This window comes from Agromyces sp. NPDC055658 (assembly GCF_053618155.1).
Genome location: NZ_JBSHHD010000034.1, coordinates 1 through 45,560 on the forward strand (window position 1 = coordinate 1; position 45,560 = coordinate 45,560).

At 71.2% G+C, this 45,560-nt stretch carries 37 protein-coding genes; 6 read left to right on the plus strand and 31 right to left on the minus strand.

Going from position 1 to position 45,560, the window contains the following annotated elements:
* The 14 genes from ACWGPE_RS15015 to ACWGPE_RS15080 form a co-directional block, all read right to left on the minus strand.
* A partial coding sequence (locus tag ACWGPE_RS15015; protein WP_452048999.1) for an intein-containing Rv2578c family radical SAM protein occupies nt 1-2,049 on the minus strand: 2,049 nt, incomplete at its 3' end.
* Nucleotides 2,050-2,226: 177 nt separating this feature from the next.
* Nucleotides 2,227-3,984: an ABC-F family ATP-binding cassette domain-containing protein gene (locus ACWGPE_RS15020; protein ID WP_452049000.1), complete on the minus strand. Its 1,758-nt coding sequence runs from the start codon at nt 3,982-3,984 to the stop codon at nt 2,227-2,229.
* Nucleotides 3,985-4,249: 265 nt separating this feature from the next.
* Nucleotides 4,250-5,728: a malate:quinone oxidoreductase gene (locus ACWGPE_RS15025; RefSeq protein WP_452049001.1), complete on the minus strand. Its 1,479-nt coding sequence runs from the start codon at nt 5,726-5,728 to the stop codon at nt 4,250-4,252.
* Nucleotides 5,729-5,789: 61 nt separating this feature from the next.
* Nucleotides 5,790-6,230: a VOC family protein gene (locus ACWGPE_RS15030; protein WP_231431721.1), complete on the minus strand. Its 441-nt coding sequence runs from the start codon at nt 6,228-6,230 to the stop codon at nt 5,790-5,792.
* A 31-nt stretch (nt 6,231-6,261) separates the two neighbouring features.
* Nucleotides 6,262-7,269, minus strand: a complete 1,008-nt coding sequence (locus ACWGPE_RS15035; protein WP_452049002.1) for an N-acetylglucosamine kinase — start codon at nt 7,267-7,269, stop codon at nt 6,262-6,264.
* Nucleotides 7,266-8,522, minus strand: a complete 1,257-nt coding sequence (locus tag ACWGPE_RS15040; RefSeq protein WP_275506503.1) for a 6-phospho-beta-glucosidase — start codon at nt 8,520-8,522, stop codon at nt 7,266-7,268. Before ACWGPE_RS15040 ends, ACWGPE_RS15035 begins: the two co-directional genes overlap by 4 nt.
* Before the next feature lie 109 nt (nt 8,523-8,631).
* Nucleotides 8,632-9,786, minus strand: coding sequence for an ROK family transcriptional regulator (locus tag ACWGPE_RS15045; RefSeq protein ID WP_275506502.1), 1,155 nt, complete (start codon nt 9,784-9,786; stop codon nt 8,632-8,634).
* A 70-nt stretch (nt 9,787-9,856) separates the two neighbouring features.
* The gene (locus ACWGPE_RS15050) at nt 9,857-10,720 is read right to left on the minus strand and encodes an ABC transporter ATP-binding protein (protein WP_231431725.1); all 864 of its coding nucleotides are present in this window, start codon (nt 10,718-10,720) and stop codon (nt 9,857-9,859) included.
* Complete coding sequence (locus ACWGPE_RS15055; protein ID WP_275506501.1) at nt 10,717-11,664, minus strand: ABC transporter ATP-binding protein; 948 nt, start codon at nt 11,662-11,664, stop codon at nt 10,717-10,719. Before ACWGPE_RS15055 ends, ACWGPE_RS15050 begins: the two co-directional genes overlap by 4 nt.
* Nucleotides 11,661-12,758, minus strand: a complete 1,098-nt coding sequence (locus tag ACWGPE_RS15060) for an ABC transporter permease (RefSeq protein WP_452049003.1) — start codon at nt 12,756-12,758, stop codon at nt 11,661-11,663. Before ACWGPE_RS15060 ends, ACWGPE_RS15055 begins: the two co-directional genes overlap by 4 nt.
* Complete coding sequence (locus ACWGPE_RS15065; RefSeq protein WP_231431728.1) at nt 12,751-13,755, minus strand: ABC transporter permease; 1,005 nt, start codon at nt 13,753-13,755, stop codon at nt 12,751-12,753. Before ACWGPE_RS15065 ends, ACWGPE_RS15060 begins: the two co-directional genes overlap by 8 nt.
* A 52-nt stretch (nt 13,756-13,807) precedes the next feature.
* Entirely contained in the window at nt 13,808-15,469 is a 1,662-nt protein-coding gene (locus ACWGPE_RS15070) for an ABC transporter substrate-binding protein (protein ID WP_452049004.1), read from the minus strand.
* Between the two features lie 276 nt (nt 15,470-15,745).
* Nucleotides 15,746-16,360: a bifunctional 4-hydroxy-2-oxoglutarate aldolase/2-dehydro-3-deoxy-phosphogluconate aldolase gene (locus ACWGPE_RS15075; protein WP_275506498.1), complete on the minus strand. Its 615-nt coding sequence runs from the start codon at nt 16,358-16,360 to the stop codon at nt 15,746-15,748.
* Between the two features lie 23 nt (nt 16,361-16,383).
* Nucleotides 16,384-17,301 carry a sugar kinase gene (locus ACWGPE_RS15080; protein WP_452049005.1) on the minus strand — a complete coding sequence of 306 codons (918 nt, stop codon included), beginning with the start codon at nt 17,299-17,301 and terminating at the stop codon, nt 16,384-16,386.
* A gap of 75 nt (nt 17,302-17,376) precedes the next feature.
* Between ACWGPE_RS15080 and ACWGPE_RS15085 the strand changes: the two genes are divergently transcribed.
* The 4 genes from ACWGPE_RS15085 to ACWGPE_RS15100 all read left to right on the plus strand — a co-directional run bounded on the left by ACWGPE_RS15085 (nt 17,377) and on the right by ACWGPE_RS15100 (nt 21,584).
* Entirely contained in the window at nt 17,377-18,669 is a 1,293-nt protein-coding gene (locus ACWGPE_RS15085; RefSeq protein WP_452049006.1) for an alanine racemase, read from the plus strand.
* An 11-nt stretch (nt 18,670-18,680) separates the two neighbouring features.
* Nucleotides 18,681-20,396: an N-acyl-D-amino-acid deacylase family protein gene (locus tag ACWGPE_RS15090; protein WP_452049007.1), complete on the plus strand. Its 1,716-nt coding sequence runs from the start codon at nt 18,681-18,683 to the stop codon at nt 20,394-20,396.
* 1 nt (nt 20,397) lies between these two features.
* Entirely contained in the window at nt 20,398-21,129 is a 732-nt protein-coding gene (locus ACWGPE_RS15095) for an IclR family transcriptional regulator (RefSeq protein ID WP_452049008.1), read from the plus strand.
* 71 nt (nt 21,130-21,200) lie between these two features.
* On the plus strand, nt 21,201-21,584 hold the full coding sequence (locus tag ACWGPE_RS15100) for a RidA family protein (RefSeq protein ID WP_231431735.1): 384 nt from the start codon (nt 21,201-21,203) through the stop codon (nt 21,582-21,584).
* A gap of 111 nt (nt 21,585-21,695) precedes the next feature.
* On the opposite strand, the gene ACWGPE_RS15105 is transcribed toward ACWGPE_RS15100, so the two are convergent.
* The 5 genes from ACWGPE_RS15105 to ACWGPE_RS15125 are packed head-to-tail and all read right to left on the minus strand — an operon-like array spanning nt 21,696 to nt 29,144.
* Nucleotides 21,696-22,454 carry an SDR family NAD(P)-dependent oxidoreductase gene (locus ACWGPE_RS15105; RefSeq protein ID WP_452049009.1) on the minus strand — a complete coding sequence of 253 codons (759 nt, stop codon included), beginning with the start codon at nt 22,452-22,454 and terminating at the stop codon, nt 21,696-21,698.
* 59 nt (nt 22,455-22,513) lie between these two features.
* Nucleotides 22,514-23,941, minus strand: coding sequence for an ATP-NAD kinase family protein (locus ACWGPE_RS15110; RefSeq protein WP_452049010.1), 1,428 nt, complete (start codon nt 23,939-23,941; stop codon nt 22,514-22,516).
* A gap of 2 nt (nt 23,942-23,943) precedes the next feature.
* Nucleotides 23,944-25,590, minus strand: coding sequence for an aminomethyl-transferring glycine dehydrogenase subunit GcvPB (gcvPB, locus tag ACWGPE_RS15115; RefSeq protein ID WP_452049011.1), 1,647 nt, complete (start codon nt 25,588-25,590; stop codon nt 23,944-23,946).
* Nucleotides 25,587-26,987 (minus strand): aminomethyl-transferring glycine dehydrogenase subunit GcvPA, encoded by a 1,401-nt coding sequence (gene gcvPA, locus ACWGPE_RS15120; RefSeq protein ID WP_452049012.1) that lies wholly within the window; start codon nt 26,985-26,987, stop codon nt 25,587-25,589. Before gcvPA ends, gcvPB begins: the two co-directional genes overlap by 4 nt.
* 6 nt (nt 26,988-26,993) lie before the next feature.
* Nucleotides 26,994-29,144, minus strand: a complete 2,151-nt coding sequence (locus ACWGPE_RS15125; protein WP_452049013.1) for a beta-galactosidase — start codon at nt 29,142-29,144, stop codon at nt 26,994-26,996.
* 151 nt (nt 29,145-29,295) lie between these two features.
* Here ACWGPE_RS15125 and ACWGPE_RS15130 point away from each other — a divergent pair, with 151 nt between their 5' ends.
* Nucleotides 29,296-29,952, plus strand: a complete 657-nt coding sequence (locus ACWGPE_RS15130; RefSeq protein ID WP_376931243.1) for a GntR family transcriptional regulator — start codon at nt 29,296-29,298, stop codon at nt 29,950-29,952.
* Nucleotides 29,953-30,375: 423 nt separating this feature from the next.
* Here the strand turns inward: ACWGPE_RS15130 and ACWGPE_RS15135 are convergent, their stop codons facing one another.
* The 12 genes from ACWGPE_RS15135 to ACWGPE_RS15190 all read right to left on the minus strand — a co-directional run bounded on the left by ACWGPE_RS15135 (nt 30,376) and on the right by ACWGPE_RS15190 (nt 45,084).
* Nucleotides 30,376-31,281: a carbohydrate ABC transporter permease gene (locus ACWGPE_RS15135; protein WP_452049014.1), complete on the minus strand. Its 906-nt coding sequence runs from the start codon at nt 31,279-31,281 to the stop codon at nt 30,376-30,378.
* Nucleotides 31,278-32,234 (minus strand): carbohydrate ABC transporter permease, encoded by a 957-nt coding sequence (locus tag ACWGPE_RS15140; RefSeq protein WP_275506488.1) that lies wholly within the window; start codon nt 32,232-32,234, stop codon nt 31,278-31,280. Before ACWGPE_RS15140 ends, ACWGPE_RS15135 begins: the two co-directional genes overlap by 4 nt.
* Before the next feature lie 2 nt (nt 32,235-32,236).
* Nucleotides 32,237-33,553, minus strand: coding sequence for an ABC transporter substrate-binding protein (locus ACWGPE_RS15145; protein ID WP_452049015.1), 1,317 nt, complete (start codon nt 33,551-33,553; stop codon nt 32,237-32,239).
* A 114-nt stretch (nt 33,554-33,667) separates the two neighbouring features.
* Nucleotides 33,668-35,416, minus strand: coding sequence for an amylo-alpha-1,6-glucosidase (locus ACWGPE_RS15150; RefSeq protein WP_452049016.1), 1,749 nt, complete (start codon nt 35,414-35,416; stop codon nt 33,668-33,670).
* A gap of 2 nt (nt 35,417-35,418) precedes the next feature.
* Entirely contained in the window at nt 35,419-36,360 is a 942-nt protein-coding gene (locus ACWGPE_RS15155; RefSeq protein WP_452049017.1) for a carbohydrate ABC transporter permease, read from the minus strand.
* Nucleotides 36,357-37,301, minus strand: a complete 945-nt coding sequence (locus tag ACWGPE_RS15160; protein WP_452049018.1) for a carbohydrate ABC transporter permease — start codon at nt 37,299-37,301, stop codon at nt 36,357-36,359. Before ACWGPE_RS15160 ends, ACWGPE_RS15155 begins: the two co-directional genes overlap by 4 nt.
* A gap of 29 nt (nt 37,302-37,330) precedes the next feature.
* Entirely contained in the window at nt 37,331-38,611 is a 1,281-nt protein-coding gene (locus ACWGPE_RS15165) for an ABC transporter substrate-binding protein (RefSeq protein WP_231431749.1), read from the minus strand.
* Between the two features lie 346 nt (nt 38,612-38,957).
* On the minus strand, nt 38,958-40,013 hold the full coding sequence (locus tag ACWGPE_RS15170) for an aspartate-semialdehyde dehydrogenase (protein WP_231431750.1): 1,056 nt from the start codon (nt 40,011-40,013) through the stop codon (nt 38,958-38,960).
* 182 nt (nt 40,014-40,195) lie between these two features.
* Nucleotides 40,196-41,470 (minus strand): aspartate kinase, encoded by a 1,275-nt coding sequence (locus ACWGPE_RS15175; RefSeq protein WP_231431751.1) that lies wholly within the window; start codon nt 41,468-41,470, stop codon nt 40,196-40,198.
* Nucleotides 41,471-41,582: 112 nt separating this feature from the next.
* The gene (locus tag ACWGPE_RS15180; protein ID WP_452049019.1) at nt 41,583-41,966 is read right to left on the minus strand and encodes a nuclear transport factor 2 family protein; all 384 of its coding nucleotides are present in this window, start codon (nt 41,964-41,966) and stop codon (nt 41,583-41,585) included.
* A 166-nt stretch (nt 41,967-42,132) separates the two neighbouring features.
* Nucleotides 42,133-42,729: a recombination mediator RecR gene (gene recR, locus ACWGPE_RS15185; protein WP_231431754.1), complete on the minus strand. Its 597-nt coding sequence runs from the start codon at nt 42,727-42,729 to the stop codon at nt 42,133-42,135.
* Nucleotides 42,730-42,732: 3 nt separating this feature from the next.
* Nucleotides 42,733-45,084 carry a DNA polymerase III subunit gamma and tau gene (locus ACWGPE_RS15190; protein WP_452049020.1) on the minus strand — a complete coding sequence of 784 codons (2,352 nt, stop codon included), beginning with the start codon at nt 45,082-45,084 and terminating at the stop codon, nt 42,733-42,735.
* Nucleotides 45,085-45,175: 91 nt separating this feature from the next.
* Here ACWGPE_RS15190 and ACWGPE_RS15195 point away from each other — a divergent pair, with 91 nt between their 5' ends.
* Nucleotides 45,176-45,535 (plus strand): TraR/DksA family transcriptional regulator, encoded by a 360-nt coding sequence (locus ACWGPE_RS15195; protein ID WP_231432376.1) that lies wholly within the window; start codon nt 45,176-45,178, stop codon nt 45,533-45,535.
* The last annotated feature ends 25 nt before the right edge of the window (nt 45,536-45,560 follow it).

Below are 45,560 nucleotides of genomic sequence, written 5' to 3' on the forward strand. Positions count from 1 at the left end.
CTTGCCGCCCCGCCCCGCCGACGAACGCACCCCGCCCGTGACCGGATCCTCCGTTCCGCGGGCGAGGCCGTGTGCGCGGATGAGCGGCTGCATGCGCTCACCGAGCCAGCGGCGGTACTCCTTCGGCGCGTAGGCGTTGGTGCCGTAGTACATCGACCGGTACTTCGGCACGAGCTCGGGGTGGGCGCGCTCGAGCCACTGCATGAACCAGGGCTTCACGGCTCCGCGCAGGTGCAGCGCCGTGTACAGGACGCTCGACGCGCCGGCTGCCTTGGCCTGACGGAGTGCCTCGTCGAGGTGGGCGCGGGTGTCGGTGAGGTAGGGCAGGATCGGCATGAGGAAGACGGCGCAGTCGAGCCCCGCCTCACGTACCGCCGTGACGGTCGCGAGTCGCGCCCTGGTCGACGGCGTGCCCGGCTCGATCGACTGCTGCAGCTCGGGGTCGTAGATCGCGATCGACATCGCGAGGTCGACCGGCACGTGCTCGGCGGCGGCGGCGAGCTTCGGCAGGTCGCGGCGCAGCAGGGTGCCCTTCGTGAGGACGCTGAACGGCGTGCCGCTCGCCGTGAGCTCGTCGACGATGCCCGGCATGAGCTCGTAGCGCCCCTCGGCCCGCTGGTACGGGTCGGTGTTCGTACCCAATGCGACGGACTCGTGCCGCCACGACGGCCGGGCGAGTTCGCGCCGGAGCACCTCGGCGACGTTGACCTTCACGATGATCTGCCGATCGAAGTCATCACCGGCATCGAGGTCGAGGTAGCTGTGGGTCGGGCGAGCGAAGCAATTGTGGCTCACCACCCCGTTCGCGATGAAGTCTCCGGTCGACGTCGTGATGTCGAGCATCTCGAGTTGCGTACCGAGCGGTTCGACCGACACCACGCGGAGGTCGGCCATTGTCTTGACCGTGGTGCCGGCGAGCGCAAGCTTCCGCTTGATCGCAGGCCGGCTGATCGAGAAGAAGTCGTTCCGTGCGCGGAGTCCGCCGCGCACCCGAACGCTCGACACCCCGTTCGCGCGGGCGGGCTCACGGACGTACGGAATGTCGAAATGCGACAGCGAGCGCTCGACTGCGGTGAGGACGACATCGTCTGAATTGCTGATGCGCAGCACGCCCCGAGCACACGAGCCTTCGGCGTCGAAGATGCCGGCGAGATACCCTGCACGCCACGCCTCGGCCGGATCCTGCGGCCACTCGATGATGGAGCCGACGGCGTCGAAATCCCTGGACTTCGAAGTTCGGATCGCCGCCATCTCTCGGCGGGTGGCCGTGGCGGGAGTGAACCGGAATTGCGACGTCATCACCCCGAAGTGTTCAAGGAATCGGCGCGAGCGCGACAGCGCCTCGTCGTCAGCGAGCGCCAGACGAACGCGGTGGGCGACCAACGCCCCACCTGTCGCACGCGGGTGGATCCGTCGAAGCATCATGCCGTCGCCGCGAATCATGCCCGTCAGATATCCACGGCGATAATCGTCGGACGCGGTCGATGGAACCGGTCTCCCAGACATTGCGCCGAATCCGATGAGGCGGTCGTCGACGGTGAGATACGGTCGACCCGGCCCGCCTGCCATCGCTCCGGTGACGTACTTCCATCCGCGCTCCGTGAGGAATCGGTGGTCGCCGCTCGCGACGAGAACAGTACCGTCGGCCAGGCGAATGCGGTACGCGGCCTTACGAGTCGCCCATTTGGCCAGCACGATCGTTTCCACGTACTTCCGGTACCGACCGATCTGCCGTGTGCCCATGACCTCGTCACCGACCTCGACGTCGGAGAGCGCCTTGGTTCGACCGTCGGCCATCATGATGGCCGTCGAGGGCTCCAGGCAGTACACGCACGCGTGACTGCAGCCCCGATACGGGTTGATGGTCCAGCCGAACGGCATCATCGACGGGCCCGGCACCCGGTTGAGCGCCGACTTCGCGAGCACCTCGTGGAACGTGATGCCCGCGAACTCGGGCGTCTGCACCGAGCGCACGAGATTGTTGAGCCGGGCGAGGCCGGGCAGCGCATCGACCTGGTCGACGCCGAGTTCCTGCCCGCTCCATCTCATTCGTACATTCGAACATGTATTCGAGTTCGGCGCAAGCGACACCCGGCACGGCGTCCGCATTCCTCATTCGAGTCTCGTCCAAATTCGGGCGAGAGTCGAATGCGATTCCGAGCGAGGTCGCCTGCATCGGACGGTGCGGATGGATGCCTCGGGCCCGGCCCCGAGGCATCCGCTCGCTCAGTTCCCCACCGCGGCCGGAACGGCGGCGCCCGCGTGCAGCTCGAGCCGCTCCCCCGCCCAGCGCCGGCGGAGCCAGCGATCGTGGCTCGCGATGACGACGGCGCCGGGGTAGCCGCCGAGGGCCTCCTCGAGGTCGGTCGCGAGTGCGAGAGACAGGTGGTTGGTCGGCTCGTCGAGCAGGAACACGTGCGGCGGCCGCGCGATCACGAGCGCGAGGGCGAGCCGCCGCTGCTGCCCGACCGACAGCGTGCCGAGCGGCCGCTCGAGATCACGCGGCGCGATGAGCCCGAGACTCGAGAGCGGCACCTGGCCGGCGCGGCGTTCGCCGAGCACCCGTTCATAGAGCGCGCGCGGCGTCGCCGACGGGTCGGCGAAGCGCACGTCCTGCTCGAGCAGCTGCACCCGCAGCCCCTTGCGCCGGTGCACGGTACCGCGATCGGGCGCGAGCCCGCCCGCGAGCACGCCCAGCAGCGTCGACTTGCCCGCGCCGTTCGCACCCGTGACGAGGAGCCTCGTGAGCGGTGCGAGCTGCAGCTCGTCGAGGCGCAGTCGCCCCTCGACCTCGAGGTCGGCGACCTGCACGAGCAGGCCGGCGGCCTCCTCGAGCGCGTGCGAACCCGCGGGGATCCCGGCGAACTCGAGCGGCGACGGGGGTTTGCGCACCTGCTCGCGCTCGAGCGTCTCGAGTCGCTGCTCCGCGTTGCGCACGCGACGCGCGACCGTGCGCGCGACGTTCTCACCCTTGAAGTGGCGGATGAACTTGTCGTTGTCGGTCGCCGCTCGGCCGTACGCGACGTTCCGCGCCGTGTCGGCGACTGCCGCGCGCAGGCGCTTCAGCTCCTCCTGCTCGTCCTCGTACTGGCGCTGCCAGCGGGCCCGCTCGTCGGCCTTCACCGCGAGGAACTCGCTGAATCCGCCGCCGAACACCGTGCCGCCCGAGGCGCTCAGCACCTCGCTGCTGCTCGCGCCGCGACCGGCCGCGGCTGACGCGGCGAGCGCGCCCTGCCGCCCCGGGTCGAGGTCGATGAGCCCGGTCGCCGCCCGGTCGAGGAACGCCCGGTCGTGGCTCGCGAAGAGCACGGGTCCTCGCCAGGCTCGGAGCCGCGACTCGAGGAAGTCGGCGGCGGCGTCGTCGAGGTGGTTCGTCGGCTCGTCGAGCAGCAGCGCCTCGGGCGCCGAGAGCAGCAGCGCGGCGAGCGCGAACCGCGAGCGTTGGCCGCCCGAGAGCTCGTCGATGCGGCGGTCGAGGCCGAGGCCGGCGACGCCGAGCCCCTCGAGCAGTTCGTCGCGGCGCGTCTCGGCCGTCCAGACCTCCGCACGCTCGGCGGCGTCGAGTGCCGCCGCGTACCGGGAGGAGGCGGCCTCGGCGTCCGCGCCGCCGAGTGCGACGGCGGCGGCGTCGAGCTCGCGCTCGATGGCCCGGACCTCGGCGAGCGCCGACTCGAGCACGAGGCCGACTCGCGCGTCGGGCGAGAACGGCACTTCCTGTTCGAGCAGCGCGGTGCGGCGCGGCCGGGTCAGGCGACCGGAGACGGATGCCTCGTCGGGCAGGCCCGACGGCGAGGCATCCCCGTCGTGGTCGCCCGCGAGGAGCCGGAGCAGCGTGGACTTGCCCGCCCCGTTCTCGCCGATGAGGCCGACGCGCTGGCCCGGCGCGACGGTGAAGCCGAGATCGCCGAAGATGCGCCGATCGGGGAAGGAGACCGACAGTCCGTCGGCCCGGAGATGGTTGGAAAAGGAGAGTTGTACCGGCATGGAGACCGCCGTTCGCGGAAGGCCTCCGAACGGTCGCCGGTTATCGCGGTTGCGTGCGCGACGACCGTTCGGAGGCAGGAGAGTTCCCGCCGGGCATTGCCGAGATGGGTGCGCAGAGCGCCGTCGCGATCAGTGGGCGTTCGTCAACCCCCGTGAGCACACCCGATGTCTACGGCGCCTCAGGCGCGGGACGGTGGGCTGTACTCACTTCATAGCGGGATCGACCGTAGCAGACGGTCGCACGACGGCGCAAGCGCCCGTCGAGTCAGGCGGTGAGCCCCAGGACGTCGGCGGTGGCCTTCAGCGACGCCTCGGCCGCGGCCGGGTCGTCGGACAGGCGCATGCCGTAGCTCGGGATCATCTCGCGCAGCTTCGGCTCCCAATCAGCCATGCGGTCGGGGAAGCAGCGACCCAGCACGTCGAGCATGATGGGCGCGGCCGTCGAGGCGCCCGGCGATGCGCCGAGCAGGCCCGCGATCGTGCCGTCGGCGCCCGTGATGACCTCGGTGCCGAACTGCAGCACGCCGCCCTTCGCGCCGTCCTTCTTCATGACCTGCACGCGTTGGCCGGCGGTGATGAGCTCCCAGTCGCCGGTCTTCGCCGTCGGCATGAACTCGCGCAGCGCCTTCATCTTCTTCTCGCGGTTGGCCATGAGCTCGCCGACGAGGTACTTCACGAGATCGAAGTTCTTGAGGCCGACCTGGATCATCGGCCAGATGTTGTGCAGGCGGATCGAGAACGGCAGGTCGAACCAGGTGCTCGTCTTCAGGAACTTGGGCGTGAAGCCGGCGTACGGGCCGAACAGCAGGGCGGTCTCGCCGTCGACGACGCGGGTGTCGAGGTGCGGCACCGACATCGGCGGAGCGCCGACGGCGGCCTTGCCGTAGACCTTCGCCTGATGCTGGGCGACGATCTTCGGGTCGGTGGTGCGGAGGAACTGGCCCGAGATCGGGAAACCGCCGAAGCCCTTGATCTCGGGGATGCCCGAGTGCTGCAGCAGGGCGAGCGCACCACCGCCGGCGCCCACGAACACGAAGCGCGCGCGCACCGTCTTCGGGGTGTTGCCCACGGTGTGGCGCAGCCGCAGCTTCCAGGTTCCGTCTTTCTTGCGCTTGAGCCAGGTGACCTGGTGGTTCGTCTGGATCGACGCGCCGCGCGCGGCCATGTCGTGCATGAGGTACTTGGTGAGGGCGCCGAAGTCGACGTCGGTGCCCGCCTCGATGCGCGTCGCGGCGACGCGCGCCTTCGGATTGCGCTTCTTCGCGAGCAGCGGCGTCCACTCGGCGATGCGCTCGAGGTCTTCCGTGTACTCGAGGTCGGGGAACAGCGGCTCGTCCTTGAGCGCGGCGACGCGCTTGCGCAGGTACTCGATGTTCGCCTTGCCGCGCACGAAGGTCATGTGCGGCGTCGAGTTGATGAAGTTGTGCGGCTCGGGCAGCGCACCCTGGGCGACGAGGTACGCCCAGTACTGGCGGCTGATCTGGAACTGCTCGTTGATGGAGACGGCCTTCGCCGCGCTCACCGTGCCGTCGGGGTTCTCGGGCATGTAGTTGAGCTCGCACAGGGCGGCGTGGCCGGTGCCCGCGTTGTTCCACGCGTTGGAGGACTCCTGCGCGACCTCGCCGAGTCGCTCGTAGAGGCGGATCGTCCAATCGGGCTGCAACTGGGAGATCAGGGAGCCGAGCGTCGCGCTCATGATGCCCCCGCCGATCAGCACGACGTCGACGGTTTCCTCTGAATTCACGGATTCCAGTCTAGATGGGCGGGGAGGGTGCCCTTGACCGGGGTACTCTTCGCCCCGGATCTCAGCCGAGCTGGGGCAGCCCTCGCTCGTCGAGCGGCCAGCCCGGGTTGTGCGCCAGCTCCCACAGGTTGCCGTCGGGGTCGGCGACGTACCCGCTGTACCCGCCCCACTCGGTCGCGGCCGCGGCCTTCGAGATCGAGCCGCCGGCGAGCACCCAGTCGCCGATCGCCTCGTCGACCTCGTCGCGCGAGCCCAGGTTGATCGCGAGTGCGACGGCGCGGAAACCGGGCGCGTTCGCGTGGAACGTGCCCAGCGCCGCGTCCTTCGCGAGCTCGGCGGTCTCCCAGAGGGCGACGACCCCGCCCGGGGTCGCGAAGAAGGTGATCTCGCCGGGCACCGAGGACCGGGCCTCGTGCCAGCCGAGCCGGTGGTAGAAGGCGGTCGCCGCCTCGACGTCGGCGACGCCGAGCGTGACGAGCGAGAATCGCTGCGGGATGCTCATGGGCCGAGCGTACGCCCCGGCATCGACGACGTCACGCGTCGAGCAGCGCCGGCTCGGCCGCCGTGACCGCCGACACGGCCGCTCGTGCACGCACGAGCGCGGCGCCGTCGCCGCCGGCGGCCTCCAGCGCGAGCAGTGCCGCCCCGACGATGGGGGCATCGTCGACGACGCTCAGGCGCGCGAGCGGCGCGGCCGCCGCGAGTTCCGAGCGGATGCCTCGGAGCAGGCGTTCGTCGCGCGATCGCGCGATGCCGCCGCCCAGCACGACCGGGATCTCGCGGTCGAGCAGCTCGAGCCTCGTGAGGCAGGCCCGCGCGAAGTCCGCGAGCTCCGTCGCCTGCCGGTCGACGAGACCGATCGCGACGGCGTCTCCGGCCCGGGCCGCCTCGAACACCGCGGGGGCGAGCGAGATCAGCTCCGAGGCATCCCGTTCGCCGAAGTGCAGGCCCTCGATCAGCTCACCGACCGAGCCGACGCCGAGGCGCCGCTCGATCTCGCCGACCAGCGCCGTCGACGGGCCGCGCCCGTCGACCGCGCGGGCGGCGTGCCAGAGCGCCGCCTCGCCCAGGCCGGAACCGCCGCCCCAGTCGCCCGAGAGCGACCCGAGCGACGGGAAGCGCACCTCGGCGCGGTCGGCGCGGAGTCCGATCGCGTTCACGCCCGTGCCGCACACGATCGCGACGGCGTCGGGTTCGTCGGTGCCGGCGCGCAGCAGCGCGTACAGGTCGTTGTCGACCGTCACCGAGGCCGCAGCCCAGTCGCACCGGCCGATGGCCGCCTCGTACCGCTCGATCTCGATGGGCAGGTCGAGCCCCGAGAGGTAGAGCCCCGCGTGGACGACCGGGCGACGGCCCGCGACCGCCCGCACGAGCTCGTCGACCACCGCGGCCGAGGCGTCGAGCCCGTCGAAGTGGGGGCTCGAGCCCGGACCGCGACGATGCTCGACGAGCGTGCCGTCGAGCTCGAGCGAGACGGCATCGGTCTTGGAGCCGCCGCCGTCGACCGCGACGACGAGCGGCACGCCGCCCCGGCCGGTCATGCCCACTCCAGGAAGCGGGCGTTCTCGGCCATGAGCAGGTCGGTGAGCCGTTCGGCCCGCTCGTGCTGCAGCACGAGCGGGTGCGCCCGCATCGCGCGCAGGACGCGGTCGCGTCCGCCGTGCACGGCCGCGTCGAGCGCGAGCCGCTCGTAGCCCGCGACCGCCGAGACGAGGCCCGAGATGTCGTCGGGCAGCGGCGCGACCGGTTCCGCGACGAATCCCCCGTCGCGGAACACGGCCGGCACCTCGATCACGTGATCGTCGGGCAGGAAGGGCAGCACGCCGTCGTTCCGGAGGTTCACCACCCGCGACCGGCTCGCGCCGTCGCGCATCGCGGCGAGCAGCTCGATCGCGGCCTCCGAGTAGTACGCCCCGCCGCGACCCTCGAGCGCGGCGGGCTTCTCGTGCTGCGACTCGTCGGCGTAGAGCTCGAGCAGCTCGCGCTCGATCGCCTGCACCGCCTCGGCCCGCGTCGGCTCGGCGAGCTGCTCGCGCAGCACCTCGTCGTGGGCGTAGTAGTACCGCAGGTAGTACGAGGGCACGACGCCGAGCTGTGCGAGCAGCTCGGGTGCGAGGTGCACCTCGTCGGCCAGGTCGCCGAGCCGGTCGGCGAGGAGGTCGGGAAGCCGGTCGCGCCCGTCGATCGTGACGCTGCGCTCCCAGGTGAGGTGGTTGAGCCCGACGTGGCCGAGGTGCACGCGGTCGTGCTCGACGCCGTAGAACGACGCGTAGCGACGCTGGAACCCGATCGCGACGTTGCAGAGGCCGACCGCACGGTGCCCGGCCTCGAGCAAGGCGCGGGTCACGATGCCGACCGGGTTCGTGAAGTCGACGATCCAGGCGTCGGGCTTCGCGTGCCGGCGCACGGCCTCGGCGATGCGCAGCACCACGGGGACCGTGCGCAGCGCCTTCGCGAGGCCGCCGGGCCCGGTGGTCTCCTGACCGATGCAGCCGACCTCGTGCGGCCAGGTCTCGTCGGCGTGGCGCGCGTGCTGCCCGCCGACCCGCAGCTGGACGAGCACCGCGTCGGCGTCGGCGACGCCCGCGACGAGATCGGTCGTGCCGATCACGCGCGCGGGGTGACCGGCGTGGGCGAGCATGCGCCGCGACATCCCGGCGACGAGGGCGAGACGGTGCTCGTCGGGGTCGACGAGCCGGATCTCCTCGAGCGGCAGCGTCTCGCGCAGCCGGGCGAAGCCGTCGATGAGCTCGGGGGTGTAGGTGGATCCACCGCCGACGATGGCGAGTTTCATGTCTCCTCATTCCGCTGGAAGCAGGCTGGCGCGCAGGTGCTGCGCGCCGGTGTGGTCGACCGCCGGATGCCTCGCGGCATCCGTGTCGGTGGTGTGAGGTGCGGGCGCGTCAGCCCGCGAGCGAGATATCGGCCTCGAGCTGGTCCCTGATCTGTTCGACGAGCTGCTGCCGGGCGCCGAGCAGGACCGGCTGCACGCCGGTGCCGCTCGTGCGCACCACGACCCTCGGATGGTCGGCCGGGTCGATCCGTTCGGCGACGAGCGCGGCGAGCCGGGCCCCGCCGGCCGTGCCGGTCGGACCGCCGAGCACGATCATCGCCGGGTCGAGGATCGCGAGCAGCGGATGCACGGCGAGCGCCACCCGATCGGCGAGCGAGGCGAGCGCGACATCGTCTTCCGCGAGCCGCGGCAGCGCAGTGGCGAGCGGCCTCCCGGCGGCGCCGAGGAGCCTGGCCACCGCCGGCCCGCCCAGCAGGTCGGTGAGGTCGTTCGCCTCGGGGGCGAGCTCGGCCGCGGCCCTCGGCACGCCGAGGTAGCCGATCTCGCCCGCGCTGCCCGACGCGCCGCGATGCACGACGCCCCCGAGGTCGACGCCCACCCCCAGTCCGTCGCCGATCCAGAACAGGGCGAAGCTCGCGGCGTCCTGCGCGGCGCCGACCGCGCGCTCGGCCATGGCCGCCAGGTTCACGTCGTTGTCGATCGTCGCGGCGAGCCCGAGGGCGGCCTCGATCCGTTCGCGGGCGCCGACCGCCGGCCAGCCCGGGAGCGTGTCGGTGAGCGAGAGCTCGTCTCCGTCGACGGAGAACGCGGCCTGCACGCCGATGACGACGCGGCTGACCGACGAACGATCGAGGCCCGCGGCTTCGCAGGCCGCCGCCACCGCCGCGCGGACGTCGCCCTCTGGGGTTCGCCCCGAGGATGCCGCCTCGATCTCGACGATCGGGTGATCGCCGTCGATCGCGTCGACGACGACCGCCTGGATGGCGCCGGCCACGATCGAGATCGCGACGCCCGTGATGCGATCGACCCGCACGCCGTAGCTGACGGCGTTCGGACCGCGGCCCCCCGAGACCTCGCCCACCGGGTGGATGAGGCCGACCCGCTCGAGCCGGGTGATCATCTGCGTGGCCGTCGGCTTGGACAGCCCCGACAGTGCACCGAGCTTCGAGCGGGTGAGCGGACCGTGCTCGAGGAGGAGCCGGAACGCCGTGCGGTCGTTGCGCGCGGCGAGCCACGTGGGCGTGCCCGGATCGATCTGGTTCATGCCGTCCCTCCCCTGGTGCGGATCGCACTGTCGCAACTCTATCTAAAAACGTTCTTTACTGAATTGACATTCAACCGCCGTTCCGCACTTCGTCACGAAGCCGCCCGAGGCGATCGGGGTCGGCCGCCGCCTCGAGCAGCGTCTTCGTGTACTCGTGCTGCGGATCGAGGATCACCCGCTCGCTCGGACCGCGCTCGACGATCTCGCCGCGGTACATGACCAGGATCTCGTCGGAGAAGTGCCGCGCGGTCGCCAGGTCGTGCGTGATGTAGAGCACGCCGAGCTGCTCCTGCCGCTGGAGTTCGGCGAGCAGGTTCAGCACCCCGAGCCTGATCGACACGTCGAGCATCGACACCGGTTCGTCGGCGATGATGAACCTCGCGCCCGGAGCGAGCGCCCTGGCGATCGCCACGCGCTGCCGCTGGCCGCCCGACAGCTCGTGCGGCCGCCGATCCGCGAAGGTCGACGCGGGCGACAGCCGCACCCGTTCCAGCAGCTCGTCGACGCGCGCACCGATCTCCTTCGACGAGAGCCTCGGATGGTGGATCCGCAGGGGCCGCTCGAGGTGGTGCCGGATCGGATGGAACGGGTTCAGCGACCCGAACGGATCCTGGAAGACCATCTGCACGTCGCGCCGGTAGCTCGCGAGCCGCGAGCCGCCCGTCGCGCTCGGCGCCCCGTCGAGCAGGATCTCGCCCGAGCTCGGGGCCTCGAGCTTCGCCATCATGCGGGCGATCGTCGACTTGCCCGAGCCGCTCTCGCCCACGAGGGCGATCGTGCGGCCGGGTTCGAGGGTGAACGAGACGTCCCTGACGGCGTGCAGGATGCGCGACTTCACCCCGCTGCGCAGGCGGAAGTCCTTCACGAGATTGCGGGCCTCGAGGCTCGCCGAAGTCGCGCTCGTGCCGCTCGTCGCCGTGCCGTGCGCGCTCATGCGGCACCTCCCTCGACGGCGCCCGACCCGACGCCGGTCCTGATGAAGTCGCCGCGATCCCCCCGCAGGCTCGGGAAGCTCGAGAGCAGGCGCTTCGTGTACTCGTGCGATGGGGTGCGGTAGATCTCCTCCGCCGTGCCCTGCTCGACGATCCGCCCCTCGAGCATGATCGCGATGCGGTCGCTGATCTCGATCAGCAGCGGCAGGTCGTGCGTGATGAAGACGACGGCGAACCCCAACCGCTCGCGCAGCCGCATGATCTCGCGGATGATCCCCCGCTGCACCACCACGTCGAGCGCGGTCGTCGGCTCGTCCATGATCATGACCTGCGGGTCGAGGGCGAGGGCCATCGCGATCATCACGCGCTGCCGCATGCCGCCCGAGAGCTCGTGCGGGAAGCTCGACAGCCGTGCCGGGTCGACGCCCACGAGACTCAGCAGCTCGGCGCTCCTCGCCTCGCGCTCGGCGCGCCGCATGCCGGGCCGGTGCGTCGTGAACACGTCGTGCAGCTGCTTCCGCACGCTCATGACCGGGTTCAGCGAGTTCATCGACCCCTGGAACACCATCGACACCTTGCTCCACCGGAAGGTGCGGAGCGCCTCGCCGTCGAGCCCGACGACGTCGATGTCGCGCCCCGAGGCGTCGTGGAAGACCACCTCGCCGCCCGTCATGAGGGCGGGCGCCTTGAGCAGGCGGTTCAGCCCGTAGGCGAGCGTCGTCTTGCCGCAACCCGACTCCCCCGCGAGTCCGAGGATCTCGCCGCGATGCAGGGTGATCGACGCGCCGCGCACCGCCTTCACGGGCGGCTCCACCTCGTACTCGATCGACACGTCCCGGGCGGTCAGCACGGGCTCGCCGCGTCGGGAGGGGTCGATTCCGGTGACGCCGGCCTCGACGGGGATGCCGGTGCGGTCGATGCCGTTCGCACGGCCGGCGCGGCTCATGCGAACGCTCCCGTGTCGGCGACGCCCTTACCGGCCTTCGCAGCCTGTCGCTGGCGCTTGGCGTTCTCGGGTGCGAGCCTGAGCTTCGGGTTCACGACCTCGTCGATCGCGAAGTTGATGAGCGACAGCCCAGCACCGAGTGCGGCGATGATGAGGCCGGGCGGCACGAACCACCACCAGGCGCCGGTGCCGACGGCCTGCCCGGTCTGGGCGTCGTTGAGCATCGTGCCGAGGGTGATCGACCCGGTCGGCCCGAGCCCGAGGTACGAGAGGCCGGCCTCGCCGAGCACCGCGAAGATCACGCCGAAGATGAACTGGGCCGCGAGCAGCGGCACGAGGTTCGGGAGGATCTCGACGAAGATGATGCGGGCGGGCCTCTCGCCGGCGACCCGTGCGGCGGCGACGTACTCGCGCGTGCGCAGCGAACGGGCCTGCGCTCGAAGCACGACGGCCGACCCCGCCCAGCCGGTGATGCCGAGGACGAGCGCGACGAGCAGCGAACTCCGCGCGAGCGGACCGAGCCCCTCCGCCGTCTGCACGTACGCGGCGATCACCATGACCACGGGAAGCCCCGGGATCACGAGCACGATGTTGGTGAAGAGCGTCAGCACCTCGTCGGCGACGCCGCCGAAGTAGCCGGCGAACACGCCGAAGACGATCGCGAGCACGAGGGCGACCACCCCCGCGACGAGCCCGATGAACAACGAGCCGCGAGTGCCCCACGCGAGCTGCGAGAAGACGTCGTAGCCGAGCTTCGTCGTGCCGAGCCAGTGCTCCGCCGACGGCGGCAGCAGGGCGTCGTTGTCGGAGTCGCGCGGCGGCTGCGCGATCATGGGGCCGAAGATGCCGAGCAGCGTGATCAGGCCGACGATCACGAGGCCGGTGATGAGCTTGCCCGAGCGACTCGGCAGGATGTGGCGGAACCGCCCGCCACGGCCGGCCTGCGCGACGGCGAACGCCGCGGTCGCACTCGCCTCGCGCGCGGATTCGCGCACCGCCTCCGCGGAGACCGGGGCCTGGAACGGGGCGTCGTCGCCCATCGCGTAGCCCGAGTCGTCTGGCGCGCGATCGAGCGTCGGCTGGGAGTCATCCATTGTGTCGCACTCTCGGGTCGATGAAGCCGTAGATGAGGTCCATGATGAAGTTCGCCACCAGCACCGTGAGGGTGATCACGAGGAACACGCCCTGCATGAGCGCGTAGTCGAGACCCTGCACGGCCTGGATCATGAGTTTGCCGAGGCCCGGATAGCTGAACACCTGCTCCATCACGATCGATCCGGCGACGACGAAGCCGAGCGCGATGCCGAAGCCCGCGAGGCTCGGGATGGCGGCGTTGCGGGCGGCGTACCGCGTGAGCGTCCGCCGCGAGGTGAGTCCCTTCGCCTCGGCCGTCACCACGTAGTCCTCCGACATCGTCGAGACCATCATGTTGCGCATGCCGAGCAGCCAGCCGCCGACCGAGGAGAGCACGATCGTCGTCGCCGGGAGGATCGCGTGGTAGATCGCGCTGCCGAGGAACGCCCAGCTCCACTCCGGCCCCGCCGGGAACTCGAACACGTCGTAGCCGCCGACGATCGGGAACCACCCGAGCTGCACCGCGAACACCGCGACGAGCACGAGCGCGAGCCAGAAGTACGGGATCGACTGGAACACGGTGGTGATCGGCACGAGGTGGTCGAGCCTCGTGCCGCGCCGCCATCCCACCCAGGCGCCCACGATGATGCCGAGCAGGAACGAGATGACGGTCGCGGTCCCGACCAGGAAGATCGTCCACGGCAGCGCCGCCGAGATCAGGTCGGCGACGGGGGCCGGATACCGCGTCGAGGAGACCCCGAGGTCGCCCTGCAGCAGCCGGCCCCAGTACGCCACGTACTGGTCCCACAGCGACATGTCCCTGCCCGCACCGAGGATCGACGTGATCGCCTGCACGGTCTCCTCCGAGAGCGGTCGCCCGCCGCTGGCTCGGCGCAGCTTGCCGAGCATGATCGCGGCCGGATCGCCCGGCAGCAGCCGCGGCAGCAGGAAGTTGAGCGAGATCGCCGCCCAGAAGGTCACCAGGTAGAAGGCGACCCGCCGAAGGTAGAAGCTCATGCTGCCGCCGTCCTCGATGCGGGGAAGGTTCGTTCCATGGGACCGTCGGCGCCTACTCGGCGGGCTTCAGGTGCGTGAGCACCATCGCGTTCGCGACCGCGAGGTAGGGCAGCGGAGCGGCGTACAGGTCGCTCTCGCTCGGCCAGCCGGTGAACTTCTCGGTGTTGAAGAACGACTGCGAGGCGTTGAGCACCACCGGGATGTACGGCAGGTCTCGGGCGATCTCGGCCTGGATCGTGCCGTAGGCCGCCTGCTTGGTCGCCACGTCCTGCGTGGCGCCGGCCGCGAGCACGGCCTCGTCGACGACGGGGTTCGCGTAGCGCGAGTAGTTCTGCCCGTCGAGCGGGCCCTCGCCGACCTTCGCGGTCGACGAGCCGGCGAAGTACTCGTGGTAGTTCGAGTACGGGTCGGCCACGAGGCTCTGGGTGAGGCCGAAGAGCGCCATCTGGAAGTCGCCGTTCTGGATCGGGGTCCAGTACTCGGCGTCGGAGACGGTGCGTGCGTTGATGCGGATGCCGGCTTCGGCGGCCTGCTCGGAGATGAGCTTCGCCGCATCGTTGTAGTCGGTCCATCCGTCGGGCGAGAACAGGTCGATCTCGATCGCCGTGCCGTCCTTGCCGTAGAACCCGTCGTCGCCCTTGGTGTATCCGGCCGCCTCGAGGACCTCGGCCGCCGCGGCGGGGTCGGCCTCCTGCGGGCTCGTGGCGAGCGCGGGGTCGGCGAGCCACTGCTCGTCGCGGGGCTGCAGCGTGAACGACGGCGACGACTCGCCCGCGAGGCCCGCGAAGGCCTTCTCGCGGATGGTCGCCCGATCGATCGCGAGGTTGATGGCCTGGCGCACCGCGGGGTCGGTCTGGGGGCCGGTGCAGCCGAGGTCGGCGTTCGCGCAGGTGGTGATCGTCGTCGGGTCCTGCTGCAGGTTGAGCGTCGAGATGTCGCCCTTGCCGGTGACGGCGTCGGGGTTCGCGATGAACTGGCCGACCCAGTCGATCTTGCCGGTGGTCAAGAGGTCCTGCGATGACTGGTTCGAGTCGAGGCCGAGGTACTGCACCTGTTCGACGGCGGGCGCGCCGTCGCGGAAGAGGTCGTTCGCCTCGACCGTGTACGCGGCCTCCGAGAAGTCCTTGAGCACGTACGGGCCCGAGCCGACCGGTTCTGGGTTGGTCTCGGCCATGAAGTCGTCGATGTCCTCCCAGATGTGCTTCGGGATGATGTAGGTCGAGCCGAGCGTCAGCGAGGCGCTGGTGAACTGCGGCTCCGTGTAGGTGAGCACGACGGTCGTGTCGTCGGTCGCCTCGGCCGAGACGAACTGCTCGGTCTTGTTCGAGCCGTAGCCGAACGTGAAGGCGACGTCCTCCGCCGTCAGGTCCTCGCCGTCGCTCCACTTCAGGTCGGGCTTGATGGTGACGGTGAGGGTCTTGCCGTCCTCGCTGTACTCGTAGCTGTCGCCGATGAGCCCGACGGGCGGGTCGGCGGACAGCTGGTTGAAGAAGAACAGCGGCTCGTAGATGGCGCCGAAGGTGGCGTGCACGGCCGTGTCGACGGCGAACGGGTTGAAGTTGTTGTTGATCGGGGTGGCGCTGCCGGCCCAGACGCGGAGGACCGCGGCGTCGCCGTCGGATCCGGTCGAGGGCGAGCACCCGGACATCCCGAGGGCGATAGCGGCCGCTCCGGCGGCGAATGCCACCGTGATGGAGCGCTTGGTTCGATTCATCGTTCCGACAGTCCTCTCGTGCTTCGTTGCGTGGGAAGAGCAGTGACGCCGCCTGCAGGAGCCTGGTGCGCAGGGCGCTACTGGAAGCGACCCTAACAGAAAAGAATCTAACCGGAAACAATTCATCCAATTAATTCAGGATGCCTCGAGGACACCCGAACACGAGCCCGCGCCGCTCCTCGAGCGCGCCGACGGGCGACCTCGGCCCGCGTGGCGCGGAGAAGTCGGCCGGTGTGGCGTCGCCGACGAGGGGCCGTGGAGCCCGAGGAGCCCGGATCAGTGCTCGGCGAGCAACGCGGCGAGCGCCGGCAGCTGCTCGGGGTCTTCGAGCGCCGACCCGACGGCCACCGTTCGCACACCCCTCGCCAGGAAGACACCCGCGTTCGAGGCATCCATGCCGCCCGTGGCGACGAAGCGCGCCGCGGGGAACGGACCGGACATGGCGCCGAACCAGGCGGGGCCGAGGAGCGAGGCCGGGAAGGCCTTCAGCCAGGTGAGGCCGAGGGCCATCGCCTGCTGCACCTCCGTCGCCGTGGCGACGCCGGGGAGGGGCGGCAACCCGGCCTCGAACGACGCGCGCACGACCCGCTCGTCGAGACCGGGGCTCACGGTGAACGCCGCTCCGGCCGCGGCGGCCTGCTCCACGTGCCGCACGGCGACGACGGTGCCCGCGCCGACGACGCGCCCCTCGGCGCGACCGGCCTCGGCGACCGCGGCCAGTGCCTCGAGATCGGCCTCGGACTGGATCGGCAGCTCCACGACGTCGATGCCGAGCGACCACGCCTGCCGTGCGAGCTCGAGGCTGCGCCGGGCGCCGAGACCGCGGAAGATCGCCATCAGGGGTCGCCCGGCGAGCAGCGTGTCGAAGGCGGTGTTGTCGATCGTCGTCATGGGGGTCGGGCCTCTCGGTGGGTTCAGCGGCGGGGGTCGCGGGGGAAGTCGCTCGTCTCGCCGAGCACGAGCACGGCTCGGTCGTGTCCGGCGCGCAGGCGCCCGGCGGCGTCGCGGTCGTCGAGGAGCGCGGCGAGGTAGCCCGCGGCGAACGCGTCGCCGGCGCCGACGGCCTCGACCACGTCGACCGAGTGCGCGGCGACGTGCTCGACCGCGTCGATGCCGTCGACGCCCCGCGCGAACTCGGTCGCGCCGACATCGCCGTCCTTCACGACGAGTCGGGCGGGCTGTGGCAGGAACGCGCGCACGTCGGATGCCGTCGTCGTGCCCCACAGTCGCGCTGCTTCGTCGAGCCCGACGAAGGCGAGATCGGCGGCGGCGGCGAGCGCGCGCAGTCGCGCGGCGGCGGCCTCCGCGCTTCGCCAGAGTGCCGCGCGGTGGTTCACATCGAAGCTGAGCAGCGCGGGAGTCGCGGCGACGCGCTCGATCATCGCGTCGAGCATCGCGTCGCACGAGCTCGACAGCGCGGCCGTGATGCCGCTGAGGTGCACGACGCGCGCCCCCTCGAGGGGCAGTCGCTCGGCGAACGCCGGCGACATGCGCGACGCCGCCGAGCCCACGCGGAAGTACTGCACCCCGTTGCCCGGGTCCTTGACGTAGAGCCCGGTCGGCGCGTCGGGATCTCGCTCGACGAAACGGGTGTCGACGCCGCGGCTCGCGAGCTGCGCCACGAGCCGTCGTCCGAGCGCGTCGTCGCCGACCCGGCCCGCCCACGCGGCCCTACGGCGGAGCGCGGCGAGGTGGGAGGCGACGTTCGACTCCGCTCCCCCCGCGTCGAGGTGGAAGTCGACGGCGCGCTCGAGCGGCTCGGCGAGCGCGGGCGTCACGAGCGCCATGGTCTCGCCGATGGCGATGATCTCGGGCAGCAGAGCGTCGGTCACGGGTCTATGCTGACGGGTGTGCAACTGCTGCGCAAACGCGTTGCAGCATACGCAACAAATGAAAGTGAGCTCCGGATGTCGCGCCTCACCCCGCTCTCCGAGACCACCGATCTCCGCCTCGAGGCGGGCGACAAGGGGCTGCCCGCCCGTGCCGCCGGACTCACCGTGCGCGAGTTCCTCGCCACCGCGCCGCGGCTCGCGGAGTTCTGGACGCCACTGCTCGCGCTCGACCGGGCGGCGCTCGAACACAATGCCGCGACGATCCAGCGCTGGTGCGACGAGCGGGGGCTCGAGCTCATGCCGCACGGCAAGACCACGATGGCACCGGCGCTGTGGCGGCTGCAGCTCGACGCCGGGGCGAACGGGCTCACGCTCGCCACCCCCGGCCAGGTGCGCACCGCCCGCGCGTTCGGCGTCCGGTCGCTCATGCTCGCGAACGCCCTCGTGGCGCCAGACGCCCTCGCGTGGATCGCCGCCGAGCAGGACGACGACGCCCACTTCGAGTTCTGGTCGTGGGCCGACTCGATCGAGACCGTCGAGACCATGGAGCGCGGACTCGCCGCGGCATCCGTCGCTCCCGCTCGCCCGCTCGCGGTGCTCGTCGAGCTCGGCGCGGGCGGCGGGCGCACGGGCGCGCGCGGCCTCGACGAGGCGATCGACATCGCCCGCCGCATCGCCGACTCCCCCGTGCTGCGGCTCGCCGGCGTCGCGGGCTACGAGGGCAGCCTCGGGCACGATCGCTCCTCGGTCGCCATCGCCGCCGTGCGCGACTACCTGGCCGACCTGCTCGAGCTCCACGACGCGGTGCGCGACCTCGCCGACCCCGCCGACGGGCCCCTCGTCGTCACCGCCGGCGGCAGCGCCTACCTCGACCTCGTCGCCGACGTGTTCGCACCCGGCATCGAGGCCGACCACGACGTGCACACGACTCGCTGGGTGCTGCGCTCGGGCGCCTCGCTCGTGCACGACGACGGCTTCTACCGCGGCATCTCGCCGATCGACGCCGAACTCGTCGCGGCCATGCGCGGCCACGCCCGCGTCGTCTCGCACCCCGAGCCGGGGCTGGCGCTGCTCGACGGCGGCAAGCGCGACCTGCCGTACGACGAGGGGCTGCCGATGCCGCTCGGCGTCGCCGGGGCGCCCGGCGCCGACCTGCGACCCCTCGGCGAGGCATCCGTCACGGCGGTCAACGACCAGCACGCGTACCTGCGCGCCGAGGCGGGCGGCACGCTGCCCGTCGCGATCGGCGACGTCGTCGCGCTCGGGCTGTCGCACCCGTGCACGGCGTTCGACAAGTGGCGGTGGATCCCCGTCGTCGAGCATTCGGGCAGCGACCTCGTCGTCGACCTCGTGCGCACGTACTTCTGAGGATCGTCGCCATGACCGTCCTGATCAGGAATGCGCGCGTCGTCGACGAGACGGGTGAACGAGGGGGGCTGCACGACGTGCTGCTCGCGGGCGGGCGGATCGCGCGGATCGCGCCGGCATCCGCCGGTCGAGCAGGCGCGCAGCGCCGTCTCGGGACCACGGATGCCGCGTGGGCGGGTGGTCTCGATCCACGTCCGCCTTCGCCGGGATCCCCGCGACCGACGAAGTCGATCGACGCCGGCGGACGCCTGCTCATGCCGGGATTCGTCGACGCGCACTCGCATGCCGACGGGGCGGTCTTCGATCCCGACGTGCAGCTGGCGCTGCTGCGGCAGGGTGTCACCACCGTGATCGGCGGGCAGGACGGCGTCGGCTTCGCCCCAGGCGACGGCGCGTACGGCACCGAGTACTTCGCGGCGATCAACGGGCGGCACCCGCACTACGCGGGCGGCGGCGTCGCCGACCTGCTCGCGACCTACGAGGGGACGACCCCGCTCAACGTCGCGACCCTCGTGCCCGCCGGTACGGTGCGTTCCGCGGTCATGGGCCGCTCCACCGCGGCACCGAGCAGTTCCGAGCTCGCCGAGATGCGCGCGCTCGTGGCATCCGGCCTGGCCGACGGCGCCGTGGGCCTCTCGACCGGACTCGACTACGTGCCGGGTCTCTTCGCCGACGCCGCCGAGCTCGCCGAGCTCTGCCGCCCCGTCGCCGACGCGGGCGGCGTGTACGTGTCGCACATGCGCGGCGGGTACGAGGCGAACTCGGCCGCGGGCATCGACGAGATCGCGGCGATCGCGGCGGCGAGCGGCGTGCGGGTGCATGTCTCGCACTTCCACGCCGAGCCTGCGATCGTGCGGCACGAGCTCAGCCGGCTCGCGTCGGCGGGCGACCGCGCGAGCTTCGACGCCTACCCGTACACGCGGGGCTGCTCGATCCTCGCCATGCCGATCCTGCCCGCCGAGCTCACCGTTCGATCCGCCGACGAGGTGCTGCAGGTCCTCGCCGATCCGGTCGAGCGGGAGCGGCTGCGGCTCGACTGGTTCCCGACGATCGCGGGGTATGCGAGCCTCGGGCCCGATTGGCCGGGCATGCTGACGCTCGCGCACATCGCCGCACCCGAGTTCGACTGGGCGCACGGTCTCACCCTCGCCGAGGGAGCGGCCCGCACGGAGCGCGACCCGATCGACTTCGCGCTCGACGTGCTCGTCGCCGCCCGGCTCGAGGTCAACGTCGTCATGGCGGTGCAGCACGAGCGCAGCGATGCCGAGCTCGCCGAGATCCTCTCGCTGCCCGGAGCGATCGGCGGATCCGACGGCATCTTCCTCGGCCGGCACCCGCATCCGCGGGCGCGCGGCTCGTTCGCACGGTACCTCGCGCTGCTGGTCCGTGAACAGGGCGCGCTGGGCTGGGCGGATACCTCGGCCCTCGTCTCGACGCGAGCGGTGCGCCGCTTCGGGCTCGGCGACCGGGGCGTCGTCCGCGAGGGCGCGATCGCCGATCTCGCGCTCGTCGACCCCGACCGGGCGGGCGCGGGCGCGAGCTACGCCGCGCCGCTGGAGTTCGCCGACGGCATCGACGACGTGTTCGTCGCGGGCGTGCCCGTGCTCGCCGACGGGGTGCTCACGGGCGCCACGCCGGGCACGGGGCTGCGAGCCGATCGAGGCCGTGGTCCCGATGCGCGCCCTTCGTCGGGCGCCGCTCGACCGACCGAACCGCTGGAGGCCTGACATGTCGCAGAGCGTGACGCGCGCGGCGCGCATCATCGACGCCATCGCGGCCGGCCCGCGCACGGTCGCCGAGCTCGCCGAGGAGTTCGGACTCCACCGCTCGACCATGTTCCGCGAGCTGCAGGCCCTCGAGCAGGTCGGCTGGGTGCGCAGGCGAGGCTCGGGCCGCTACACGCTCGGCACGCACCTCGCCACCCTCTCGAAGCAGGCCCTCGACTCGCTCGACCTGCGCGAGGCCGGCTCCGAGCACGTACGCCGCCTGCAGCGGCGCACCGGCAACACCGTGCACCTCGCTGCGCTCATGGACCGCTCGATCGTCTACGTCGACAAGGCCGAGGACGAGTCGGGCGTGCGCATGTACTCGCGAATCGGCCGGGCCGTGATCCCCTACTGCTCCGCCGTCGGAAAGGCGATCCTCGCCGACCTCGACCGTGCGGGGCGCGACGCCGTGCTCGACGGCGTCGTGTGGCAGCGCTACACCGACCTGACCATCGACTCGCGCGAGCGACTCGACCGCGAGCTCGCCATCGTCTCGGCCCGCGGCTACGCGACCGACGACCGCGAGTTCGAGGCATTCGTGAACTGCATCGCCGTGCCCATCCGCAGTTCCATGGGCATCGTCGGCGCACTCTCGATCACGGCGATCCGCATGGTCGCCGACCTCGACCGGCTGAAGGCCGACCTGCCCGCCATGCGCGAGACCGCCGAGCTCATCGCCCGCGATCTCGGCTGACGGATGCCTCGGGTCTCACGCCGAGGCATCCCCGACGACCACCGACGCACCACGACCACACAGGAGGAACCATGTCCAAGACCGCCGTCACCCTCTCGAACGCGCCGAAGCCCGCCGGGCCCTACAGCCACGGCGTCGTCGCGAACGGATTCCTGTACACGGCGGGCTTCGGCCCGCAGGACCCGGCGACGGGCCTCGTCGTCGAGGGCGGCGTGAAAGAGCAGACCCGCCAGGTGCTGCGCAACATCGGCGCCGTGCTCGCCGAGTACGGCCTCACGCACGACGACGTCGTGAAGGTGACCGCGCACCTCGAGGACCTCGCCGACTTCGCCGAGTACAACGAGGCCTACGCCGAGTTCTTCACCGAGCCCTACCCCGTGCGCACGACGGTCGGCTCGCGCCTCGCGAACATCCTCGTCGAGATCGACGTCGTCGCCGCCATCCCGCACGACTGATCCCTGCCTGGTCGGTCGAGTCGGCGCGAAGCGCCGTATCGAGACCACGCGCCCGTTGCGCGCGGTCTCGATACGCGTCGCCTCCGTCGGTGCTCCTCGACCGACCTCCGCCTACGCGATGCCGCCGCCGTCGACGACGAGCGCCGAACCGGTGACGTAGCTCGACTCGTCGCTCGCGAGCCAGACGACCGCCGCCGCGATCTCGTGCGGCTCGCCCATGCGGCGCAGCGGCCGGTCGGCGGCCTCGGCGAGGAATCCGGCTTCGGCCTGGCCGAGCTGTCGGGCCTCGTCGCGCAGCATGCCCGTGTTCACGTCGCCCGGGTTGACCGAGTTCACCCGGATGCCCTGCGGACCGTGGTCGATGGCGAGCGCGCGGGTCATGTTGACGACGGCGCCCTTCGAGGCGCAGTACGAGATCGCCTGCCCACCGCCCTTGAGGCCCCAGCCCGAACCCGTGTTGACGATCGAGCCGCCGCCCGCGGCCGCCATGACCGGCACGACGTGCTTGCACATGAGGAAGATCGAGCGCACGTTCACGCCGAAGACGCGGTCCCACTCCTCGACGGTCGTCTCGACCGCGGTCGTGCGACGGATGATGCCCGCGTTGTTGAAGACGACGTTCACGCCGCCGAACTCGTCGACCACGGTCTGCACGACGCGTTCGATGTCGGACTCGCTCGCGACATCCGCGGCGATCGCGATGGCCGTGCCGCCGGCCGCCCGGATCTCGTCGGCGACCGCGGCCGCCGCGTCGGCGTTCAGGTCGACGACGGCGACCTTCGCACCCTCGGCTGCGAGGGCGATCGAGGTGGCGCGGCCGATGCCGCCCGCGCCGCCCGTGACGATGGCCTGCTTGTTCTCGAGGCGCATGGCCTTCTCCTTCGGTTCGGGGTGGGTGTGTAGGGCCGGTCGGGCTCGACCGGTCACGTTCAGGGTTCGGATGCCTCGGCGTCGGGCGCGTGCACAGGGTAGAGGCTCGTGGTGGAGGGGCCGGTGATCACGCGCGCGAATCCCGCGAGGCGGGCGTCGAGGAGGGGGTCGCCGGTGTCGACGAGCAGGGGGCGGCCGCCGAGGTCGATGAGCTTCTGCTCGGGGGCGACGACCATGAGCGGGTCGTCGTCGAGCAGGCGCAGCACGCGCGCCGAGAGCTGCTGGTTGCCGCGGCCGAGCAGGAAGCCCTGGCCGCCGATGACGCTCACGACGGCCTTCGCGGGGCCGCGCGAGATCTCGTCGACGAGCTCGTGCTCGCTCGCCCCCGCGCGGACGACCCGGCCGTCGAGCACGACGTCGACGCCGAGCGGGGTCTTCGCGACCCCGAGCTCGCGGGCGAGCTCGGCCATCGTGCCGCCGGGGCCGAGCAGGTAGCGGATGCCCGGGCGCATCGCCATGGCCGCACCGCGCGCGGCACCCGCGACGGCGGCCTGCTCGGTCACCGGCGTCGCCGCCTTGCGCGACTGCGTGCGGCCTGCGCGGTAGGGCACGGGCATGGTGCCGTAGAGGCGCGGCTCGACGCGCGCACGCCGCATCGCCGCCTCGTCGATGTCGAGCACCTCGCGCTCCTGCACGGGCAGGGCGCCGTCCGATCCGGATGCCGCCGACCACGCCGCCGCGAGCGCGCCCGCGGCGCGCGGGCTCACCGCGAAGACGGGCGAGTACATCTTGACGCCGGCCGGGATGCCGAGCGCGGCGACCGCCGCCGCACCCGGGCGGCCGCCCCACGCCGTCGGCACCGATGCTCTGTAGGAACTTCTCGGCGACATGCCGGAATCGTCGACCACGACGTCGGCGTGCGGCACGGAAGTTCCTCCGGAGCCGTTCCGGCCGTCGGCAGAGGATCCCGTCGCGGTCCCTCGACCGGCCTCCGACAGCCCGGCCGCGACATCGCGGGCGGTGCCGTCGCCGCCGGCGAAGAGCACGAGGGTCGCGCCGGCGTCGACGAGTGCGCGCACGGCGGCCGTCGTGTCAGCCGCCGTCGTGGCGGCCGCGGATGTCGCGTGGTCGGCGACGCTCGGCCGGTAGACGACGCGCGGCTCGAGGCCGGCGGCGCGCACCGCGTCCTCCCCCATCGCACCCGCCGCGGTGAGCACGACGGGCAGACGGCCGGTCGAGGCGGCGCGCAGCGCCGTACCGGGACGACCGGCGACACGGGCGCGGCCTCGAGACGCGTCGACCCCGGCGGCGCTGCTCGACCGACGGAGATGCGCCGCGACGACCTCGAGCGCGACCCGAGCCCGCTCGCCGGCCTGCGGCCGGGCGCCGCGCTCAGCGGCCTCGACCTGCACGGCCGCGCCGTCGGAGCCGGCGAGTCCCGCAGGACCGCCGACCCCGGCGACGGGGTTCACGACGAGGGCGAGCATGCTCAGGCGGCCGACTCCGACGCGGTGGCGGCGGTCGACTCGAGTCGCTGCGCCGCTCGACCGGCCGGGCTCTCGCCGAAGTACTTGCGACGGTAGGCGCGCCAGGTGATCGCCCAGCGCTCGGGGTCGTCGAGGTCGTCGTGGTGGGTGTGGTGCACCGTCTGGTTGTGCGGTGCGGTGCGCACGACCTCGGGCGTCTCGCGTGCCTCGCGGGCGACCTCGGCGAGCGCGGCGACGTATTCGTCGATCTCGGCCATCGAGTACGACTCCGTCGGCTCGAGGGTGAACGGCTGCGGCACCACGTACGGGTGGTGGCTCGTCCAGTAGTGCATGCCGAAGTCTGAGAGGCGAACGCCGATCTCCTCCGACGAGATGCCCGTCTCCTCGAAGAGCTCCTGCCACGAGTACCGCACCTGCTCGATGCGGCGGCGGCCCTCGGCGTAGGGCGCCGAGGCGCCCGGGATGTCGGTCACCTTCTTGAGCAGGTAGTTGTTGTTGAGCACCGCGATCTCGGCGGCCGCGAGCAGCCCCTCGGCACCGAGCGCCATGATCCACGAGTAGGCGCGCACGATGTTCGGCACGACGCCGTGGAACGGCGCGACCGCGCCGATCGACTGCGGGCCCGCCTCGCGCACGTCGAAGCGCACCTCGCCCGAGGCATCCACCTCGCGCACGACGCGCGGCCCCGGCAGGAACGGCGCGAGCGCGGCACTCACCGCGTTCGCCCCGGCGCCGGGCCCGCCGCACGCGTGCGGCGTCGAGAACGTCTTGTGCAGGTTGAAGTGGCACACGTCGAAGCCGGCGTCGCGGGCGCGCGTGATGCCGAGGATGCCGTTGGCGTTCGCCTGGTCGTACGAGGCGAGCGCACCGACCCCGTGGGCGGCATCCACCCACTCGCGGATCGCGGGGTTGTAGATGCCCGTGTCTTCCGGATTGGTGACCATGATCGCCGCGGTGCGCGGCGAGAGGGCCGCCTTGAGCGCCGCGAGGTCGGGGTAGCCCTCGGCGTCGGGGAAGATCGTGATGACGTCGTAGCCGGCCGCCTTCGCGGCCGCCGCGTTCGACGGGTGGCTGAAGATCGTCGTGATGACCTCGCGCCGCTGCTCGCCCTCGCCGTTCGCCTCGTGATACGCACGGATCATCGCGATGTTCGCCCAGATCGCGGCCGAGCCGCCCTGCGTGTGCAGCGACACCTCGTCCATGCCCGAGATCTCGGCGAGCATGCGCTCGAGGTTCCAGGTGATCTCGAGCACGCCCTGCGCGTCGGCCGGGTTCTGCAGCGGGTGCATGGCGGTGAGCTGCGGCACGCCGATGAGCTGGTCGTTGATCTTCGGCGAGTACTTCATCGTGCACGTGCCCTGGCCGATGTCGACGTTGAGGTCGGCACCGAGGTTCTCCTGCGAGAGCCGCAGGTAGTGCTTGAGCACCCGCTGCTGGCCCATCTCGGGCAGGGCGGGCGGCACGTCGCGGCGGAGGCCCACGGGCAGGTCGGAGACGACGTCGCCGACCGCGTCGCGCACGCCCGGCTCGATCGGCGTGACGAGCACGCCGCGCTCGCCCGGGGTGGAGAGCTCGAAGATGACGGGTTCGTCCCAGCTGGCCTGGTGGAAGCGGCGGAGGGCGGGCTTGGGTGCGATGGGGAGCGTCATGCGCGGTCCTCCTGAGTGGTGTTGAGGGTGGATGCCTCGGCGAGCGCGCCGATCGCGGCGGCGAGACGGTCGATGGCGGCCTGGCCGGTCATCTCGGTGACGCAGACGAGCAGCCGGTGCTCGCCGACGACGACGCCCGGCTCGATGCCCTGGCGGCGCAGCGACTCGACGACGCCGTGCGCCGTGAGGCCGGCACCCGCGAGGTCGACCGTGAACTCGCGCAGGTGCAGCGCACCGTCGCCGAGCGCGACGCCGGGGATCGCGGCGAGCCGCTGCTGGGCGTAGCGGGTGCGGGCGAGCAGCAGCTCGCCGAGTTCGCGCATGCCCTGCGGCCCCATGAGCGCGAGGTAGACGCCGGCGGCGATGCCCCAGAGGGCTGCGGCGGTGCCGACCCATTCCTTGCCCTCCTCGCGGTGCGCGAAGGAGGTGCGGTCGTAGGCGACGTCGCCGAAGCCGACCTCGCCGGGCACGTCGGTCGTCGCGAGCCCGAAGAGGCGCGAGGGCATCTCCATGATGAACTTCGGGTCGTCGTTCACGGCGATGAAGCCGCCGTGCGCGCCGCCGAACCACTGGTGGAGGCCCAGCGACTGGATGTCGCCGCAGACGATGTCGGCGCCCTGCTCGGCGGGCGGCGTGAGCACGCCGTAGCCGATCGGGTCGGTGCCCACGACGAGCACGGCGCCTGCGGCGTGGGCCGCGTCGGCGAGCTCGCGCAGGCGGGTCTCCAGCGCACCGGCCACCGACGGCGTCTCGACCCAGACGGCGGCGACGTCGTCGTCGAGGCGTGCGGCGACGGCCGAGGCGTCCGCGGTGCCGTTGACCGTCGGCACGAACTCGAGGTCGAGGTGCACGCGCACGAAGTCGGTCACCTTCGAGAGCTTGGCCGGCAGCACGTCGCTCGCGACGAGCACGCGGCGGCGCCCGGTCATGCGGCCCGCCATCGAGAGGCCGGTGGCGGTCGCCTGGTACCCGTCGTAGGTGGGCACGTTCACGACGTCCATGGCGAGCAGCTCGGCCATGAGCGACTGGTACTGGAACAGTGCCTGGAAGCGACCGTGGTCCTCGTACGGCTCGCCCGCGTAGGCGGTGAGGAACTCGCTGCGGTTGATGACCTCGTCGACGACGGCGGGCACGTAGTGGTGGTACGTGCCGTGGCCGAGGAAGCTCAGCCGCTCGACGGTCGAGCGGTTCTTGCCGAGCAGGCCCCGGACGTGGCCTGCGAGGTCCTGCTCGGCGACGAGCGGCGCCGGCAGGTCGAGCGCACGGCCGAGGCGCAGGTCGGCGGGCACGTCGGCGTAGAACTCGTCGATCGAGGCGGCGCCGACCGCGTCGAGCATCGCCTGCTTCGTCGCGGGCGCGGTGTTGGGGATGTACGGATGGACGAAGGTGTCGGTCATGGTGCCTCAGTCGGTAGTGTCGGACAGGGTGATGAAGGGCGGCTTCGCCGCGCGCGGGGTGGCGAGCACGGCGGCGCCGAAGCGCGGGAGGGCGAGGGTGCGGCCGTCGGTCGAACCGGTGAGCAGGTCGCGCGCCCCGGCGGGCACGTCGACCGTGATCTCGCGGCGGCCGTGGTTGAGCACGAAGGTGTAGTCGGTCGTCTCGTCGCTGCGGGTCACCGCCTCGAGGTCGAGGTCGATGCGCTCGCGCGCCGGCAGGCCGGCCGCGGCGAGCACGTCGCGGAAGAGGGCGATCAGCCCGTCGCGCTCGAGCACGCAGCTGACGTACCATGCGGTGCCACTCGGTCGGTCGAGGAGGGCGGAGCCAGTATCGAGCCCACCGCCCTCCGCGGGATCCGTGGTCTCGAGACGCTCGCTTCGCGCGCTGCTCGAGCGACGGATGGTGATCGCCGCTCGGCCGTCGAGCTCGCCCGAGGCGTACTGCGCGAGCACCTCGGTGCCGTCGTGCACCTCGATCCACTCGCCCCAGGTCGGGGCGTCGAACTCGGCGCCGGTGACGAACGCGACGCGCTCGGCGAGCCCGTCGGGCACCGGCCACTGCTCGTCGACCTCGACACCCAGGAGGCCGCGCAGCGGGCCGGGCGCTCCCCCGTCGTGCACCTTCTCGGTGTCGTCGACGACGCCCGAGAACGGACCGACGACGAGTTGGCCGCCGCGTGCGACGAAGTCGGAGAGCGCCTCGGCCTGCGAGGCATCCGAGACGTACAGGTTCGGCACCACGACGACGTCGTAGCCGTCGAACGGGCCGGTCGCCCGCACCGTGTCGACCGCGTGCCCGAGCGCGTGCAGCGCCGCGTGCCAGGCGCGGGCCTGTGCGAGCCAGTTGAGCCGCTGCGAGGGCAGCGACTCGGTCGCCGACGAGCCCCACCACGAGTCGTGGTCGACGACGAGCGCGACGCGCGAGCGCACGCGGGTGCCGCGCACCGGCTCGAGGCGCTTCAGCTCGGCGCCGAACGCCTTCGCCTCCTGGAACGAGCGGGATGCCTCGCCGCGGTGCCCGACCATCGCCGAGTGGAACTTCTCCTGCCCGTACTTCGCCTGGCGCCACTGGAAGACCATCGCCCCGTCGGAGCCGTGGGCGATCGCCTGCAGGCTGCCGATCCGATACTGGCCCGGTGCCTTCGGCACGTTGACGTCGCGCCAGCTGACGCCGCTCGGTGCCTGCTCGAGCAGCAGCCACGGCCGCCCGCCCTTGAGTGAGCGCATGTAGCCGTAGTTGAGGGCGGCCGGCACGTGCGCGAGCGGGTCGGCGGGGTCGGGGTACGCATCGTCGGTGACGAGGTCCTCGGCCGCGGCGAAGTCCCAGTAGTCGAGGTCGCGCAGGATCGACATGAAGTTCGTGGTGACGCCGATCTCGGGCGTGACCTCGCGCAGGATGTCGACCTCGAGCTGGAAGAGCTCGAGCAGCGCGTCCGACGAGAAGCGCTCGAAGTCGAGCAGCTGCGTCGGGTTCACGGGTCCGGTCGAGCGGCGCGGCGCCTCGATATGCGCCCAGTCGGTGTAGCGCTGGCCCCATACGTTCACGCCCCATGCCTCGTTGAGTCCGTCGAGGTCGCCGTAGCGGGCCTCGAGCCAGCGGCGGAAGTGCGCGGATGACTCGGGGCACCAGCAGCGCGAGACGTGATCGCCGTACTCGTTCGAGACGTGCCAGAGCGCGAGCGCCGGGTGTTCGCCGTAGCGTTCGGCCATCGCGCGCGTCATCCGCGCCACGTTCTCGCGCCAGACCGGAGAGCTGGGGCAGTACGCCTGGCGCGAGCCGAACTCGAGGCGCTGGCCGTCTTCGTTCGACGGCAGCATCTCGGGGTGGCTGCGGATGAGCCACGACGGCGGGGTCGCGGTCGCGGTGGCGAGGTCGACCTTGATGCCGCCCTCCCACAGGAGCTCGATGATGCGGTCGAGCCAGCCCCACTCGTAGACCCCGGGCGCGGTCTCGAGCTGCGGCCACGAGAACACCGGGAGGCTCACGATGTTGACACCGGCATCGCGCATGAGGCGGATGTCTTCGTGCCAGACCTCCTCCGACCACTGGTCGGGGTTGTAGTCGCCGCCGTAGGCGAGCGCGTCGAGGCGGATCGGCCGAGGGGACTCGTCGGTCACACCTGCTCCTCTCTGAGTGCGCGGGGATGTACAGTCTGCAGTGCAGAATGTATTCTGTATACAGACACCGTAAACCGGATGCCGGAAGCGGTCAAGCCCGGGCTGAGCCCTAGGCTTACCGCGACGGCCGAGGGGTCCGAAGGGCGAACACATGGCGATCGAACGCAAGAACCTGCGCTCGCAGGTCCGTGAGGAGTTGCTCGCGCGCATGCGCGCGGGCGAGGTGCAGCCGGGTGAGGGCATCAACGAGGTGCAGCTCGCCGGCGAGCTCGGCGTGAGTCGAACGCCGCTGCGAGAGGCCCTCATCGCCCTCGAGAGCGAAGGCCAGATCACGAGCGAGAACGGCAAGGGGTTCCGCTTCGTGCCGCTCAGCGCGAGCGAGTTCGAGGACCTCGCTCCCGTGATGGCCGCCCTCGAGAGCCTCGCGCTCGAACTGAGCCCGGTCGACGAGCTGCGCGAGATCGGCACCCGCCTCTCGAAGCTCGCCGCCGAGTTCGACCAGGAGGTCGTCGAGCACGCCCTCGTGGTCACGAAGGACGACGAGTGGCACGGCATCATGCTCTCGGCCTGCCCGAACCGGCGCCTCCTCGACGTGATCGAGAGCGTGCGCGGGGCGTTCCACCGCTACGAGTCGCTGCTCGTGCCGAACAACGTGATGATCGAGCGCGTCGCGGCCGAGCACGCCGCCATCGCGGCCTGCCTCTCCGAGGGCGACGTACCGGGCGCGGTCGCCGCGCTCAAGGTCAACTGGCTGCACGGCATGCGCCGCATCCTCGACAACGCGTCGAGCCCCTACTTCACCGCGTAGGCCGGTCGAGTGGGGCGAAGCCCGTATCGAGACCACCACTCCTGGAGGTCGGTCGAGTAGTCGCGAAGCGCCGTATCGAGACCACGACTCGTGAAGGTCCTCAGGTCTCGGCGCCGAGTACACGAAGCGGCGTCGGCCCGTGACGCTCGTCTTGCGGCAGGAGTTCGACCGGATCGACGAAGCGTACTTCGCGGAGGAGCAGGTGCAGGGTGTGGCCGCGCCAAGCGCCTCGCCCTGATCGAGGGACGATTCGACCTCTTGCCCGCGCTGGCGAAGAAGCGATTCCCGAAGAAGACGGACGGGTAGGAGCTATCGCGTGTCGGTGATCCCGATACGGCGCTGTGCGCCTACTCGACAGACCGGAAGCGTGCCCGGCGCTCGCGCGTTCGGTGGTTGACTTGGGCTGCCTCGACCGGCCCGGAGTTACCCCTTCACGGCACCGCCGAGCAGGCCCGACACGAACTGCTTCTGGAAGACCAGGAACAGCACGAGCAGCGGCAGCGTTGCGAGGAGCGACCCGAGCATGAGGCCCGAGTAGTCGACCCGCGACATGCCGATCATCGTGTTGAGCGCGACCGGCACCGTGTACTTGTCCTCGGTGTTGAGCATCAGCAGCGGCCATATGAACGAGTTCCATTGGCTGATGAACGTGTAGATCACGAGCGCCGCGAGCTGCGGCCGGGCGACGGGCAGCACGATGCGCCAGAAGGTGCGCAGCTCCCCCGCCCCGTCGATGCGCGCCGCCTCGATGAGCGTCACCGGGAAGTCGAGGAACGCCTGCCGCATCAGGAAGATGCCGAAGGCGTTCGCGAGGAACGGCAGGATCACCGCCTGGTACGTGTCGATGAGCCCCGCGCTCGCCATCATCTGGAAGAGCGGCACGAGCAGCACCTGCATCGGGATCATCATCGTCACGAGCACGACGCCGAGCAGCACCCCGCGCCCGCGGAACCGGTAGGTCGCGAGCCCGTAGCCCGCCATGACGCTGACCGCCGACGAGAACACGGTGTAGATCACCGCGATGCCGAAGCTGTTCAGCATGACCTGGCTGAAGTTCACCGACTCCTGGAGGCGCGCGAGGTTCTCCCACAACTGGTCGCCGGGCAGCGCCGGCAACGGCGTGCCGAAGAGTTCGGGCGTCGAGTGCGTCGACGCGATCACCATCCACAGGAACGGCACCACCGCGAGCACGCTCGCGAACGCGAGCACGAGGTAGACGGGCAGGCGCAGGATGCCGCGGGCGAGCGTCGGCCGGAAGCCGGAGGGCCGCTCCTCGCGGGGTGCGCCGACGGCGGGGTTGACGGCGGTCAGGGCGCTCGTCGCGGTCACGGCTTCTCCCTCATGAGTCGGAACTGCACGATCGAGATGATCGCGGTGATGACGACGAGCATCCAGGCGATCGCCGACGCGTACCCGAAGTCGAACTGCCGGAACCCGACCTTGTACAGGTAGAGCACCGGTGTCAGCGTCGCGTCGTTCGGTCCGCCCTCGGTGAGGATCCAGTTCTCGTCGAAGAGCTGTAGCGCGCCGATCGTCGACGTCACCGTGGTGAAGATCAGCACGGGCCGCAGTTGCGGGACGACGATGCGGGTGAAGATCTGCCAGCGACCGGCGCCGTCGATGCGTGCCGCCTCGTACAGCTCGCCGGGTATCGCCTGCAGCCCCGCGAGGATGATGACCATGTTGTAGCCGGTCCACCGCCAGGTGATCGCGGCGACGAGCGCGACGCGCGCCCACCACTCGTTGTTGAGCCAGTCGACGGGCGCGATGCCGACGAGGCCGAGCATCTGGTTGATCGCTCCCCCGTCGGTGGCGAGCATCACCTTGAAGACGACGGCGTAGGCCACGAGCGTCGTGACCGCGGGCAGGAAGGTCAGCAGCCGGAACCCCGAGCGGAACCGCAGCCACGACTGGTTGAGCAGGTAGGCGAGGCCGAGTGCGAGCCCGATCATGAGCGGTACCTGCACGATGAGGAGGAGGAGCGCATTGAAGAGGCTCTTCGCGATGAGCGGGTCTTCGAGCAGTCGCGCGTACTGCTCGAGGCCGACCCAGGTCGACACCCCGCCCGAGGTGGCGAAGAAGCTCTGCCAGAGCGAGGTGACGAGCGGGTAGGCGAAGAAGATCACGAGCAGGGCTGCTGCGGGCAGGGCGAACCACGCCCCCGGCCGCTGGAGGCGGCGCCCCAGCGACCGGCGGCGACCCGAGGCATCCGGCTTTCGCGAGCGGATGCCTCGGGCGGGTGCCGCGCCCCGCCCACCCGTGGTGAGCGTCGGCGTGGCCACGGCTACTCCGCGATCTCGCGACCGGTCGCGGTGGCGATCTGTTGCGCCGCGTCGTCGAGCGCCTGCTGCGGGTCGGCCCCGTTCAGCACGGCTGCGACGACGGCGTTGGCGACGATGTCCCTCGCCTCGGCGTTGTCGGTCGTGAACGTGATGGGCGGGATGTTCGCGGTCTGCTCGGCGAAGAGCTCGTAGACCGGCTGGCCGCCGAAGTACTCCTGCGGCTTCGCGAAGTACTCGCCCTCCAGCGCGGGCAGGTACGAGGGGAACAGGCCCTCGTTCTCCATCATCGACGCCTGGTTGTCGGCGTCGGCGAGCGCGAAGGCGATGAACGCCGCGGCGAGCTGCGGGTTCTTCGCCTGCGTCGGGATCGCGAGGCCGGATCCGCCGCTGTTCGAGGTGCGCACGCCGCCCTCCTCGAAGGCGGGCAGCTCGGTCACGCCGTACGTGCCGCTGAGCTCGGGGGCGTCGCCCTGCAGCGTGCCGATCCACCACACGGCTTCGGGGGTGACGGCCGAATCGCCGTCCTTCGCGCTCGTCACGCGGCCGTCCCAGCCGTCGACGTTCTTCAGCAGGCCCTTCTCGTTGATCGTCTTCAGCAGCGTGAGCGCCTCGACGGCCTCGGGCGAGTTGACGGCGATGTCGCCGTTCTCGTCGAACAGGCCCTGGCCCTGCTGCTGCAGCAGCATCTGGAAGCCGCCGCCCGTCGAGACGTCCTGCGACATGAGGGTGCGGCCGGTCTTCGCCTTGATCTGCTCGCCGGCGGCGACGAGCTCGTCCCAGGTCTTGATCGTGGTCGGGTCGATGCCCGCCTCGTCGAAGTAGTCGGCGCGGTAGAACAGGCCGACCGTGCCCGAGTCCCACGGCACGACCTTGAGCGCGCCGTCGGTGTCGGAGTGCGCCTGCCACTTGAACGGGTCGAAGTCGGCCTCGTCGTCGCCGAAGACGGGTGTGAGGTCGACGAGCCCGGTCGGGAACTCGTTGATGTACCCGGGCGCGACGTCGGTCTCGATCGTGACGACGTCGGGCAGTCCGCTGCCGGCCTGGAGGCCCACCGAGAGCTTGTCGTACGCGTTGTCGTAGCCGACGTCGACCACGTTGATCGTGGTGCCGGGGTGCTCGGCCTCGAACTCGGGGGCGAGCCGTTCGAGCGCGGTCGCCGCGACGTCCCACGACCAGACGGTGATCTCGCCGTCGAGCTTCGCGTCGGGATCGAGCACGACCTGGCCGCCCGAGGGCTGGCCGCCGCCCATGGCGCATCCGGCGAGGAGAGCCGCGGCGCCGAGGGCGACCACGGGAGCGAGCAGTGTGCGTGTTCTCATCTGACTTCCTTGTCTGGTTGGGAATTGCATTGCTGAGCGACGGTCGAGCAGGCGCGCAGCGCCGTAGCGGGACCGCGGATGCCTCGGGGCGGCGGTCTCGATCTGCGCTCGCCGCTATTCGGCCGACGATTCGGAGAGCTCGACCGCGAGGTCGATGAACAGCGCTGCCGACCAGCCGAACGCGGTGGTCGCGGTCGGCGCCTTCTCGCCCGTGAGCGGGTTGAAGTACTCGTGCGGCCCGCCGCCGTGCACGACGAGTGCGACCGTGCGCTCGGCGAGGTCGTGCGCGAGATCCTCGCGCCCCGACGCCCGCAGGCCTTCGACGATGAGCCGGTTGGTGTTGACCCACACCGGCCCCCGCCACATGCGCGTCGCCGAGAAGTCGGGGTCGGCGGCCGAGACCGTCGGCACCGACCAGGGCAGCGCGTACCGCTCGGGATCTCCGAGCGCCTCGACGAGCGCCGCGAGCACGGGCTCGGGCAGTGCTCCGGTCAGGAGCGGCATGAACCCGACGATCGCGTCGCTCGCGACCGCTTCGCCGGCCGCGCGGGCCTCGAAGCGGCCGGATGCCTCGTCCCACATGCCGAGCAGGAGCTCGAGCGTGCGCGCGGCACGTGACCGGTGCGCCGCGGGGTCGCCGGCGGCGTCCGCCCCGTAGCGCTCGGCGAGCCGGGCGAGTTCGAGGTCCTGCAGCACGAGGTAGGCGCCGAGGTCGGGCGCCGTCGTCGGCAGCGGGCCGTCGAAGATCGGGCTGTCGTCGAGTCCCGACGAGTAGGGGTGCCCGTACTCGGGCATGCCGTCGCCGTCGAGGTCGCTGCCCGAGAACCACCAGTCCTGCGACCGGCGGATCACGGCGAGCTGCCGCTCCGCCCACTCGGGGGCATCCTCGACCTCGAGCACCTTGCCGAGCGCCCAAGCCGCGAGCGGCGGCTTCGTGAGCGGCACCGGGGCGTTCGGGTCGGCGATCTGCGACCCTGCACGCCGCAACCGGTCGCGGTCGGCCTGCGGCAGGTCGTCGCTCGTGGCGAGCACGCCCTCCTCGTGCACGACGTCGGGCAGCTGCCCGTTCTCGCTCGGGAACCGGAACGCGATCTCGAGCTGCTCGCGCGCGAGCTCGGGGTCGCCGTGGCGCAGGCCCATCGCGATGAAGTACGCGTCCCACTGCCACACCCCGACGTAGCCGACCTTCGACGGCACGACGCCGCGCGCGTCGCCGAGGCCGGGCAGTTCGACGATGTTCGCGCCGAGCACCCACCAGCAGAACGCGGCCATCTGCTGCAGGTCGTCGCGCACGAGCGGGCACTTCGCGAGCCAGTCGAGCCACAGGCCCTCGGTGCCCGCGAGGTCGTCACCGTGCGACGTGGATGCCTCGTGCCGCACGCCGCGGTCGGCCGCCACGTGCAGGCGCACCGACGGCGCCTCCGGCGCGAGCTCGACTCGGGTCGACTCGCCGTCGGGGGTCGTCCACTCGACCGAGAGGCCTGCGCCTCCCCCGACCGACAGGGCACCGGCCCCGGCGAACGTGAGCGTCGCGGCGCCGTCGCCGAACTCGATCGCGTGCGGCAGCACCCCGGTGACGGGCAGCGCCAGCCCCGAGGCATCCCGCACGGTCAGTTCGTCGATGACGCGGCAGTCGTCGAGCCGGCGCTCGTACTCCGACGTGTGCACGCGCACGGCCGAAGCAGGGGCGCCGGCGCCCCCACGCGCTTCGACCGCCGCGCGGTCGGCCCGGAACACGAGCACGCGCGATCGCGGCAGGGTGAACGGAGCCTGCACCAGGTCGAGGTGGCGGCCGGCGAGGCCGGCCAGCGCCGAGGCATCCATGGTCTCGATACGGCGCTGCGCGCCTGCTCGACCGGCCAACGTCATCGTCCTCCCAGTCCCGAGGCGGCCATGCTGTTGAGGATGCGGCGCTGCCCGATGACGAACACGATGAGCATCGGGATCGTCGAGATCGCGCTCGCGGCCATCACGAGGCCGTAGTTCACCGAACCGAACTGTCCCTGGAAGCTCGACAGCAGCAGCGGCACCGTGAACAGGTCGGGCGTGTTCAGCAGCACGAGCGGGAACAGGAAGGCGTTCCACACGTCGAGCGCGACGATGATGCTGAGCGCCGCGAGACCCGGCTTCAGGTTCGGCAGGATGATGCTCCAGAAGACGCGCCAGCGTCCGGCGCCGTCGACGAGTGCCGCCTCCTCGAGCTCCCTCGGCAGGCTCAGCACGAACTGGCGCATGAGGAACACTGCGAACGGGTTCGCAAGCAGGCCGGGCACGATGAGCGCGAGGTGCGAGTCGACCCAGCCGAGCTGCGTCATGAGCAGGTAGAACGGGATGAGCGTGACCTGCTTCGGGATCATCTGCGTCGCGAGGAACACGATGAACAGCACCTTCGCGCCGCGGAAGCGGATGCGCGCGAACGCGTAACCGGCCATGGCGGCCGTGAGCAGCGTGCCGGCCACGACGAGCGCGGCGATGTACAGGCTGTTGAGGTACGCCTGGCCGAACGGCACCGCGTTCCAGGCATCGACGTAGTTGTCGAACGTCCAGGGCTGCGGCAGGAACGCGAGCGGGTCCTGCAGCAGCTGCGGCAGCGTCTTGAACGAGGTCAGCAGCATCCAGAGGAACGGGAAGACCATCGCGAGGCCGCCGACCACGAGTGCGACGTGCAGCACGGTCGAGCTGAGGCGGCGCTTGCCCTTGCCCGTGCGGGGCGCCGACGGGCGGTACCCGGGCGCGCTCATCGCGACCGTCGAGTCGGTCAGCGGCATCTGCGTGCCGTCGGCGAGGCGCGGATTCGTGAGACTCATGCTTCGTCGTCCTCGTAGTGCACGAACTTCTTCTGGGCGCCGAATTGGATCGCCGTGATGATGAGCGTCAGCACGAGCAGGATGACGCTCGCCGCGCTCGACGGCCCGATCTCGAACTCGCCGAAGCCGAGATCGTAGATGTGGTAGACGATCGTGCGCGTCGCGTTGTCGGGCCCGGCGTTCTGCACGAGCACGTAGACCGTGTCGAACGTCTGCAGCGACGAGATGAACGCGACGACCGACGAGAAGAACACGATCGGCGAGAGCAGCGGCAGGCGGACGCTCGTGAACAGGCGCCACGGACCGGCGCCGTCGATGCGTGCGGCCTCGATGACCGAGGGTGAGATGTTCTGGAGGCCCGCGAGGAAGATCACCACGTTGAGGCCGAGCGACGACCAGATCGTCACGATGCAGACCGCGAGCAGCGCGAGCTTCGGGTCCTGCAGCCAGTCGGGCGGCGCGATGCCGAAGATCTTCGAGATCGCCGTCGAGAGCACGCCGTCGCCGCGGAACATCTGCTGCCAGATCATCGCGACCGCGACGGTCGACGTGACGACCGGTGCGAAGAACAGAATGAGGTAGAGCGTCCGCGTCTTCAGCTTCTCGAGCGCGACCGCGATGATCACGGCGAGCCCCAGGCCGATCGGCACGGTGACGAACGCGATGATCAGCGTGTTGACGATCGACTTCCAGAGCAGTTCGTCCTGGAACTGGGCCGTGAAGTTCTCGAACCCGACCCAGGTCAGGTCGCCGAGGCCGTCCCAGCTCGCGAACGCGAGCACGAGGCTCGCTGCGAACGGCACGACTACGAACAGCGCCATGCCGAAGAGCTGGGGCGCGATGAAGACGTACCCCCAACGCCGGTCGCGGCGACGCCAGGCCGGCTCCTTGCGGAACCGGCCCGGCGTGGGGGCGGATGCCGCAGGGAGGTCCTGCAGCATCCGCTCACCGGAAGCGATCTGACTCACGTCTATTCGCCCGACTTCTCCGCGACGAGGTCGGCGGCGGCGTCCAGCGTCGCCTGCGCGTCGGCCTTGCCCTCGTAGAGCTTCAGGAACTCGTCGCTGATGTCGATCGAGAGCCCGGGCACGCGCGCCTCGGGGGCGTAGTCCTCGAAGCCGATGTCGCGCATGTCGAGGAAGGTCTGCGCGTGCGCGGGGTAGCCGTCCTCGAGCACGACCTCGTCGGCGCCCTTGATCGACGGGACCGCGTTGCCGCCGCCCTCGAGCCGGAACTTCTGGCCCTCGGCGCTCAGGAACTCGGTCCAGAACGTGAACGCCGCATCCTTCGCGTCGGTCTTGCCGTTGATCGCGAGGTACGAGGCGGCGACGCCCGTCGGGGCCTCCTGACCGTCAGGAGTCGGCCAGCGAACGATGTCGTAGTTGTCGGGGTTTCCGGCCGTCTGGACGGTTCCGATCGTGTAGCGACCCTGCACGAAGAAGCCCGCCTTGTCGGTCACGAAGACGCTGTCGGCGCCCGCGCCCTCGGGCAGCGTGTCGGCGACGACGAACGTGCCGTCCTGGAAGAGACCGCCGAACTCGTCGAGTGCCTTCACGCTCGCGGCGTCGGTGTTGGCCGTGAACGCGCCCGACTCGTCGTACGGCGCAGGCAGGCCCTGCGACGACAGCCAGCTCCAATGGGTGGCCCAGTAGTTCCAGAACATCGTGCCCGTGAGGCCGGCGTCCTTGAGCTTGGCGTTCATCTCGAGGTACTTGTCGGTCGTCCACTCGCCGTTCTCGGCGAGCGTCGCCGGGTCTTCGGTGATGCCGGCCGCCTCGAGCGCCGCCTTGTCGTACCAGAGCACGTCGGGGTTCGAGTCGTTCGGGGCGCCGTAGTACTCGCCCTCCTTCTCGGCCACGCCGAACAGGCCCGGGTAGAAGTCGTCGGGCTTGGTCTGGCTGTCCTTCGACTCCATGAGCTTCTTGAGCGGCATGAGCCGGCCCGAGTCGACGAACTGGCCCATCTTGTCGTCGCCGACGTAGAACACGTCGGGCGCCGTGTTGCTTGCGAGCTGGGCGAGCAGCTTCGAGTGGTAGTCGCCGTAGTCGGCCACCGGCTGGAGCTTGACGGTGATGTCGGGGTGGCGCTTCATGAACTCCTTGTTGAAGTCCTCGTAGCGGGTGAGCTCCTCTGCGGTGCCCCAGGTCGACCACACCACGGTGTTCTCGTCGTTGCCACCTCCCCCGCCGCTGCACGCCGCGAGTCCGATCGCGATGGCGCTCGCAGCACCGATCGCCAGCAGACGCCTCATCTTCGAGTTCGAGCGGGCCATTCCGCTACCTCTTTCGTCATTGCAGGAGGAGCCGGCGTGGGGAGCCGGCGTGAGGGGGATTGATCGTCATTATTCTGTATACAAAACTCAATTCCGTCAAGGTGCGGCAGGTCACGAACGCGCAACGGCATACCCAGTCGGTGCGTCATTCACGTGCGGAGGCGTGTCGCACCCGGTTCTGCGCGATGCCGATGCGCGAGACGCCGCTCCACTCCTGACTTGCGCACGGACGCGCGAGTTCACACTGCTCGGCGGCGCGCAAACGACGGATGCCCCGTGGCCGATCGGCCACGGGGCATCCGTGTCGTACTGGGTGAGGTGAACGCTAGACGCGCGCCGGCAGCTTGGCGGCGACCAGCTCCGCGATCTGCACGGCGTTGAGCGCCGCGCCCTTGCGCAGGTTGTCGTTCGAGACGAAGAGCACGAGGCCCCGGCCGTCGGGCGCCGACTGGTCCTGGCGGATTCGGCCGACGTAGCTCGGGTCGTTGCCCGCCGCCTGCAGCGGGGTCGGCACGTCGGAGAGCGCGACGCCGGGCGCGTCGGCAAGCAGCTCGGTCGCGCGCTCGGGCGTGATCGGGTTCGCGAACTCGGCGTGGATCGACAGCGAGTGGCCCGTGAAGACCGGCACGCGCACGCACGTGCCGGCGACGAGCAGGCCCGGCAGCTCGAGGATCTTGCGGCTCTCGTTGCGGAGCTTCTTCTCCTCGTCGGTCTCGTTGTCGCCGTCGTCGACGATCGAGCCCGCGAGCGGGATCACGTCGAACGCGATCGGGCGCACGAACTTCTCGGGCTCGGGGAACTCGACGGCGGCACCGTCGTGCACGAGGCCGATCGCGTCCTGCGCCACGGCGGCGCGGGCCTGCTCGAGCAGCTCCTCGCCGCCGGCGAGCCCGGCACCAGAGACGGCCTGGTAGGTCGAGACGATGAGACGCTCGAGCCCGGCCTCGTCGTGCAGCACCTTGAGCACCGGCATCGCAGCCATGGTGGTGCAGTTCGGGTTCGCGATGATGCCCTTCGCGGCCTCGTCGATCGCGTGCGGGTTGACCTCGCTGACGACGAGCGGCACCTCGGGGTCCATGCGCCAGCCGCTCGAGTTGTCGATGACGGTCACGCCGGCGGCCGCGAACCGCGGCGCCTGCGCCTTCGAGAGCGTCGCGCCGGCGGAGAAGATCGCGAGGTCGAGACCGGTCGGGTCGGCGGTCGACGCGTCTTCGACGACGATCTCCTCGCCCTTGAACGGCAGCGTCGTGCCCGCCGAGCGCGCCGACGCGAAGAAGCGGATCCGCGCGACCGGGAAGTCTCGCTCCTCGAGCAGTCGCCGCACGACCGCGCCGACCTGGCCGGTGGCGCCGACGACGCCGATGTTCACACCATTGCTCATGTCACCCTCTTGCTTTCGAGTTCTCTTCAGTTTGCAGGACTTCGGATGTGCCGCAGGCCGGATCGCGTGAATCCGGCCCGAATTGGCAGCATTCCCCTGATTCGGGGCGGGATGCCTCCTGGCCTGGCCTTCGGCCGGCCGCCGCCGGCCGGCAGTCGGCATGCGCCCGAGGCATCCGGCGTCTAGCGGCCCGTGCCCCCGTGCACGACCGCGTCGTCGTCGCCGTCGAGGTCGAAGGCGGTGTGCACGGCGCGGGCGGCGGCGTGCACGCTGTCGGCGCGCGTGACGACCGAGATTCGGATCTCGCTCGTGGAGATCATCTCGATGTTGATGCCCGCCTGGTAGAGCGCCTCGAAGAGCTTCGCCGAGACCCCTGTCGCCGAGCGCATCGCATTGCCGACCAGCGAGAGCTTGCCGATCTGGTCGTCGTACTGCAGCGCCTCGAAACCGATCGCGTCCTGCGCGCCGGCGAGGGCGGTGAGCGCCTTCTCGCCGTCGGCCTTCGGCACGGTGAACGAGATGTCGGTGCGGCCGGTCGCGGCGGCGGAGACGTTCTGCACGATGACGTCGACGTTCGCGTTCGTGCCGGCGACGATCTTGAAGATCTTCGCCGCGGCGCCCGGCTTGTCGGGCACTCCGACGACCGTGATCTTCGCCTCGGACAGGTCGATCGCGACTCCGGCGATGACGGACTCTTCCACAGCTGCTCCTTCGGGAAGACGCGAGGGGTCGTAGACGATCGTCCCCTCGTTGTTGTTGAACGACGAGCGCACGTGCAGGGTCACGCCGTGGCGGCGTGCGTACTCGACGGCGCGGATGTGCAGGACCTTGGCGCCCGACGCGGCGAGTTCGAGCATCTCTTCACTCGTGATGCGATCGAGCTTGTGCGCCTTCTTCACGACGCGCGGGTCGGAGGTGAAGACGCCGTCGACGTCGGTGTAGATCTCGCAGACGTCGGCGTCGAGCGACGCGGCGAGGGCGACGGCGGTCGTGTCGCTGCCGCCGCGGCCGAGGGTCGTGATGTCGCGGGTGTCGCGGTTGAAGCCCTGGAAGCCGGCGACGATGACGATGGCGCCCTCGTCGAGCGCCTCGCGCAGGCGCACGGGCGTGACGTCGACGATGCGGGCGGCGCCGTGCTGGGCGTCGGTGATCATGCCGGCCTGGCTGCCGGTGAAGCTGCGCGCCTCGTGCCCCATGCTCTTGATCGCCATCGCGAGCAGCGCCATCGAGATGCGCTCGCCGGCCGAGAGCAGCATGTCGAGCTCGCGCGGCGCGGGGATGGGCGTGACCTCGTTCGCGAGGTCGAGCAGCTCGTCGGTCGTGTCGCCCATGGCGGAGACGGCGACGACGACGTCGTTGCCCGCCTTGCGCGTCTCGACGATGCGCTTCGCGACCCGCTTGATGCTCTCCGCGTCGGCGACGGACGACCCGCCGAACTTCTGCACGATCAAGCTCACGGGGCCTCCAGGGGGTTCTGGGCGCGCGCGGGCCGACGGGCCCGTCGTCGGATGCTTCATCATACGGCGGCCCGCATGCACGCCCCGCCATGTGACGCCGGGCGGCGCCCGCTCACTCGCCGTGCGGGCGCGGCATGTACCACTCGGTGAACTCGGACGCACGGCCGTCGGGCGCGAAGCGGATCACCCACAGGTTGAGGTAGTCGCGTTCGGCCGGGTACTCGGTGCGCCCCTGCACGAGCGCGAGGTCGGATGCCTCGTGCACGGCGCTCCACTCGAACGACCACTCGCCGTCGGCGTCGGCGTGCTCGAGCCAGCCGGTGACGATGCCCTCGTGCCCGCGCAGGGGCTCGGCGTCGGGCGCCAGGAGGTAGATCGCGTCGTCGGTGAAGAGGGCGCGGATGTCGTCGGGGTCGTTGCTGCGCCACGCCCTGACGTACCCGTCGACCCAGGTCGCGGTGCGTTCGGATGCCTGCTCGCGCTTCGTCGCGGTCATGCCTTCGGTCTACGCGCGCCGCGGGCGTGCGTCAACCGCCCGGCGGCGCACTCCCCCCGCCGGCTCGCGCCGAGCTCGCCCGCCGAACGTGCGGTCGCGGCCCTGAATCGGACGACGAGTGCACGCTCGACGCGAGGGGCTTCCTTCGAACGATGGAATGGGCCCGTCAGGTGACGACGCGACGCCCTTCGAACGCACGACCGAGCGTGACCTCGTCGGCGTACTCGAGGTCGCCGCCCACCGGCAGGCCCGAGGCGAGTCGCGTCACCTTGATCTCGAGGGTGGTGAGCAGCCGGCTGAGGTAGGTCGCCGTCGCCTCGCCCTCGAGGTTGGGGTCGGTCGCGATGATGACCTCGGTGACCGAGCCGTCGGCGAGCCGCTGCATGAGCTGGCGGATGCGCAGCTCGTCGGGGCCGATGCCGTCGATCGGGCTGATCGCGCCGCCGAGCACGTGGTACAGCCCTCGGAACTCGCGGGTGCGCTCGATCGCGACCACGTCCTTGGCCTCCTCGACGACGCAGATGAACGACGGGTCGCGCCGCGGGTCGCGGCAGATCGAGCAGGTCGCCTGCTCGGAGACGTTGCCGCAGATCTCGCAGAAGCGCACCTTGTCGCGGATCTGGAGGAGGATCTCGGCGAGGCGCGAGACGTCGAAGTGCTCGGTCTGCACGATGTGGAACGCGATGCGCTGCGCCGACTTCGGCCCGATGCCGGGCAGCCGGCCGAGTTCGTCGATCAGTTCTTGGACGATGCCTTCGTACACGGGCTACGCACGCTCCCCGAAGCCGCTGCCTGGGACCTCGATCTCTTCGAGGAAGGTCGCGCCGAGCACCTCGCGGACGACCGCCTCGCCGTACCGCTGGATACCGCCGTCGGTCGTCGCGGCCGCCTGGCGCGGCCGGCTCGGTGCCGGCCGTGGGGCTGTTGCGGGCCGGGTCGGCGCAGGCGGGTCGAACCGCTCGGGTTCGGGACCGGGATCGAACGGCGGCTCGTCGTCGATGGGCGGCGCCTCGCTGTCGTCGGGCACGAAATCGGGCGCGTCGCTCGTGGCCTCGGGGCGAGTGCCCGGAGCGACCGGCGCCGGCTCGGCGGCCGGTCGCTCGGCGAGTGCGGTCGCGGTGCGGGCGAGCGGCGCGGCCGTGCCCGCGTCGGATGCGGGTTCGGGGTCGCGCGGAATGGCGACCGTCGCCCACGAGTCGACGGGCCCCGACGAGGCGGGCGTGACGGTGCTCGGCGCGTTCGGCGTCGCGTCGACCGCGGGCGCCGAGGCCCCTGCCCGATTCGGCGTCGCGGAGTCTGATGCCGGGCTCGCCGGCGCGGCGACCGGCGCCCCGGCGCCATCGCCGCTCGGGCGCGTGGGTGCCGACGGGGGCGTCTCGGGACGTGCGGAACCGCCCGGCGCGCCGCCGCCGATGACGCGCGGGACGAACTTGACCGTCACCCCGAGCACCTCGTCGATCGCCGCACGGAGCAGCTCGGCCGAGTTCTGCGCACCTGTGCCGTTGCGCAGGCCCTCGACGTCGCCCGCGCTCGTGAAGCCGAGCACGAGGACTGCCTCGTCGGTGCGGTACTCGAGCACCTGGGCCGTCAGCGCCGCCATCCATGCCGTGCGCTTCTTGCGCTGGAGCACGCTCAGCACCTCGGGCCAGGCGTCGCGCATCTGCTGCACGGTGATCGGCCCGCTCGGACGCACGAACGCCGGTTCGGCCGGGGACGTGTCGGCCACCGGAGGCCCGGCCGACGGTTCGGCGGACGCCGGAGGGGTCTCGGGCATGACGGCCGAGATCACCTCGGACGCCCGGGCGGGCTCGGCCGCCGCGGGCTCGGTACCGCGGGCGGGGCGCGCGGGCTCGACCGGGACCCGCGGTGCCTCGGCGGCGCGCGGAGCCGGCGCCTCGGCTCGGACGGCAGCGGGCGTGCCGGCAGGCGGCGCGATCGGCGCCGCCGCTCCCCCGGCGCCGACCTGGCGCTCGAGGCGCTCGACGCGCGCGAGCGCACCGCGCTCGGTGTCGTCGCTCGACGGCACGAGCACGCGCGCGAGCATGAGTTCGAGATGCAGGCGCGGGGAGGTCGCACCGGTCATCTCGGTGAGGGTCTGGCTGACGAGATCGGCGACCCGGGAGAGCTCGGCCGGGCCGAACGACTGCGCCTGCACGGCCATGCGCGCCAGTTCGTCTTCGGGGACGCCCCGCAGCACGGCGGCCGCGGCCTCGGGCGTCGAGGCCGCGACGACTATGAGGTCGCGCAGCCGCTCGAGCAGGTCTTCGACGAATCGACGAGGGTCTTGGCCCGTCTGCACGACGCGGTCGGCCGCTGCGAACGCGCCGGCGGCGTCGTGCGCGCCGATCGCGTCGATGACCTCGTCGAGGAGGGCCCCGTGCGTGTAGCCGAGCAGCGCGACCGCGCGCTCGTAGTCGATCGCCGAACCCTCGGAGCCCGCGATCAGCTGGTCGAGCAGCGACAGGGTGTCACGGGGCGACCCGCCGCCGGCCCGCACGACGAGTGCGAGCACGCCGGGTTCGACCGAGATGCCCTCTTCGTTGCAGAGCTGCTGCACGTACTCGAGCATCGGCGCGGGCGGAACGAGCCGGAACGGATAGTGGTGCGTGCGCGACCGGATCGTGCCGAGCACCTTGTCGGGCTCGGTCGTCGCGAAGATGAACTTGATGTGCTCGGGCGGCTCTTCGACGATCTTCAGCAGCGCGTTGAAGCCGCCGGAGGTCACCATGTGCGCCTCGTCGATGATGAAGATCTTGTAGCGGTCGCGCGCGGGGGCGAAGATCGCCCGCTCGCGCAGGTCGCGGGCGTCGTCGACACCGCCGTGGCTCGCCGCGTCGATCTCGACGACGTCGAGCGAGCCGCCCCCGCCGCGCGACAGCTCGACGCAGCTCGGGCACACACCGCACGGGGCGTCGGTCGGCCCCTCGGCGCAGTTGAGGCAACGCGCGAGGATGCGAGCGGAGGTCGTCTTGCCGCACCCGCGCGGCCCGCTGAACAGGTAGGCGTGATTGACCCGATCGGTGCGGAGCGCCGTCATCAGCGGCTCCGTCACCTGGGACTGGCCGATCATCTCGGCGAACGTCTCTGGCCGGTAGCGGCGATATAGGGCGGTGACCACGCATCAATCGTAGTTGCCGCGTCCGACACGGCATCCGGATGCCTCGGGCGTACGATGCTCGGACGGAAGGAGCGTGATCACGGTGACGACGATGACCCCGGCTCAGCTCGAACGGTTCCAGGCCCGGTTGCTCGCCGAGCGTGCCGACGCCGAGGAGCGCGCCGCCGAGTTCGACGACCAGATGAGCGAGGTCCGCCATGCGCGGTCCGAGGCGAGCGCCGACGACGAGCACGACCCCGAGGGGCCCACGATGACCCAGGAATGGTCGCAGCGCACCGCCGTGCTCGCCGACGTGCAGGCGGAGCTCGCCGACATCGACCACGCCCTCGCCCGCATCGCCGACGGCACCTACGGCGTCTGCGCCCGCTGCGGCAAGCGCATCACCGTCGCCCGGCTCGACGCCCGGCCGACCGCGACGCTCTGCATCGACTGCGCACGCCTCGCTCGGTGACGACGGGGTGCCCGGCGCTCGGCGC

Coding starts and splice junctions, on each gene's coding strand:
- gcvPB (WP_452049011.1), bottom strand. CDS start 25,590: ATGACGCTCCCCATCGCACCCAAGCCCGCCCTCCGCCGCTTCCACCAG.
- ACWGPE_RS15095 (WP_452049008.1), top strand. CDS start 20,398: ATGTCGCAGAGCGTGACGCGCGCGGCGCGCATCATCGACGCCATCGCG.
- ACWGPE_RS15165 (WP_231431749.1), bottom strand. CDS start 38,611: ATGAGGCGTCTGCTGGCGATCGGTGCTGCGAGCGCCATCGCGATCGGA.
- ACWGPE_RS15045 (WP_275506502.1), bottom strand. CDS start 9,786: ATGAACCAGATCGATCCGGGCACGCCCACGTGGCTCGCCGCGCGCAAC.
- ACWGPE_RS15055 (WP_275506501.1), bottom strand. CDS start 11,664: ATGAGCCGCGCCGGCCGTGCGAACGGCATCGACCGCACCGGCATCCCC.
- ACWGPE_RS15180 (WP_452049019.1), bottom strand. CDS start 41,966: ATGACCGCGACGAAGCGCGAGCAGGCATCCGAACGCACCGCGACCTGG.
- ACWGPE_RS15110 (WP_452049010.1), bottom strand. CDS start 23,941: ATGCTCGCCCTCGTCGTGAACCCCGTCGCCGGGGTCGGCGGTCCTGCG.
- ACWGPE_RS15040 (WP_275506503.1), bottom strand. CDS start 8,522: ATGAAACTCGCCATCGTCGGCGGTGGATCCACCTACACCCCCGAGCTC.
- ACWGPE_RS15145 (WP_452049015.1), bottom strand. CDS start 33,553: ATGAGAACACGCACACTGCTCGCTCCCGTGGTCGCCCTCGGCGCCGCG.
- ACWGPE_RS15085 (WP_452049006.1), top strand. CDS start 17,377: ATGTCGCGCCTCACCCCGCTCTCCGAGACCACCGATCTCCGCCTCGAG.
- ACWGPE_RS15130 (WP_376931243.1), top strand. CDS start 29,296: ATGGCGATCGAACGCAAGAACCTGCGCTCGCAGGTCCGTGAGGAGTTG.
- ACWGPE_RS15155 (WP_452049017.1), bottom strand. CDS start 36,360: ATGAGTCTCACGAATCCGCGCCTCGCCGACGGCACGCAGATGCCGCTG.
- ACWGPE_RS15035 (WP_452049002.1), bottom strand. CDS start 7,269: ATGACCGGCCGGGGCGGCGTGCCGCTCGTCGTCGCGGTCGACGGCGGC.
- ACWGPE_RS15020 (WP_452049000.1), bottom strand. CDS start 3,984: ATGCCGGTACAACTCTCCTTTTCCAACCATCTCCGGGCCGACGGACTG.
- ACWGPE_RS15105 (WP_452049009.1), bottom strand. CDS start 22,454: ATGCGCCTCGAGAACAAGCAGGCCATCGTCACGGGCGGCGCGGGCGGC.
- ACWGPE_RS15170 (WP_231431750.1), bottom strand. CDS start 40,013: ATGAGCAATGGTGTGAACATCGGCGTCGTCGGCGCCACCGGCCAGGTC.
- ACWGPE_RS15090 (WP_452049007.1), top strand. CDS start 18,681: ATGACCGTCCTGATCAGGAATGCGCGCGTCGTCGACGAGACGGGTGAA.
- gcvPA (WP_452049012.1), bottom strand. CDS start 26,987: ATGACCGACACCTTCGTCCATCCGTACATCCCCAACACCGCGCCCGCG.
- ACWGPE_RS15060 (WP_452049003.1), bottom strand. CDS start 12,758: ATGGATGACTCCCAGCCGACGCTCGATCGCGCGCCAGACGACTCGGGC.
- ACWGPE_RS15050 (WP_231431725.1), bottom strand. CDS start 10,720: ATGAGCGCGCACGGCACGGCGACGAGCGGCACGAGCGCGACTTCGGCG.
- ACWGPE_RS15030 (WP_231431721.1), bottom strand. CDS start 6,230: ATGAGCATCCCGCAGCGATTCTCGCTCGTCACGCTCGGCGTCGCCGAC.
- ACWGPE_RS15075 (WP_275506498.1), bottom strand. CDS start 16,360: ATGACGACGATCGACAACACCGCCTTCGACACGCTGCTCGCCGGGCGA.
- ACWGPE_RS15070 (WP_452049004.1), bottom strand. CDS start 15,469: ATGAATCGAACCAAGCGCTCCATCACGGTGGCATTCGCCGCCGGAGCG.
- ACWGPE_RS15160 (WP_452049018.1), bottom strand. CDS start 37,301: ATGCTGCAGGACCTCCCTGCGGCATCCGCCCCCACGCCGGGCCGGTTC.
- ACWGPE_RS15195 (WP_231432376.1), top strand. CDS start 45,176: ATGACCCCGGCTCAGCTCGAACGGTTCCAGGCCCGGTTGCTCGCCGAG.
- ACWGPE_RS15100 (WP_231431735.1), top strand. CDS start 21,201: ATGTCCAAGACCGCCGTCACCCTCTCGAACGCGCCGAAGCCCGCCGGG.
- ACWGPE_RS15065 (WP_231431728.1), bottom strand. CDS start 13,755: ATGAGCTTCTACCTTCGGCGGGTCGCCTTCTACCTGGTGACCTTCTGG.